Source organism: Ancylobacter sp. FA202 (genome assembly GCF_000380205.1).
GTDB lineage: Bacteria > Pseudomonadota > Alphaproteobacteria > Rhizobiales > Xanthobacteraceae > Ancylobacter.
Genome location: NZ_KB904818.1, coordinates 4,534,699 through 4,588,699, shown reverse-complemented (window position 1 = coordinate 4,588,699; position 54,001 = coordinate 4,534,699). Strand labels below are relative to the sequence as shown.

At 66.9% G+C, this 54,001-nt stretch carries 55 protein-coding genes, 2 tRNA genes and 1 pseudogene (2 of these 58 running past the window's edge); 19 read left to right on the top strand and 39 right to left on the bottom strand.

Features of this window, described 5'->3' with window-relative positions:
• Nucleotides 1–325, bottom strand: partial view of a quinone oxidoreductase gene (locus A3M1_RS0121360; RefSeq protein ID WP_018391030.1) — the 5' portion only. The gene continues 653 nt to the left of window position 1, outside the view; 325 of the gene's 978 nt are visible here — the first part of the coding sequence; its start codon is at nucleotides 323–325; its stop codon lies beyond the left edge, outside the window.
• A gap of 46 nt (nucleotides 326–371) precedes the next feature.
• Entirely contained in the window at nucleotides 372–1,103 is a 732-nt protein-coding gene (locus A3M1_RS0121355; protein ID WP_018963968.1) for a phosphatidylcholine/phosphatidylserine synthase, read from the bottom strand.
• A 172-nt stretch (nucleotides 1,104–1,275) separates the two neighbouring features.
• Between A3M1_RS0121355 and A3M1_RS0121350 the strand changes: the two genes are divergently transcribed.
• Nucleotides 1,276–2,487 carry a UbiH/UbiF family hydroxylase gene (locus A3M1_RS0121350; RefSeq protein ID WP_018391028.1) on the top strand — a complete coding sequence of 404 codons (1,212 nt, stop codon included), beginning with the start codon at nucleotides 1,276–1,278 and terminating at the stop codon, nucleotides 2,485–2,487.
• Between the two features lies 1 nt (nucleotide 2,488).
• Here the strand turns inward: A3M1_RS0121350 and A3M1_RS0121345 are convergent, their stop codons facing one another.
• Nucleotides 2,489–3,451 (bottom strand): AEC family transporter, encoded by a 963-nt coding sequence (locus A3M1_RS0121345; RefSeq protein ID WP_018391027.1) that lies wholly within the window; start codon nucleotides 3,449–3,451, stop codon nucleotides 2,489–2,491.
• Nucleotides 3,452–3,634: 183 nt separating this feature from the next.
• Between A3M1_RS0121345 and hspQ the strand changes: the two genes are divergently transcribed.
• Nucleotides 3,635–3,964, top strand: a complete 330-nt coding sequence (gene hspQ, locus A3M1_RS0121340; protein WP_245261807.1) for a heat shock protein HspQ — start codon at nucleotides 3,635–3,637, stop codon at nucleotides 3,962–3,964.
• 87 nt (nucleotides 3,965–4,051) lie between these two features.
• Here hspQ and A3M1_RS0121335 read toward each other — a convergent pair whose 3' ends face one another.
• Nucleotides 4,052–4,804 carry an invasion associated locus B family protein gene (locus A3M1_RS0121335; RefSeq protein ID WP_018391025.1) on the bottom strand — a complete coding sequence of 251 codons (753 nt, stop codon included), beginning with the start codon at nucleotides 4,802–4,804 and terminating at the stop codon, nucleotides 4,052–4,054.
• A 341-nt stretch (nucleotides 4,805–5,145) separates the two neighbouring features.
• On the opposite strand from A3M1_RS0121335, the gene A3M1_RS0121330 reads away from it, so the two are divergent.
• Entirely contained in the window at nucleotides 5,146–6,846 is a 1,701-nt protein-coding gene (locus tag A3M1_RS0121330; protein ID WP_018391024.1) for an extracellular solute-binding protein, read from the top strand.
• Nucleotides 6,847–7,014: 168 nt separating this feature from the next.
• Nucleotides 7,015–7,323 carry a hypothetical protein gene (locus tag A3M1_RS0121325; RefSeq protein ID WP_018391023.1) on the top strand — a complete coding sequence of 103 codons (309 nt, stop codon included), beginning with the start codon at nucleotides 7,015–7,017 and terminating at the stop codon, nucleotides 7,321–7,323.
• Nucleotides 7,324–7,482: 159 nt separating this feature from the next.
• Here the strand turns inward: A3M1_RS0121325 and mfd are convergent, their stop codons facing one another.
• A complete protein-coding gene (mfd, locus tag A3M1_RS0121320; protein ID WP_018391022.1) occupies nucleotides 7,483–10,998 on the bottom strand; it encodes a transcription-repair coupling factor in 3,516 nt (1,171 codons plus the stop codon).
• Nucleotides 10,999–11,045: 47 nt separating this feature from the next.
• Entirely contained in the window at nucleotides 11,046–11,342 is a 297-nt protein-coding gene (locus tag A3M1_RS0121315) for a succinate dehydrogenase assembly factor 2 (RefSeq protein ID WP_018391021.1), read from the bottom strand.
• A 283-nt stretch (nucleotides 11,343–11,625) separates the two neighbouring features.
• Here A3M1_RS0121315 and recG point away from each other — a divergent pair, with 283 nt between their 5' ends.
• From recG to mobA, 3 genes are all read left to right on the top strand, one after another.
• Nucleotides 11,626–13,764 carry an ATP-dependent DNA helicase RecG gene (recG, locus tag A3M1_RS0121310; RefSeq protein ID WP_018391020.1) on the top strand — a complete coding sequence of 713 codons (2,139 nt, stop codon included), beginning with the start codon at nucleotides 11,626–11,628 and terminating at the stop codon, nucleotides 13,762–13,764.
• Between the two features lie 98 nt (nucleotides 13,765–13,862).
• Nucleotides 13,863–14,204, top strand: coding sequence for a YbaN family protein (locus A3M1_RS0121305; protein ID WP_245261805.1), 342 nt, complete (start codon nucleotides 13,863–13,865; stop codon nucleotides 14,202–14,204).
• On the top strand, nucleotides 14,201–14,818 hold the full coding sequence (gene mobA / locus A3M1_RS0121300; protein ID WP_018391018.1) for a molybdenum cofactor guanylyltransferase MobA: 618 nt from the start codon (nucleotides 14,201–14,203) through the stop codon (nucleotides 14,816–14,818). Before A3M1_RS0121305 ends, mobA begins: the two co-directional genes overlap by 4 nt.
• Here mobA and mobB read toward each other — a convergent pair.
• Nucleotides 14,803–15,339, bottom strand: a complete 537-nt coding sequence (mobB, locus tag A3M1_RS0121295) for a molybdopterin-guanine dinucleotide biosynthesis protein B (protein WP_018391017.1) — start codon at nucleotides 15,337–15,339, stop codon at nucleotides 14,803–14,805. The two genes, mobA and mobB, sit on opposite strands and share 16 nt — an antisense overlap.
• A gap of 151 nt (nucleotides 15,340–15,490) precedes the next feature.
• On the opposite strand from mobB, the gene A3M1_RS0121290 reads away from it, so the two are divergent.
• Nucleotides 15,491–15,796, top strand: coding sequence for a sulfurtransferase TusA family protein (locus A3M1_RS0121290; RefSeq protein WP_018391016.1), 306 nt, complete (start codon nucleotides 15,491–15,493; stop codon nucleotides 15,794–15,796).
• On the opposite strand, the gene A3M1_RS0121285 is transcribed toward A3M1_RS0121290, so the two are convergent.
• On the bottom strand, nucleotides 15,770–16,060 hold the full coding sequence (locus A3M1_RS0121285; protein ID WP_018963969.1) for a DUF2218 domain-containing protein: 291 nt from the start codon (nucleotides 16,058–16,060) through the stop codon (nucleotides 15,770–15,772). The genes A3M1_RS0121290 and A3M1_RS0121285 overlap by 27 nt on opposite strands.
• 80 nt (nucleotides 16,061–16,140) lie before the next feature.
• On the opposite strand from A3M1_RS0121285, the gene A3M1_RS0121280 reads away from it, so the two are divergent.
• Nucleotides 16,141–16,779, top strand: a complete 639-nt coding sequence (locus A3M1_RS0121280; RefSeq protein WP_018391014.1) for an alpha/beta hydrolase — start codon at nucleotides 16,141–16,143, stop codon at nucleotides 16,777–16,779.
• A gap of 36 nt (nucleotides 16,780–16,815) precedes the next feature.
• Here the strand turns inward: A3M1_RS0121280 and A3M1_RS0121275 are convergent, their stop codons facing one another.
• Nucleotides 16,816–17,337 (bottom strand): hypothetical protein, encoded by a 522-nt coding sequence (locus tag A3M1_RS0121275; RefSeq protein ID WP_245261804.1) that lies wholly within the window; start codon nucleotides 17,335–17,337, stop codon nucleotides 16,816–16,818.
• 12 nt (nucleotides 17,338–17,349) lie between these two features.
• Nucleotides 17,350–17,426, bottom strand: a tRNA-Lys gene (locus tag A3M1_RS0121270).
• A 246-nt stretch (nucleotides 17,427–17,672) separates the two neighbouring features.
• Between A3M1_RS0121270 and wrbA the strand changes: the two genes are divergently transcribed.
• Nucleotides 17,673–18,272 (top strand): NAD(P)H:quinone oxidoreductase, encoded by a 600-nt coding sequence (gene wrbA / locus A3M1_RS0121265; RefSeq protein WP_018391012.1) that lies wholly within the window; start codon nucleotides 17,673–17,675, stop codon nucleotides 18,270–18,272.
• 204 nt (nucleotides 18,273–18,476) lie between these two features.
• Here wrbA and tgt read toward each other — a convergent pair whose 3' ends face one another.
• The 5 genes from tgt to coaD all read right to left on the bottom strand — a co-directional run bounded on the left by tgt (nucleotide 18,477) and on the right by coaD (nucleotide 22,403).
• On the bottom strand, nucleotides 18,477–19,631 hold the full coding sequence (tgt, locus tag A3M1_RS0121260; protein ID WP_018391011.1) for a tRNA guanosine(34) transglycosylase Tgt: 1,155 nt from the start codon (nucleotides 19,629–19,631) through the stop codon (nucleotides 18,477–18,479).
• Complete coding sequence (queA, locus tag A3M1_RS0121255; protein WP_018963970.1) at nucleotides 19,628–20,713, bottom strand: tRNA preQ1(34) S-adenosylmethionine ribosyltransferase-isomerase QueA; 1,086 nt, start codon at nucleotides 20,711–20,713, stop codon at nucleotides 19,628–19,630. Before queA ends, tgt begins: the two co-directional genes overlap by 4 nt.
• A 78-nt stretch (nucleotides 20,714–20,791) precedes the next feature.
• Nucleotides 20,792–21,250 (bottom strand): peptidylprolyl isomerase, encoded by a 459-nt coding sequence (locus A3M1_RS0121250; RefSeq protein WP_018391009.1) that lies wholly within the window; start codon nucleotides 21,248–21,250, stop codon nucleotides 20,792–20,794.
• A 38-nt stretch (nucleotides 21,251–21,288) separates the two neighbouring features.
• On the bottom strand, nucleotides 21,289–21,852 hold the full coding sequence (locus tag A3M1_RS0121245) for a peptidylprolyl isomerase (protein WP_018391008.1): 564 nt from the start codon (nucleotides 21,850–21,852) through the stop codon (nucleotides 21,289–21,291).
• 41 nt (nucleotides 21,853–21,893) lie between these two features.
• A complete protein-coding gene (coaD, locus tag A3M1_RS0121240) occupies nucleotides 21,894–22,403 on the bottom strand; it encodes a pantetheine-phosphate adenylyltransferase (RefSeq protein WP_038197180.1) in 510 nt (169 codons plus the stop codon).
• 135 nt (nucleotides 22,404–22,538) lie between these two features.
• Here coaD and A3M1_RS0121235 point away from each other — a divergent pair, with 135 nt between their 5' ends.
• Nucleotides 22,539–23,612, top strand: a complete 1,074-nt coding sequence (locus A3M1_RS0121235; RefSeq protein WP_018391006.1) for a hypothetical protein — start codon at nucleotides 22,539–22,541, stop codon at nucleotides 23,610–23,612.
• A gap of 57 nt (nucleotides 23,613–23,669) precedes the next feature.
• On the opposite strand, the gene gyrA is transcribed toward A3M1_RS0121235, so the two are convergent.
• Entirely contained in the window at nucleotides 23,670–26,465 is a 2,796-nt protein-coding gene (gyrA, locus tag A3M1_RS0121230; RefSeq protein ID WP_026221437.1) for a DNA gyrase subunit A, read from the bottom strand.
• Nucleotides 26,466–26,761: 296 nt separating this feature from the next.
• Here gyrA and A3M1_RS0121225 point away from each other — a divergent pair, with 296 nt between their 5' ends.
• Nucleotides 26,762–27,388 (top strand): MarC family protein, encoded by a 627-nt coding sequence (locus A3M1_RS0121225; RefSeq protein WP_018391004.1) that lies wholly within the window; start codon nucleotides 26,762–26,764, stop codon nucleotides 27,386–27,388.
• A 33-nt stretch (nucleotides 27,389–27,421) separates the two neighbouring features.
• Here A3M1_RS0121225 and ssb read toward each other — a convergent pair whose 3' ends face one another.
• The gene (gene ssb, locus A3M1_RS0121220) at nucleotides 27,422–28,003 is read right to left on the bottom strand and encodes a single-stranded DNA-binding protein (RefSeq protein WP_018391003.1); all 582 of its coding nucleotides are present in this window, start codon (nucleotides 28,001–28,003) and stop codon (nucleotides 27,422–27,424) included.
• 278 nt (nucleotides 28,004–28,281) lie between these two features.
• Here ssb and A3M1_RS26790 point away from each other — a divergent pair, with 278 nt between their 5' ends.
• Nucleotides 28,282–28,437 carry a hypothetical protein gene (locus tag A3M1_RS26790; protein WP_018391002.1) on the top strand — a complete coding sequence of 52 codons (156 nt, stop codon included), beginning with the start codon at nucleotides 28,282–28,284 and terminating at the stop codon, nucleotides 28,435–28,437.
• Between the two features lie 198 nt (nucleotides 28,438–28,635).
• Nucleotides 28,636–31,539 (top strand): excinuclease ABC subunit UvrA, encoded by a 2,904-nt coding sequence (uvrA, locus tag A3M1_RS0121210; RefSeq protein ID WP_018391001.1) that lies wholly within the window; start codon nucleotides 28,636–28,638, stop codon nucleotides 31,537–31,539.
• A 151-nt stretch (nucleotides 31,540–31,690) separates the two neighbouring features.
• Here uvrA and A3M1_RS0121205 read toward each other — a convergent pair whose 3' ends face one another.
• Nucleotides 31,691–32,779, bottom strand: a complete 1,089-nt coding sequence (locus A3M1_RS0121205) for a COX15/CtaA family protein (protein ID WP_018391000.1) — start codon at nucleotides 32,777–32,779, stop codon at nucleotides 31,691–31,693.
• Nucleotides 32,780–32,931: 152 nt separating this feature from the next.
• Between A3M1_RS0121205 and A3M1_RS0121200 the strand changes: the two genes are divergently transcribed.
• Nucleotides 32,932–33,174, top strand: a complete 243-nt coding sequence (locus A3M1_RS0121200; RefSeq protein WP_018390999.1) for a DUF2842 domain-containing protein — start codon at nucleotides 32,932–32,934, stop codon at nucleotides 33,172–33,174.
• Between the two features lie 114 nt (nucleotides 33,175–33,288).
• Here A3M1_RS0121200 and A3M1_RS0121195 read toward each other — a convergent pair whose 3' ends face one another.
• Both A3M1_RS0121195 and A3M1_RS0121190 read right to left on the bottom strand, forming a co-directional pair.
• On the bottom strand, nucleotides 33,289–34,653 hold the full coding sequence (locus A3M1_RS0121195) for a tyrosine-protein kinase family protein (RefSeq protein ID WP_018390998.1): 1,365 nt from the start codon (nucleotides 34,651–34,653) through the stop codon (nucleotides 33,289–33,291).
• Between the two features lie 211 nt (nucleotides 34,654–34,864).
• Nucleotides 34,865–34,942: transfer RNA gene (locus tag A3M1_RS0121190), tRNA-Pro, on the bottom strand.
• A 133-nt stretch (nucleotides 34,943–35,075) separates the two neighbouring features.
• Here A3M1_RS0121190 and A3M1_RS0121185 point away from each other — a divergent pair.
• Nucleotides 35,076–35,744: a nitroreductase gene (locus A3M1_RS0121185; protein ID WP_018390997.1), complete on the top strand. Its 669-nt coding sequence runs from the start codon at nucleotides 35,076–35,078 to the stop codon at nucleotides 35,742–35,744.
• Here A3M1_RS0121185 and A3M1_RS0121180 read toward each other — a convergent pair.
• The gene (locus A3M1_RS0121180) at nucleotides 35,717–37,258 is read right to left on the bottom strand and encodes an aldehyde dehydrogenase family protein (protein WP_018390996.1); all 1,542 of its coding nucleotides are present in this window, start codon (nucleotides 37,256–37,258) and stop codon (nucleotides 35,717–35,719) included. The genes A3M1_RS0121185 and A3M1_RS0121180 overlap by 28 nt on opposite strands.
• Before the next feature lie 392 nt (nucleotides 37,259–37,650).
• Here A3M1_RS0121180 and A3M1_RS0121170 point away from each other — a divergent pair, with 392 nt between their 5' ends.
• Nucleotides 37,651–38,025, top strand: a complete 375-nt coding sequence (locus tag A3M1_RS0121170; protein ID WP_018390994.1) for a septal ring lytic transglycosylase RlpA family protein — start codon at nucleotides 37,651–37,653, stop codon at nucleotides 38,023–38,025.
• 895 nt (nucleotides 38,026–38,920) lie between these two features.
• Here the strand turns inward: A3M1_RS0121170 and A3M1_RS26970 are convergent.
• From A3M1_RS26970 to A3M1_RS0121140, 6 genes and pseudogenes are all read right to left on the bottom strand, one after another.
• A pseudogene (locus A3M1_RS26970) lies at nucleotides 38,921–39,215 on the bottom strand (MerR family transcriptional regulator); the annotation flags it as partial.
• Nucleotides 39,212–39,517: an integration host factor subunit alpha gene (locus A3M1_RS0121160; protein WP_018390992.1), complete on the bottom strand. Its 306-nt coding sequence runs from the start codon at nucleotides 39,515–39,517 to the stop codon at nucleotides 39,212–39,214. The pseudogene A3M1_RS26970 and the gene A3M1_RS0121160, both read right to left, overlap by 4 nt.
• A gap of 98 nt (nucleotides 39,518–39,615) precedes the next feature.
• On the bottom strand, nucleotides 39,616–40,587 hold the full coding sequence (locus A3M1_RS0121155) for a beta-ketoacyl-ACP synthase III (RefSeq protein ID WP_026221436.1): 972 nt from the start codon (nucleotides 40,585–40,587) through the stop codon (nucleotides 39,616–39,618).
• The gene (plsX, locus tag A3M1_RS0121150; RefSeq protein WP_026221435.1) at nucleotides 40,584–41,663 is read right to left on the bottom strand and encodes a phosphate acyltransferase PlsX; all 1,080 of its coding nucleotides are present in this window, start codon (nucleotides 41,661–41,663) and stop codon (nucleotides 40,584–40,586) included. Before plsX ends, A3M1_RS0121155 begins: the two co-directional genes overlap by 4 nt.
• Before the next feature lie 121 nt (nucleotides 41,664–41,784).
• Complete coding sequence (locus A3M1_RS0121145) at nucleotides 41,785–42,324, bottom strand: DUF177 domain-containing protein (protein WP_018390989.1); 540 nt, start codon at nucleotides 42,322–42,324, stop codon at nucleotides 41,785–41,787.
• Nucleotides 42,321–42,884, bottom strand: a complete 564-nt coding sequence (locus tag A3M1_RS0121140) for a ubiquinol-cytochrome C chaperone family protein (protein ID WP_018390988.1) — start codon at nucleotides 42,882–42,884, stop codon at nucleotides 42,321–42,323. The genes A3M1_RS0121145 and A3M1_RS0121140 overlap by 4 nt, the downstream gene beginning before the upstream one ends.
• Nucleotides 42,885–43,103: 219 nt before the next feature.
• Between A3M1_RS0121140 and A3M1_RS0121135 the strand changes: the two genes are divergently transcribed.
• A complete protein-coding gene (locus tag A3M1_RS0121135) occupies nucleotides 43,104–43,640 on the top strand; it encodes an outer membrane protein assembly factor BamE (protein WP_018390987.1) in 537 nt (178 codons plus the stop codon).
• A 19-nt stretch (nucleotides 43,641–43,659) separates the two neighbouring features.
• Here A3M1_RS0121135 and A3M1_RS0121130 read toward each other — a convergent pair whose 3' ends face one another.
• From A3M1_RS0121130 to glyA, 9 genes are all read right to left on the bottom strand, one after another.
• Nucleotides 43,660–44,901, bottom strand: a complete 1,242-nt coding sequence (locus A3M1_RS0121130; protein WP_018390986.1) for an FAD-binding oxidoreductase — start codon at nucleotides 44,899–44,901, stop codon at nucleotides 43,660–43,662.
• A gap of 97 nt (nucleotides 44,902–44,998) precedes the next feature.
• Nucleotides 44,999–45,763, bottom strand: a complete 765-nt coding sequence (locus tag A3M1_RS0121125) for an ABC transporter substrate-binding protein (RefSeq protein WP_018390985.1) — start codon at nucleotides 45,761–45,763, stop codon at nucleotides 44,999–45,001.
• A gap of 108 nt (nucleotides 45,764–45,871) precedes the next feature.
• Complete coding sequence (thiL, locus tag A3M1_RS0121120; RefSeq protein WP_018390984.1) at nucleotides 45,872–46,882, bottom strand: thiamine-phosphate kinase; 1,011 nt, start codon at nucleotides 46,880–46,882, stop codon at nucleotides 45,872–45,874.
• A 13-nt stretch (nucleotides 46,883–46,895) separates the two neighbouring features.
• Nucleotides 46,896–47,390: a transcription antitermination factor NusB gene (nusB, locus tag A3M1_RS0121115; protein WP_018390983.1), complete on the bottom strand. Its 495-nt coding sequence runs from the start codon at nucleotides 47,388–47,390 to the stop codon at nucleotides 46,896–46,898.
• Nucleotides 47,391–47,395: 5 nt separating this feature from the next.
• Nucleotides 47,396–47,890, bottom strand: a complete 495-nt coding sequence (gene ribH / locus A3M1_RS0121110; RefSeq protein WP_018390982.1) for a 6,7-dimethyl-8-ribityllumazine synthase — start codon at nucleotides 47,888–47,890, stop codon at nucleotides 47,396–47,398.
• 42 nt (nucleotides 47,891–47,932) lie between these two features.
• Entirely contained in the window at nucleotides 47,933–48,523 is a 591-nt protein-coding gene (locus tag A3M1_RS0121105; RefSeq protein WP_018390981.1) for a riboflavin synthase, read from the bottom strand.
• A gap of 1 nt (nucleotide 48,524) precedes the next feature.
• Nucleotides 48,525–49,637 (bottom strand): bifunctional diaminohydroxyphosphoribosylaminopyrimidine deaminase/5-amino-6-(5-phosphoribosylamino)uracil reductase RibD, encoded by a 1,113-nt coding sequence (gene ribD, locus A3M1_RS0121100; protein ID WP_018963972.1) that lies wholly within the window; start codon nucleotides 49,635–49,637, stop codon nucleotides 48,525–48,527.
• A 31-nt stretch (nucleotides 49,638–49,668) separates the two neighbouring features.
• Nucleotides 49,669–50,187, bottom strand: a complete 519-nt coding sequence (gene nrdR, locus A3M1_RS0121095) for a transcriptional regulator NrdR (RefSeq protein WP_018390979.1) — start codon at nucleotides 50,185–50,187, stop codon at nucleotides 49,669–49,671.
• A gap of 9 nt (nucleotides 50,188–50,196) precedes the next feature.
• A complete protein-coding gene (gene glyA, locus A3M1_RS0121090) occupies nucleotides 50,197–51,504 on the bottom strand; it encodes a serine hydroxymethyltransferase (protein WP_018390978.1) in 1,308 nt (435 codons plus the stop codon).
• Nucleotides 51,505–51,744: 240 nt separating this feature from the next.
• Here glyA and A3M1_RS0121085 point away from each other — a divergent pair, with 240 nt between their 5' ends.
• Nucleotides 51,745–52,776, top strand: a complete 1,032-nt coding sequence (locus A3M1_RS0121085) for a histone deacetylase family protein (protein ID WP_018390977.1) — start codon at nucleotides 51,745–51,747, stop codon at nucleotides 52,774–52,776.
• Between the two features lie 17 nt (nucleotides 52,777–52,793).
• On the opposite strand, the gene ldtR is transcribed toward A3M1_RS0121085, so the two are convergent.
• The 3 genes from ldtR to A3M1_RS0121070 all read right to left on the bottom strand — a co-directional run.
• Nucleotides 52,794–53,315: a transcriptional regulator LdtR gene (gene ldtR / locus A3M1_RS0121080; protein ID WP_018390976.1), complete on the bottom strand. Its 522-nt coding sequence runs from the start codon at nucleotides 53,313–53,315 to the stop codon at nucleotides 52,794–52,796.
• A gap of 138 nt (nucleotides 53,316–53,453) precedes the next feature.
• Entirely contained in the window at nucleotides 53,454–53,885 is a 432-nt protein-coding gene (locus A3M1_RS0121075) for a DUF6163 family protein (protein WP_018390975.1), read from the bottom strand.
• Between the two features lie 25 nt (nucleotides 53,886–53,910).
• Nucleotides 53,911–54,001, bottom strand: partial view of an enoyl-CoA hydratase/isomerase family protein gene (locus A3M1_RS0121070; RefSeq protein ID WP_018390974.1) — the end only. It continues 968 nt past the right edge of the window; only the last 91 of its 1,059 coding nucleotides appear in the window; its start codon lies beyond the right edge, outside the window; its stop codon occupies nucleotides 53,911–53,913.

Sequence of the window (54,001 nt, the reverse complement as noted above, 5' to 3'; positions counted from 1 at the left end):
GCTTCACCAGCGGCGCGGCAGGCATGATCCGCTCGCTGCAATAGGCCCCGAGCGCCGAGCCATAGGCGACGCGGTCGCCCGGCTTGAAGCCGCTCACCCCTTCGCCGATCTGCACGATCACACCCGCCGCCTCATTGCCGGGCGTGAAGGGCAGACCGTTCGGCGGAGGGTAGAGGCCGCTGCGGAAATAGGTGTCGATGAAATTCAGGCCGATCGCCGTATGGCGCAGCTTCACCTGCCCCGGCCCGGGCGCGCCGAGCGTCACCTCCTCCAGGGTCAGGACCTCGGGGCCACCCGTTTCATGGACGCGAATCGTCGCAGCCATTGTGCTCTCCAGCCGTTTAGGGATGAGGTGAGGCGCCCGCCGGCGCTCAGGGGCGCGGCGCGGCCGCCCGCTTGCGCGAGGGGATGACCCCGAACAGGGTGAAATAGACCGCGCAGGCGCACAGCCCGATCGTCACCCACAGGTCCGGCCGCATGTCCTCTACCACCGCGACGACCGCCAGCACCGCCCAGAGCGCGAGCAGCGCCAGGGTGACGAGCCGCAGCCGCACGACGCGGAACGGGTGGACGAACTTGATTGGCAGGAAAGTGCCCACCGCCAGCAGCGCGATGATGCCGGCAATCACGAAGGGATTGAGCGGCACGAGGAAGAAATAGAACACCACCACATTCCAGACCGCCGGAAAGCCCTGGAAATACAGGTCATCGGTCTTCATCGAGGTGTCGGCGAAATAGAGCGCGCTGGTGAGCAGGATAGTGGCGCTGGCCGCCACCGCCAGCCAGAACGGCATCAGCCCGCCGCTCGCCACCGCGAAGGCCGGCACGAGGCAATAGGTGAGATAGTCGACCACGAGGTCCAGCGTGTCGCCCGACCAGCGCGGCAGCACCTCGCCCACCTTCGCCCGCCGCGCCATGGTGCCGTCGATGCCGTCGACGAACAGCGCCAGGCCGAGCCAGGCAAACATGAGCGCCCAATGGCCTTCCACCGCCGCCATCAGCGCCAGCAGCCCGCAGACCGCGCCCGAGGCGGTGAAGATGTGCACGGCGAAAGCCAGCGTGCGACGTCCGGCCGGACCCGCGCTGAGCGACTTCGTTGTCATCGCCACCGGCTTTCCTCCTGCGACCGCGCGTCCCGGGGGATCGCCGCCTGCCTCTTCCACATCTGACATATAATATGCGCCCGCCGCGATCTGCATTGCCAGACCACGTCGGCCTGCTTATCCCACACTCCACGTCCGGCTTATAGTCCCGGTGATGCACATGGAGGTTCACATGTCATCCGAACTGCACACAGGACAGACCGCTGCGGTGGTAGGCGCCGGCGCGAGCGGCCTCATCGCCGCGCTGGCGCTGGCGGCGGGGGGGCTCCCGGTCAAGCTCATCGCCCCTCCCCGCAGTCATGATCCGCGCACCACCGCGTTGATGGACGGCTCGGTGAAGGCACTGGAGGCGCTCGGCGTATGGGAGGCCCTGCGCCCCGACGCCTCGCCGCTGCGGGTGATGCGGCTCGTCGATGACACCGGGCGCCTCATCCGCGCGCCCGAAGTCGAATTCCGCGCCGGCGAGCTCGGGCTGGAAGGCTTCGCCTGGAATGTCGAGAACGAGGCGCTGCTCGCCGCCCTCGACGCGGCGGTGGCGCAATCTTCCGGCATCGAGCGTCTCGGCGTCCGCGTGGCGGGCGTCACCGAGACGCCGACCCACGCCACGCTGGAGCTGGAGGGCGGCGCGCGGCTGGATGTCGCGCTGATCGCTGCCGCCGACGGCCGCAACTCCCCCTGCCGGCGTGCGGCCGGAATCGAGGTGAAGACGCGCGCCTATCCCCAGGTCGCCGTCACCGCCACCCTCGCCCATAGCCGGTCGCATCGTGACATCTCCACCGAGTTCCACACCCGCACCGGGCCGTTCACCCTGGTGCCGCTGCCCGGCGATCGCTCCAGCGTCGTCTGCGTCGTTTCGGCGGTGGAGGCGCAGGCGCTAGCGGAGCTGGACGACGTCGCCTTCGCCCGCGCTATGGAACGCAAGGCGCATTCGCTGCTTGGGGTGATGCAGCTGGTGTCGCCGCGCGGCAGCTTCCCGCTCAGCCAGCGCACCGCCGCGTGCTTCGCCAAGGGGCGCGTCGCGCTGGTCGGCGAGGCGGCGCACATCATCCCGCCGATCGGGGCGCAGGGGCTCAATCTCGGCATCCGCGACGCCGCCACTCTCGCCGAGATCGCCAGCGACGCCGCCCGCGCCGGGCGCGATATCGGCGGCACGGACGCGATGGAGGCCTATGAGCGCCGCCGGCGCGGCGACGTTGCCTCGCGCGGCTTCGCCATCGACCTGTTCAACCGTTCGCTGCTGACCGATCTGCTCCCGATCGCCGGCCTGCGCGGGCTCGGGCTGTGGATGCTGGGCCAATCGCCCGGGCTGCGGAGGAGGGTGATGCGCGAGGGCGTGGGGCCGACCCGCGACATGCCGCGCCTGCTGGCGGGAGCGCCGGTGTAGCTTACTGCAGCAGCCCGTGCGGCAGCATGTCGTGCTGCAGGGCGTAGAGCATGGCCGTCACCGTCGCCACCGAGACCACCGTGCCGACCAGCACGCCGCCGGAGGCGCCTGCGACATAGGTGTCGTACTGCTTGGCCATGATGAATGCGTTCAGCGCAGGCGGCAGGCTCGCCATCAGCACGGCGGTGGCGATCCACACCGGATCGAAGCCGCCGACCAGGCTCAGCACCAGCCAGATCAGCGCCGGGTGGATGAGGAGCTTGATCGCCAGCAGCCACGGCACCTCGCTCTGCATCTTGCCCATCGGCCGCAGCGCCACCGAAACGCCGAGCGTGAACAGGGCGCAGGGCGCGGCGGCGTTGCGCAGAAATTCCAGCGTCTTGTCCAGCGCGGCGGGCGGCTGGAATTCAAAATAGGCCGACAGCACCCCGAGAAAGGTCGCGACATTGAACGGGTGGGTGACGACCCGGCGCACCACCAACAGCAGGGTGTGACCGAGCCCCCGGCGATCGCGTCCGCCCATCGCCATAAGCACCGGAACGATGGTGAAGAAGAACAGGCTGTCGAAGACGAAGATCAGCGCCGTGGGCACCGAGGCACCGGCGCCGAGCGCGCCCAGCGTCAGCCCCGGCCCCATATAGCCGACATTGGAATAGGAGCCGACAATGGCGGCGATGGTGGCTTCCGGCAGGTTGCCGCGCCGCAGCCACAGCCCGACCAGAAGCGAGAGGGTGAAGCACACCGCCGTCGTCGCCGTCGTCGCCAGGATGAAGGAGCCGTTGGTCAGCTCGTGAAACGGCGTGCGGGCCACCAGCGAAAAAAACAGGGCCGGCAGCGCCAGATAGATGATGAAGAAGCTGAGCCAGGCAAGGCCGCTTTCCGGGATGCGCGCCAGCCGGCCGCATCCCAGCCCCAGGAAGATCACACCGAAAAAGGGAAGCGCGAGCGCGAGGACCTCGTCCATCAGGGCTCGCTACCGGCTCGCCTCGCCCTGGTCAATCGCCATCTTTCGCTCGTGTCGCGTCCCTGTGGTTGCGGCGTTTGGGCATGCGGGTTGCATGGGCGGCGGTTGACAGGCTCTGGCGTCGCCCGCTACGGGGGCGCTACCCCCTTCGCGGACAAGTTCAGGATGGCGGACGAGTTCATGATGAAAGAGCGGAACGCCAAATACCGTATCGGCGAGGTCGTCCGGCACCGGCACTACCCGTTCCGGGGCGTGGTGTTCGACGTCGACCCCGAATTCTCCAACACGGACGAATGGTGGGAGTCGATCCCGGAACATATCCGCCCCACCAAGGACCAGCCCTTCTATCACCTGCTGGCAGAGAACGCGGAGACCGAATACGTCGCCTATGTCTCCGAGCAGAACCTCGAACTCGACACGACAGGCGAGCCGGTGCGCCATCCCCAGGTGCCGGAAATGCTGGCGGCGGATGGTGATGGCGGCTGGCGGGTGCGCAGCGAGCGGCTGCAATAGCGGCGGCGCTGCGCCGGCGCTGCGAGTCCGTAAACGAAAACGCCCGGCTCTCGCCGGGCGCTTCTGTCTTGAAGGGTAATAGGGGCCTTACTGTGCCGGGGCGTTCTTCAGCTTCTCGGCGCCGAGCTTTTCGAGGCCGGCCTTGGTCTGCTGCTCACGCTGCTCGGCCTCGGCCTTGAGCGCTTCCTGGCGGGCCTTCACCTGCTCCTGGATCTTCGCGATCTGGCCTTCAAACACCTTCTGGTCGGTCTGCGGGCCGTCATAGACCTTGGCGAAATCACCGAGCCCGATCGGGTAGGAGATGAGGCGGCCCACCGCATTGGCGACCTGCAGAGTCAGGCCCGGGGCTTTCTTCATGCGGTCGACGAAGCCCTGGTCGACCTGGATGTCGCCACGGCAGAAGCGCTCGTCGCACATCACGAAGGTGCCGAGGATCGGCTGCTCATTGGCCAGCGCCACGCGGAAGCCGTTGCGCAGCAGCAGGCCGGTCGGGAAGGCGACGGTGAAGGCCTTCTTGGGGTCGTCCTGCACTTCGAACACGCCGAAGCGGACAAGGAACTGCCCGGTGTCGGTGATGATGGTCTGCTCCAGTTCGCAGACCTCCTTGTTGATCGAAGGCTCCTGCCGGCAGCGCTTCATCCACGGAATCGGGATCGCGGGAATCTGCTGCGGGCCGGCGGCCTGCTGGCCAGCGGCAGGCGCCTGCTGGGCGGCGGCGGGGGCCGCCGGCTTGGCGCCCGGCTTGGCCGGAGCCGTCTGGGCAAGCGCGGCACCACCGGCGAGGGTCAGCGCCAGGGCGGCGCCAGCAAGGCTGCGCGCAAGAGTGGAGCGATGGATCATGTCGAGTTCCTGTCGAGCGAACCGGGTAGAGAGAACAGCGGACGCCTCGCCGCCATAACGCGATCGTGGGGCTGTCTCAAGCGCAATTGAGGCGACAGAGTGACCCCGGCAAATATCGGTGTCTGGTTCATGCTAGAACTCGGCGGCAAATACGAGCCGAATCTCTGACCAGGAGCCGATGCGTGAGCGGTATCACCCGGCGGGCCTTTGGGCGCAACGTCTTAATTGCCGGCGGAACGGCACTTGGCTACCCAGTTCTGGGGTCTGCGGGGGCGCAGGACGGCGCTGCCCCGGCGCCCGCCGTCACCTCCAGCGAAAGCCTCGCGAGCCACGGCATCGCCATGCACGGCGCGCCGCTGCACCCGGAAGGCTTCGCCCATTACCGCAGCGTTAATCCGGACGCGCCGAAGGGCGGTCGGCTGATCCAGGGCGCGGTCGGTTCCTTCGACAGCCTCAACCCGTTCATCGTGCGCGGCACCGCCCCGCCCTTCGTGCGCTGGAACATCGTTGAAAGCCTGATGGCGCGTAGCCCGGACGAAGCCTTTACCTGCTACGCACTGCTGGCGCGCCGGGTGGAGACCGACGCGGCGCGATCCTATGTCGCCTTCGAGATCGACCCGCGCGCCCGCTTCGCCGACGGCACGCCGGTGACGGCAGACGACGTGCTGTTCTCGTTCGAGCTGCTGCGCGCCAAGGGCCGACCGAACCACCGCACCTATTACGGAAAGGTGGCGAAGGCCGAGGTGACGGATCGGCTCACCATCCGCTTCACCTTCGGCGTGGTCGACCGTGAACTACCGCTGATCCTCGCCCTCATGCCGGTGCTAGCCCGCCACGCCACCGATGCGGAGACCTTCGAACAGACCAGCTTCAAGGCGCCGCTCGGCAGCGGCCCCTACACCGTGACCGAGGTGAAGCCGGGTGAGACGGTGCTGATGGCGCGGGCCCCTTCCTATTGGGGCGCGGAGCTGCCGGTCAATCGCGGCAATTTCAATTTCGACAGCCTGCGCTACGACTTCTACCGCGATGTGAATGCGCAGTTTGAAGCCTTCAAGCGCGGGCTTTACGACATACGCTACGAGACCGACCCCGGCCGCTGGAAGACCGGCTACGACTTCCCCGCCGTGCGCGACGGGCGCATCGTCACCGAGGAGGTCGCCACCGGCACGCCCAAACCCTATTCGGCGCTGATCTTCAACATGCGCCGCCCGTTCTTCACCGATGCGCGGGTGCGGCAGGCGATGGTGGCGCTGTTCGACTTTGAATGGGCCAACCAAAATCTCTATTTCGGCCTCTACCGCCGCAATGGCAGTTTCTACGACGATTCCGAGCTTTCCTGCCTCGGCCGCCCCGCCGATGCGCGCGAGCAGGCGCTGCTCGCCCCTTATCCCGACTCCGTGCTGCCGCAGGCGATGGACGGCTCATGGCACGCCCCGCGCTCGGACGGTTCGGGCCGCGACCGTGTGCGGTTGCGCGAGGCGCTGGACCTGTTCGCAGCGGCCGGCTGGGAGCTGAAGGCCGGCACGCTGACTAGCCGCTCCACCGGCCAGCCCTTCGCCCCGGAACTGCTGGTCGGCACCAAGGACCAGGAGCGGTTGGCGCTCGCCTATCAGAACATGCTGCGCCGCGCTGGCGTGCGGCTGAACATCCGCCTCGTCGACAATGTGCAGTTCGAGGCCCGCAAGCAGACTTATGACTACGACATGGTGCCCTATATCTGGGACCAGTCGCTGTCCCCCGGCAATGAGCAGGCTTTCTATTTCGGCTCGGCGGCGGCCGATGTGCCCGGTACGCGAAATTTCATGGGGCTGAAGAGCCCTGCGGCGGACGCGATGATCGAGTCGCTGCTGGCGGCGCACGAGCGGGAGCATTTCGTCTCGGCGGTGCGGGCACTCGACCGGGTGCTGATTTCCGCGCAGTTCTCGGTCCCGTTGTTCTACACGCCGGGCCAGTGGATCGCGCGCTGGCGCAAGGTGGGGCGGCCGCAGACGCTGGCGCTTTCCGGCACGCTGGCGGAAAGCTGGTGGCAGGCAAAGCCGTAAAGTCCCGCGCGCGGCGGCGGGCCGGCTCGCCACATCAGGCCAAAACCGCGTCATCGCCCGCATGAAGCGCTGGACAGCCGCGCCCGAACGCGGTCCTTAAGGGCAGTGCGCGCGGGGGCCAGCGAAGGCAGGCCTTCCGCGTCCGAATGAAGTGCTGGAGCGAAGTCCATGCGTTACGCCGTCCTTTCCGTCGCCGCCCTCCTCGTCGCGGGCCTTGCGCCTGCCGGCGCGCAGCAGCCGATCGAGGTGCATCCGAACCAGCCGGCCGGGGGCGGGCTGGAGATCAGCATTCCGCCGATCAACAACCCGAACTATCTCGACTACGGCCCGTTGCCGGACAATCCGGGAGCGGACAAGAGTCAGGACTATATGGAGCAGGCCGGCGGCAATTACGAAAACCTCAGCGGCCCCGGCTCGGATGTCGATGCGGACGTGATGCCCGACAGCGACGGCGCCTATGAGAGCCCGCTGGACTGAACGCGGGTCTGACACCCCCGTCATCCCGGCCGCAGCCGCAGAGCCGGGATCGTCCTTCAAATCGACGCAGCGATCCCGGCCGGGACCTTTGGTCCTTCCGGGATGACGCCGATGGAAGAGGCTGCGAAGCGGCACTTGCGCCCCCTCAGTTTGAGGCGGCTACGCCGCCTTCACCCCCTGCTCGGCGATCTTCGCCAGCTCTTTCAGAATGCCGGCGCTGCCCTTGAGCCGCGCATTGGCGCTCGGCCAGTCCTCCGAGAACATCACCTTGCCGTCCGGTCGCATCTTCGCCACAACATGCGGCTTGCCGACATAGGCGATGAAGCCGGCCGGGTTGGGGAAGCGCCCGTCGCGGAAGGTCAGCACCATGCCGCGCGGGCCGGCATCCACCTTCTCGACATTGGCGCGGCGGCACAGCGCCTTGATCCCCACCAGCTTGAGCAGCTGTTCCACTTCTTCGGGGAGCGTGCCGAAGCGGTCGACCATTTCCGCGCCCATCGATTCGATCTCGGCATCGGTCTCCATGTCGGCGAGGCGGCGGTAGAGGCTGAGGCGGACATGCAGGTCCGTCACATAGTCTTCGGGGATCAGCACTGGCGTGCCGATGGAGATGGTGGGCGACCACTTGTCCGCTACCGGCGCGGTGATGCCGGCCTTCAGGTTGGCGATCGCCTCCTCCAGCATCTCCTGATAGAGCTCGTAGCCGACCTCCTTGATATGGCCGGACTGCTCGTCACCCAACAGATTGCCGGCGCCGCGAATATCGAGGTCGTGGCTGGCGAGCTGGAAGCCCGCCCCGAGCGTATCCAGCGACTGCAGCACTTTCAGCCGGCGGTCGGCCTGTGCCGTCACCTGCTTCTGCGCCGGCAGGGTGAAGATGGCATAAGCCCGGGTCTTCGAGCGCCCCACCCGCCCGCGCAGCTGGTAGAGCTGGGCGAGGCCGAACATATCGGCGCGGTGGATGATCAGCGTGTTGGCTGTCGGGATGTCGAGGCCGGATTCGACGATGGTGGTGGAGAGCAGCACGTCGAACTGCCCGTCATAGAAGGCGGACATGATCTCTTCGAGCTGGGTCGCGGCCATCTGGCCATGGGCGACCGCCACCTTCACCTCCGGCACCGCCTTGTCGAGGAAGTCCTTCACCTCGGCGAGGTCCTCAATGCGCGGGCAGACATAGAAGCTCTGCCCGCCGCGATAGCGTTCGCGCAGCAGCGCCTCGCGCACGATCAAGGGATCGAACGGGGTGATGAAGCTGCGCACCGCGAGCCGGTCCACCGGCGGCGAGGCGATAATGGAGAGCTCGCGCACCCCGGTCATCGCCAGCTGCAGCGTGCGTGGAATCGGCGTGGCGGTCAGGGTCAGCACATGCACCTCGGCGCGCATCTGCTTCAGCCGCTCCTTGTGGCTGACGCCGAAATGCTGCTCCTCGTCGACGATGACGAGGCCGAGATCGCGGAACGAGATCGCCTTGCCCAGCAGCGCATGGGTCCCGACCACGATGTCCACCGTCCCGTCGGCGAGGCCCTTTTTGGTGTCGGAAAGCTCCTTGCCGGTGACAAGGCGCGAGGCCTGGCGCACCACGACCGGCAGCCCCTTGAAGCGCTCGGTGAAGGTCTTGAAGTGCTGGCGCGCCAGCAGCGTGGTCGGCACTACCACCGCCACCTGCTTGCCGTTCAGCGCCACGGCGAAGGCGGCCCGCAGCGCCACTTCGGTCTTGCCGAAGCCGACATCGCCGCACACCAGCCGGTCCATCGGGTGGCCGGAGCCGAGATCGTCGAACACCGCTTCGATGGCGGCTTCCTGGTCCTCGGTCTCCTCATAGGGGAAGCGGGCGCGGAACTCGTCATAGAGGCCCGGTGCCGGCACTAGGCGCGGCGCCTCCTGCGTGTGGCGCTGCGCCGCGACCTTGATAAGCTCGGCCGCCATCTCGCGGATGCGGCTCTTCATCCGCGCCTTGCGGGCCTGCCAGCCGCCGCCGCCCAGCCGGTCGAGCTGCGCCTCGGTGTCCTCCGAGCCGTACCGCGACAGCAGTTCCAGATTCTCCACCGGCAGGAAGAGCTTGGAGCCTTCCGCGTAGTGGATTTCCAGGCAGTCATGCGGCGCGCCCATCGCCTCGATGGTCTTGAGCCCGATGAAGCGGCCAATGCCGTGGTCGACATGCACGACAAGGTCGCCGGCGGTCAGCGCGCCCAGTTCCGCGATCACGTCCTGCGGCCGGCGACCCTTGCGCTTGGGCCGCACGAGGCGGTCGCCGAGAATATCCTGCTCGCCGATGATGGCGAGGGCATCGGTCTCGAAGCCTGCCTCGATGCCGAGCACGGCGAGCGCGATGGTGCCTTTGGGCAGCGCCTCGGCGGCGTCGCGCGAGCCCACCGTCTGCGTGCCCTTGAGGCCGTGATCGGCCAGCACGGTGGCAAGCCGGTCGCGCGAGCCATCCGACCAGGCGGCGAGGATGGTGCGCTTGGATTTCGCCAGCTCGCGCAGATAGGCGGCGGCAATGTCGAACAGCGCGGCCTCCGGGTCCGCCCGCTCCGGCGCGAAGGAGCGCGCAGTGCGGCCGTCGAGGTCGATCACATCCTTCGAATCCGGCAATGCATAGGCGGAAAGCGCAAGGTTGCGCGCGCTCTCGCGGTGGGCCTTCCACTCCTCCGCCGTGAGATAGAGCGCGTCCGGCGGCAGCGGCTTGTAGGGCACGGCGCCGCCGCCATGCTCCAGCCCGTGCCGGCGAGCGTCGTAGTAATCGGCGATCTGCTCGAGCCGCGAGGTGGCGGCCTCATTGCCCTGCGCCTCCATCACCACGGGGGCGTCGGGGCAGTAGTCGAACAGCGTGTCGAGCCCCTCATGGAACAGCGGCAGCCAGTGTTCCATGCCGGGATAGCGCCGGCCCTCGCTCACCGCCTCATAGAGCAGGTCGCCGCGCGGTGCCGCGCCGAAGGCGGCGACATAGGCCATGCGGAAGCGCTTCATCGTCTCGCTGGTGAGCTGCAACTCGCTCATCGGCACCAGGTCGAGCGAGCGCATCTGCATGGCGGTGCGCTGGGTCTCGGGATCGAAGGAGCGGATCGATTCGAGCGTGTCGCCGAAGAAATCGAGCCGCACCGGCATCGGCATGCCCGGCGGGAACAGGTCGACAATGCCGCCGCGCACCGCATATTCGCCGGTGTCGCGCACGGTGGAGGTGCGCTGGAAGCCGTTGATCTCCGCCCAGCCGACCACCTCGTCGAGCGAGAGCGCATTGCCCGGCGCCGCCGAGAAGGACTGGGTGGCGATGAGGGCGCGCCTGGGCACGCGCTGCAGCGCCGCGTTCACCGTGGTCAGCACGATGGTCCCGGCCTCGCGGCCCTTCACCCGGGCGAGCCGCGCCAGTGTCGTCATCCGGCGGGCGATGATCGCGGCATTGGGCGAGGCGCGATCATAGGGCAGGCAGTCCCAGGCCGGGAAGGGCAGCACCTCGACGCCCGGCGCGAAGAAGCCGAGCGCGCGCTCCAGTTCGCCCATGCGGTCGGTATCGCGGCAGATGACCATCAGGGTCGGCCAGGGCGCGTCGTCCTGCGCCGCCAGAGCGCGGGCGAGATCGGCGACGACCAGCCCCTCCATGCCGGCGGGCACATTGGCAAGGGTCAGCGTCCGCCCGGGGGCCAGGCGTTTGGTCAGGGAGGCAAGCGGCGTCTTCATGTGGTCGCGGTCTTCATGGGGCGGGCGTCTTCATGGGGCGGGCGTCTTCATATCTCGGGAACGCCCTCTCCCGACAGGTGGAACTGGCGGAAGCGGTGGAAAAGCGGGGTGTCGAATTCCGGCGCCGGCGGGGCGCCGCCGAGCCAGCCATAGAGGTCGGGGTCCTCGACCTCGATCAGCTGCTCGAAGGCGGCGACGTCCTCCTCGCTCAGCTCACCGATGCAGGCATCGGCGAAGCGGCCCATCAGCAGGTCCATCTCGCGGGTGCCTCGATGCCAGGAGCGGTAGAGAATGCGGCGGCGGCGGGCATCAAGGCCCGCGCTGGAGCGCGTGGTGCCGGTCATGTCGAGACCTCGGTGGCGGGGCGCCGGAAATGCGACGCGCGGAAGCCGGTGGTTCTAGCGCGCAAGGGCGCCGCTGTCAGGTAGGCATTGGACGGGAGGTGCCACCCCTTGGGGGCAGAAGCTGAAAGCAACGCGCCGAAGCGTCTTCGCTGGGTCCCGGATCGGCGCGGCACGCGGTGCTGCTGGTCCGGGAAACGGGCGATGTGTCCCGCACCAGCGACGCCGGAGGCGGAGCGCCGATCCGGGACCCAGCAAAGACTCCCCATCGCCATCCATCCCCCTCATGAGTGCCACCCACCGCATTGCGCCCCGGCGCGGCTTCGTCCACCTTCCCGGCATCATGCGGCCCGACATTCTCAATCCCTATTTCGCCGAGATCACCGGCCTGCCCGGCATCGGCCCGAAGCTCGCCCGCCCGTTCAACCGCCTGCTCGGGCGGGAGGAGGGCGCGCGGGTGCTCGATCTTCTCCTGCACCTGCCCTCTTCCACCATCGACCGAAGGGCGCGCCCGACGCTGGCGGAAATCGTGCCCGATACGGTGGTGACGGTGGAAATCCATGTCGACCGGCATGTGCCCACCCCTCCCGGTTCCCGCGCGCCCTACCGCGTCTATGGCCACGACGCCACCGGCGACCTGACGCTCGCCTTCTTCAAGGCCGAGCGCAGCTGGATGGAGCGCCTTCTCCCGATTGGCGAGACGCGCTGGGTGTCGGGCACCGTGACGCTGTACGACGGCATGGCGCAGATGGTTCACCCCGACCGGGTGGTCGACGCCGCCGGCCTTGCGAAATTACCGCCGATCGAGCCGCTTTATCCGCTCGTCGAGGGGCTGGGCCAGGGCCATGTGCGCCGTGCCATCGAGGCGGCGCTGGGGCAGGCGGGCGATCTCCCGGAATGGCGGGCGGACGCGCCTGACATCAGTTTTCTCGCCGCCCTGCGCAACGTGCACCAGCCGCGCGACGCGCTGGATGTCAGCCCGCTCGGCCCGGCCTGGCAGCGCCTCGCCTATGACGAATTGCTGGCCGGCCAGCTCGCCCTCGCCCTGTTGCGCGCCAGCACGGTTAAGCAGGCAGGGCGTCCGAGCCTCGGCGACGGGGCAGTGTCTGCGCGTATCCTTGCCGCCCTGCCCTTCTCACTCACCGGCTCGCAGACCGAGGCACTGAAGGCGATCCGCGCCGATCTCGGGTCAGAGGACCGCATGCTGCGACTGCTGCAGGGCGATGTCGGCTCGGGGAAAACCGTGGTGGCGCTGCTGGCGGCCGCCACCGTTGTCGAGGCCAGCCGGCAGGCGGCGCTGATGGCGCCGACCGAAATCCTCGCCCGCCAACACATGAAGACCATCGCCCCGCTGGCGGAGAAGGCCGGCCTCTCCGTCGCCCTGCTCACCGGCCGCGAGAAGGGCCGTGCCCGCACGGAGATCCTCGGCCGGCTCGCGAGCGGCGCGGTTGACCTCGTCATCGGCACCCATGCGCTGTTTCAGGAAGGGGTCGATTTCCACGACCTCGCTCTCGCCATCGTCGACGAGCAGCACCGCTTCGGCGTGCACCAGCGCCTCGCTCTGGCCGCCAAGGGCGAGGCGGTGGATGTGCTTGTCATGACCGCCACGCCTATCCCCCGCACGCTGGTGCTGACCTATTTCGGCGACATGGATTCCAGCGAGTTGCGGGAGAAGCCGGCCGGCCGCCAGCCCATCGACACCCGCGCCATTCCCACCGACCGCATCGACGAGATCGTCGCCCGGCTTGGCCGCGCGCTGGAGGAAGGCCGGCGCGCCTATTGGATCTGCCCGCTGGTGGAGGAATCGGAAAATTCCGACCTCGCCGCCGCACAGGCACGCTTCGGCGAATTGCAGGCGCATTTCGGCGATCGCGTCGGCCTGGTCCACGGCAAGATGAAGGGCGCGGAAAAGGATGCGGCGATGGCCGCCTTCGCGGCGGGAGAGACGCAGCTCCTCGTCGCCACCACCGTGGTCGAGGTCGGCGTCGACGTGCCGGAAGCCAGCATCATCGTGATCGAGCATGCGGAACGTTTCGGTCTCGCCCAGCTTCACCAGCTGCGGGGCCGGGTCGGGCGCGGCTCGGAGGCTTCCACCTGCGTGCTGCTCTATCGCCGCCCGCTCGGCGAAATCGCCCGTCAACGGCTGGAGGCGCTGCGCTCCTCCGAGGACGGGTTCTTCCTCGCCGAGCAGGATCTGAAGCTGCGTGGCGAGGGCGACGTGCTCGGCACGCGGCAGAGCGGCTTTCCCGGCTTCAGGCTGGCGCGGCTCGACGTGCACGACGATTTGCTGGTTCAGGCGCGGGCGGAGGCGCTTGAAACAGTCACGAACGATTCCGATCGTCAGGGCCCACGTGGCGCGGCGCTGCGGCTATTGCTACATGTTTTCGAGCGCGACGTGGCGGTGAAGCTGCTCAGCGCGGGGTAAAGACTATAGGATGAGGATCGAACGACTTGGCGATGCACCCCTGCATGACGGAGGATGAGCAAAAAACGTCTTCCCTGGCGGCACCTGTGCGCTGGGCGATGTTTGCCCTTGCCTGGCTGTGCGTCGGGCTGGGCATCGTTGGCCTCGTCACGCCTGTTATGCCCGGCACCGTGTTCCTCATTCTCGCCGCCTGGCTGTTCACCCGCTCCTCGCCGCGCTTCGAGCGCTGGCTGCTCACCCATCCCCGTCTCGGCCCCTCGGTGGTGGCGTGGCGCGCGAGCGGGGCGGTGCCGCGTTGGGCGCAGCTCACCGCGAGCGCCAGCATGGCCGGCAGCTTCGCGCTGCTGGTGCTGATCGGCCTGCCGATTCCGGTGCTGGCGGTCATCGGCGCCATCTTTCTCGGCGTGTCGGCCTATCTGCTGACCCGGCCGACCGCATGACGTCCGCCGCCCCTGCCGGCCTCATCCTCGCCGGCGGCCTCTCGCGGCGCATGGGCGGCGGCGACAAAGGGCTGCACCGTCTCGGCGGCGAGACCATCCTCGCGCGCATCGCCCAAAGGCTCGCCCTGCAGGTTTCGCCGCTGCTGTTGAACGCCAATGGGCCGGCGGAGCGTTTTGGTCTCGATCTGCCTGTCGTGATGGACACCCTGCCCGGCAACCCCGGTCCACTTGCCGGCATCCTCGCCGGCCTCGACCATCTGGCGCGGGAGGCATATGCAGTGCGCTTCCTGCTCACAGTGCCGAGCGACTGTCCCTTTCTGCCACGCGACCTTGCCATGCGACTGGCGGCAGCGGCTGGCGAGACGGGCGCCGCCTATGCCGTCTCTGGCGGGCGCGAGCACCCCGTGTTCGGGCTGTGGCCGGTGGCGTCCCGGGACGCCTTGCGCCGCCTGCTGGTGGAGGAGGACGAGCGCCGGATGATGAACTGGGCGCGGCATAGCGGCGCCGTTCCGGTAGAATGGCCGGCGGCGCCGCTCGACCCGTTCCTGAACCTCAACACGCCCGACGACCTTCTGGCGGCCGAGCGGCTGCTCGCCGCCTATCCCGCGCTCTGATCCACAGGCCGCCAGGCGATGCCAGCCACCGGTGCGGCGTGCTGGTCGGCGAAATCGGCGATGGCCTCGATATCGGCGAGGTCGATCACCGGGCGCGGGCAGCCAGGCACGACCCGGTCGCAGGCGAGGCCGACGATGAACGGGTCGTCGGGGTAGAGGAACGGCTTGCCGATTTCCACCCGGTGAATTTCGATCTTGGGGTGGCGGTCATGCTTGAAGCCTTCGACTAGCACGAGATCGACCGGCGACAGCCGGGCGACGAGTTCCGGCAGATCGGGTTCGGGGCTGCCGCGCAATTCATGCATCAGCGCCCAGCGATTGGCCGAGGAGATCAGCACCTCGCTGGCCCCCACGGTGCGGTGGGTGTGCGAATCCTTGCCCGGCTTGTCGACATCGAAATTGTGATGGGCGTGCTTCACCGTGGAGACGCGGTGTCCGCGCCCGACCAATACGGGAATCAGCCGCGCCAGCAGCGTGGTCTTGCCCGCGCCGCTCCACCCCGCGAATCCGATCAGCCGCATGCTCGCCTCCCCTGCCCGTTCTGCCCACTGGCTTTCCGGCACTTCGCGTCGCGCCGGTGCCGTCGTCAAGCCGGGAGGCGGCATCGGCCGATCACGCTTTCCGCTTGCCCGCCGCGCCCGCCCGTCCTACCCCCGGCGCGGGAGAGGTGCCATGGATCACCACGACGCGCCGCTCAGGCTCGATCTCAAGGGAATGAAATGCCCGCTGCCGGCGCTGCACACAAGGCGGGCCCTGGCACGCGCGGCGCCGGGGGCGGTTATCCTGGTCGAATGCACCGACCCGATGGCGGCGATCGACATTCCCCACCTCGCCCGCCAGGACGGCCATGTGCTGGAAGCGCAGGCGCAGGCAGAGGGCGTCCTCTCCTTCCGCATCCGCAAAGGCGATCGAAAAGCGGGTGACGGAAAAGCGGGCGCGGCCGGATGGGCTTCAGGCCGGCTGCCAGACGAAGGGTAGCGGCGCCTCGCGAAAGGCGAATCGATCGAGATGGCGGGCGAGAACGCCCTTCATCTCTTCCAGCGTTTCCGCATCGGGCGCCTCGATTCGCACCGCCAGCCCCTCCGGCCCTGCCTCAAGCGTGGCGACCGTCCCGCCGGGAAAGCTCACCACGCCCCGCTCGGGGGTGAAGCTCACTTCCAGCTTGTGCGCCCAGTGCTTGCAGAGCTGCTGGAGATAGCGGCTGGCATGGGAGGTGGACACGGTTGCAAACGTCTTGGCCATGGTGAGGTGCCCCAAGGGGATGGAAAAGTATCTGGAAACCGTTCTATCTATCCGGACTTCCTATGCCCCGGGGTCAAAGAATGAAACTGCCGCGTCGCCTCTTCAACCTCACAGTCCTTTCCGCTCCCCTGCTCGTGCTGGGGAGCCTCGCCGGTCATGCCAATCTGGCTACTGCGCCGCATCACGGTCAGAGCGCGGCCGCACCGCTGCCGTCCCGGGCCGACACGCACGTCTATCTGCTGCGCGGGCTGTTCGGCGTGTTCTCGCTGGGGCTTGATGATCTGGCCAAGCAACTGAAGGCGCAGGGCTATCACACTGAGCTCTACGGCTGGGACGAAGCACAGCATGTGATCGACCTGATCCGGCGCCGCGATCAGCAGGGCCATGAAGGCCCGACCATTCTGATCGGCCACTCGCTCGGCGCCAATGCCGTAATCACTGTCGCTGAGGGCCTCAACAAGCGGTCGATAGCGGTCGATCTCGCCGTCACCTTCGATGCGACGGATCCCGATCCTGTACCGCAGAATGTCGCGATCCTCATTAATTTCTGGGCGGATGACGGCTTTGGTGTGCCGGTCACGGCAGTGCGGGGCTACACGGGCGACCTGCAGAACATCGATCTGTCCGACGAGCCCGGAATCGATCACACCAGCATCGATTCGATGGACCAGTTCCACCAGACCGTCATCGCCCGGCTGGAGAGCATTACCGGAAACTGACGCGCCGGCCACCCGAGCGGGTGCCGGCGCGACCGCTCACTTAAGGGCGGCGTCGACGGCACCGCGCACCCAGGCTTCGGGCGAAACCTTGGCAGCCGCCGCCTTCGCGTTGATATCGTTGAGAATTGCCGGCGGGAAGGCAACGTCGAGGATCACCGCATCGGCGCTGTCGAGCGCATAGACCGTGCGGGTGACGCGCGAGGCGAAGGTCGTGAGCTTTGCGGTCTTGGCCGCATCGCTCAGCCCGGTCTGCGCCGCAACGGAGGGGCAGTAGGCGGTGATCACACCATCAATGATGAGCCCCGAGCCGATGCCCTTGGCGCGCAGCGAATCGACCGCCGCGTCCAGGGCGTCCGGCGCGTCGAGTCCATCGCCAGCCGGCAGCGCCGCCTTGATGGTCGCCGCCTGAGACGCTTCGAGTGTGCTCTTCGGGCACTCGAAACCACCCGCCGCCAGGGCCGGCTGGGCGGCGCCAAGGGCAAGGGCGAAGGCCGTAGCCGGGAGAAGCTGTGCGTAGGACATATCAACACCTGCTGCTGAAAACGACTTCAGGAACAACGCCTTTGCGCGTGGTGAGCCCGCTGGGACTCGAACCCAGGACCTCATGATTAAAAGTCACGCGCTCTAACCAGCTGAGCTACGGGCCCCCACGCGAATGGGGATTAAGGGTTTCGCTCCGCGAAGGCAAGCGGCCGTGGGCATTCATGCCCCGCGTTTCCAATGGCCACGCGCAAGAGGCGGGCAAACGAGCCGGCCAAACGTTTCCAATTGCACGAATGCAAGACCGCTCCGTCGGTCATGCCGCTTTCGCCATGTGGCCCGCGGTACTAGCTTCACGCCATGAGATTCACCGGGGCCGAGGGTCCCGCGAAAGCAGACGAAGGGTGAGACACATGGCTAAAGTTCTGGTGCTGTATTATTCGACCTATGGTCACATCGAGACGATGGCTGAAGCTGTCGCCGATGGCGCCCGGGAGGCCGGGGTGGATGTCGTGGTGAAGCGGGTGCCGGAGACGGTCCCTGAGGAGATTGCCAAGGCTGGCCACTTCAAGCTGGCCCAGAAGGCGCCGATCGCGACCGTCGACGAGCTGAAGGATTATGACGCCATCATCTTCGGCGCCCCGACCCGTTTCGGCACGGTGGCCTCGCAGATGCGCAGCTTCATTGACCAAACCGGAGGCCTGTGGTTCACCGGCGCGCTGGTCGGCAAGGTGGGCTCGGTGTTCACCTCTTCGGCCACCCAGCATGGCGGGCAGGAATCCACCATTCTCGGCTTTGTGCCGACCCTGCTTCACCACGGCATGGTGGTGGTCGGCCTCCCCTATGCCTTCCCGGGCCAGATGGGCGTTGACGAAATCAAGGGCGGCTCGCCCTATGGCGCGGCGACCATCACTGATGGCGACGGTTCGCGGCAGCCTTCAGAGGTCGAACTTGCCGGCGCCCGCTTCCAGGGCAAGCATGTCGCGACCATTGCGGCCAAGCTGGCGGCGTGATCGGCAGGAAGACCGTCATGCCCGGGCTTGTCCCGGGCGTCCACGACTTTCCTTCACCAAACTGCAAGACGTGGATCCCAGGGCGAAGCCCGGGGATGGTATTTTGACATTGCCGCGCCATTGACGCGGGTTGTGCCCACCCGTTGTGTCACGTGATCCCGGATCGGCCTTCGGCCGTCCGGGCTGACGGCAGGTAAACGGCGTTCACCGCGCCGGAATGTCCCCGCGCGCCCAGCCTTCCTTCACCTCGGCCTTGAACGCCTCGAAGCGCCCCTGTGCGATCGCGGCGCGGATACCGGCCATCAGGCTCTGGTAATAGGCGAGGTTCACCCAGGTCAGCAGCATCGAGCCCAGCATCTCTTCGCAGCGCACGAGGTGATGGAGATAGGCGCGGGAATAATCGCGCGCCGCTGGGCACTCGCTCTCCTCGTCCAGCGGACGTGGGTCTTCGGCGTGGCGGGCGTTCTTCAGGTTGATCTTGCCGAAGCGGGTGAAGGCCTGCGCATGGCGGCCGGCGCGGGTGGGCATCACGCAGTCGAACATGTCGACACCGCGCGCCACGCTCTCGATGATATCGTCCGGCGTGCCCACCCCCATGAGGTAGCGCGGCTTGTCCGTTGGCAAGATCGGCGTCACCACCTCCAGCATCGCCAGCATCACCGCCTGCGGCTCGCCGACCGCGAGACCGCCGATGGAATAGCCGGGAAAGTCGATGTCGATCAGGCCGCGCGCGGATTGGGTGCGCAGCTCGGCATCGTCGCCGCCCTGCACGATGCCGAACAGCGCGCGTCCCTTCGGCTGCGCCTCGAACGCCGTCTTCGAGCGCTCGGCCCAGCGCAGCGAGAGCTGCAGGGCGCGGTTTATCTCGTCGCGGCTCGCCGGCAGGCGCACGCACTCGTCCAGCTGCATCTGGATATCGGCGCCGAGCAGGCCCTGTATTTCGATCGAGCGCTCGGGCGTCAGCTCGTGATAGGCGCCGTCAATATGCGAACGGAAGGTCACGCCCTTCTCGCTCATCTTGCGCAGACCGGCGAGCGACATGACCTGAAAGCCGCCGGAATCGGTAAGGATAGGGTGCGGCCAGCGCATCAGCTCATGCAGGCCACCAAGCCGCGCCACACGCTCTGCGCCGGGGCGAAGCATCAGATGATAGGTGTTGCCGAGCAGAATGTCGGCGCCGAGATCGCGCACCTGCTCGGGATACATCCCCTTCACCGTGCCGGCGGTGCCGACCGGCATGAAGGCGGGCGTGCGAACGATACCACGCGGGGTGACGACCTCGCCGAGTCGGGCGTCGCCATCGGTGGCGTGCAGGCGGTAGTGGAAATCGGTCTGTGCGCTGGGGTCGGGATTGTTCATGGCCGGGCTTGTGGCAGCAAAAGGCAGGCATCGCCATAGGAATAGAAGCGATAGCCGCTGGCGATGGCATGGGCATAGGCGCGCTTCTGGGTTTCGTGGCCGACAAAGGCCGCCACCAGCATCACCAGCGTCGAGCGCGGCAGGTGGAAATTGGTCAGCATGCCGTCGATAAAGCGGAAGCGAGTGCCAGGAGTGATGAAGATATCGGTCTCGCCGCGCCACGCGGTGAGCCGCCCCTCCTCCGACGCCGCGCTCTCGATCAGCCGCGTCGCCGTAGTGCCTGTCGTGACAACCTTGCCGCCGCGCGCCTTCACCGCGTTCAGCGCTGCGGCCGCCGCGGGCGAGACCTCGCCCCATTCGGCGTGCATCCGGTGGTCGTCCGTGTCGTCCGCCTTCACCGGCAGGAAGGTGCCGGCGCCAACATGCAGGGTGACGCGATGGGTCTCCACGCCGCGCGCCGCCAGCCGCTCGATCAGCTCCGGCGTGAAATGCAGCCCGGCGGTGGGAGCCGCGACGGACCCCTCATGGGCGGCGAACATCGTCTGGTAGTCGGCACGGTCCTGCGCGTCGTCGGGGCGCTTGGCGGCGATATAGGGCGGCAGCGGGATATGGCCGATGGCGGCGATGGCGGCATCGAGCGCGGCACCGACGGCGTCAAAGCGCAGTGTCACTTCCCCGCCTTCGCCCTTCGCCTCGATGCGTGCGGCGAGCGGCGTCACACCTTCCGCTGTCGCGAATTCGATAATGTCGCCGGGTGTCAGGCGCTTGCCGGGGCGGGCCAGCGCCAGCCAGCTGTCGGGGCCGAGCCGCTTGTGCAGCATGGCCTCCACTTTCACCCCCTCGCCCAGCGAGGCAGCGCGGCGGCGGATGCCGTCGAGACGGGCGGGAAACACGCGCGTGTCGTTGACGACGAGTGCATCGCCCGGCGCCAGCAGATCGGGCAGGTCGCGCACCTGCGCGTCGGTGAGTTCCGGCGTGGCGCCGGTCCGCACGACCAGCATGCGCGCTGCATCCCGCGGCGAGACGGGTCGCAGCGCGATGCGCTCGGGCGGCAGATCGAAATCGAACAGGTCGACGCGCATGCGACTAAGCCTGACATAGCGATCCCGGCGCGCGCCCATGCGCGGCCGGGATGACGCAGGATCTCAACAGAAAGTTGATCAGGCGGAGACGGTCGCCTTGACGATCTTGTCCGGGTTCTGCACCGGCTCGCCGCGCTTGATTTTATCGACATTCTCCATGCCTTCGGTCACTTCGCCCCACACGGTGTACTGACCGTCGAGGAAGCCGGCATCGCCGAAGCAGATGAAGAACTGGCTGTCGCCCGAATCCGGGTGCTGGGCCCGGGCCATCGACACGGTGCCGCGCACATGGCGGCCCTTGTTGAATTCGGCCTTCAGGTTCTTGCCCGAGCCGCCACGGCCCGTGCCGGTGGGATCACCGGTCTGGGCCATGAAGCCTTCGATGACGCGATGGAAGACCACGCCGTCATAGAAGCCCTGCTTGGCCAGCTCGGCGATGCGCTGGACATGGCCGGGGGCGAGGTCGGGACGGAAGCGGATGGTGACCGGCCCCTGCGTCGTTTCGAGCAGCAGCGTGGTTTCGGTGGTGTCGGTCATCGGGATTCTCCTTGCAATGGGTCGGGGATGGGGCGGCGTCACTTGACGTCGGCGGCCACCTTCATCGAAACGATCTTGTCGGGGTTCTGCACCGGCTCGCCGCGCTTGATCTTGTCCACATTCTCCATGCCGGAGACGACCTGACCGATGACGGTGTACTGGCCGTTGAGGAAAGAGGCGTCGCCGAAGGTGATGAAGAATTGGGAATTGGCGCTGTTCGGCGCAGAGGCACGGGCCATGCCGACCGTGCCGCGCTTGAACGGCACGTTCGAGAACTCGGCCGGCACGTTGGGGTAGCGCGAGCCGCCGGTGCCGTTGCCGAATTGGCCGTCGCCGGTCTGGGCCATGAAGCCCTCGATGACACGGTGGAACGGCACGTTGTCATAATAACCCTCGCGCGCGAGAGTCTTGATGCGCTCGGCGTGCTGGGGCGCGAGGTCTGAACGCAGCACGAAGATCACCGGACCCTTGGTGGTCTGCATGATGATGGCGTTCTGCGGATCGACGTTCGGCGGCAGCTTGGGCGCCTGCGCCGAGGCCGGGGCGGCGGCCACGGCCAGCGCGCAGGCGACGGAGAAGGCGGCGAGGAGGCGTCGGATCATGGGCATGAACTCCGTTGAGCGATGGCGGGCGCCGCCCGCCGCTAGGCCTCGCGCCGGAACCGGCCGCTGAGGCGGGCCAGAACGGCACTTGGCACGAAGGCGGACACATCGCCGCCCATGGCAGCGATCTGCCGGACCAGAGTGGCGGTGATGGGGCGGGCAATGGGGGAAGCGGGAAGGAAAACAGTCTGCACGCGCGAATTCAACGTCGCGTTCATCCCCGCCATCTGCATTTCATAGTCGAGATCGGTGCCATCGCGCAGGCCGCGGATCAAAAGGCTGGCGCCGTGGGCTTCGGCTGCATCGACCACGAGATTGTCAAAGGTGACGCAGTCGAGATGGGCGCCCTCTTCCCGCGCAATCGGCTCGAAGACCTCGCGCAGCATCTCTAAACGCTCCGCCGGAGCGAAAAGCGGTGTCTTGCCGGGATGGACGCCGACGCCCACGACCAGCCGGTCCACCAGCCGGGCAGCCGCGCGGGCGACCTCGACATGGCCGTTGGTCGGCGGGTCAAACGAGCCAGGATAGAAAGCGGTGCGCGTGGCGCTCATCATGGGCCTCAAGAGTGCGCGGCAAGCGTTAGCGGCCTCCCGCCGCTGACGCAAGCGCCGACCGGGTGTTGAATGCGTCACGCGAAACTGCGAGGAAAGCCGCCAGCGGTACAGGCGTGGCGCGGAGATTGGCCGATGATGGCGACGAAACTCGGGTTGCTGCTCACGGCGGTCGCGCTCTCGGCGACGGTGCCGCACCTCGCCACGGCGGAGGAAATGGCTGGGGTGCGCCAGATCGCGGCACCCTCCGCGGAACGGGGCGTCGCCCTCAATGTCACGGTCTGGTACCCGGCAGGTGCCGGCGGCGAGCCGGTCGAACTGGGCGAAAGCCCTTTCTTCCTCGGCACTCCCGCCCAACGTGACGCCCCCTTGGCTGCGGGCAAGTTCCCGCTCATCCTGCTCTCCCACGGCATCGGCCTCGGCGGAAACCCTGCGGCAGCGAGCTGGATCGCGACGGCTCTGGCGGGACATGGCTTCGTGGTTGCGGCGCCGGCCCATCCCGGCAATTCCGGCAAGAACCGCTCGGCTGCGGAGACCATGAAGATCTGGCTGCGTCCGCGCGACCTAACGGAAACCCTCAACACGCTGGAGAAGGACCCGACATTCGCCGCGCATCTCGACTTCGCCAAGGTCGGCGTGCTCGGTCTGTCTGCGGGTGGTGGCACCGCGTTGGCCATCGCGGGCGCCCGCGTCGATCCCGACCGACTGGCGGGTTACTGCGACACTGACGCGCTCAACCCCTCGCTCTGCGGCTGGGTGCGGCAGAGCGGCGTGGATCTGCACGCCATGGACCTGCAGGACGCCGGCCGAGACAATGCCGACAGCCGGGTCCGGTTCGCGATGGCGCTCGATCCTGCGCCGGTCGGTGTATTCGACGCGGCCAGCTTCCGGCGGATTTCGATCCCGATCGATCTCGTCAACCTCGGTAAAGTGGGCAGCATTCCTCACACGGCCGACGCTTCCGGGGTGGCCAAGGCTGTTCCCGGCGCGCGCTACGCCCTGATCGAGGATGCCAGCCATTTCAGCATGTTTGCCGAATGCAAGGCAGGCGGCGCCGAGAGGGCGGAAGCCGAAGATATCGGCGATCCGATCTGCGCGGATGGCGTGGGCAGGCCACGCAGCGCGCTCCATCGGCAAATGATCGACATGGTCGTCGCCGCCTTCCGTCGCGCGCTCCAGACCGGTCCTGACGTACCGAGCGGCCGCTAGCTTCACCTCGAAACGCCCAGCGGCACGGCAAGGCCGCGCCGCTGCAGAGGTGCGCTACTACACCGGCGCCTCACCGGCCTCGCCCTCGCCGGCGATAACGTCCTCACCCTCTTCCTCGGTCACGCGCTCGACCGACACCACCTTCTCGTCCTCGGCCGTGTCGAACACGATCACGCCCTGGCTGCCGCGCCCGACGGTGCGGATGCCGTTGACCGGGCAACGGATGAGTTGGCCGCCATCGGTGACGAGCATGATCTGATCGGCTTCTTCCACCGGGAAGGACGCGACGAGAGGCCCGTTGCGATCGTTGACCGCCATGGCAACGATGCCTTTGCCGCCGCGTCGCGTGGTGCGGTACTCGTAGGACGAGGTCCGCTTGCCGTAGCCATTCTCCGACAGAGTGAGGATGAACTGCTCCGCCGCGCCCATAGCGACATACCGCGCCTGGTCGATCTCGGCGGGGGCAATGGCGCCCTCCCCGGCCTCGGCATCAACGATCTCAGTCTCGACGATGTCGGCTTCCTCAATCCCCGCCTCGACGCCATTTTCAACGCCGATCTGGCTGCGGCGAATGGCATTGGCGAGCTTGATATAGGCAGCCCGCTCCTCGGCCGTGGCGTCGACATGGCGGATGATGGCCATCGAGATGAGCCGATCGCCCTCCTCCATCTGGATGCCGCGCACGCCCATGGAATCGCGACCCTTGAACACGCGGACCTCGGTGACCGGGAAACGGATGCACTGCCCCCTGGCGCTGGTCAGCAGCACATCGTCGGCCTCGGTGCAAAGCTGCACGCCGGCGATCGACTCGCCCTCTTCGAGCTTCATCGCAATCTTGCCGTTCCGGTTCACATTGGTGAAATCGGACAGTTCGTTGCGTCGCACCGTGCCGGAATTGGTGGCGAACATGATCTGTAGCCGGCTCCAGGCTTCCTCGTCCGGAAGTGCCATGATCGAGGTGATGCGCTCGCCCTCCGTCAACGGCAGGATGTTCACCAGCGCCTTGCCGCGCGATTGGGGGGCGGACATCGGCAGGCGCCAGACCTTGAGCTTGTAGACTTGGCCCTTGGAGGAGAAGAACAGCACTGGCGCGTGGGTGGAGGCGACGAAGATTCGGGTGACGAAATCTTCGTCCTTGGTCTGCATTGCCGAGCGGCCCTTGCCGCCGCGCCGCTGCGCCCGATAGGTGGAAAGCGGAACGCGCTTGACATAGCCGGCATGGGACACGGTGACCACCATGTCCTCGCGCGCGATCAGATCCTCATCTTCAAAGTCGCCTTCGGCTTCGATGATCTCGGTCTTGCGCGGCGTACCAAACTCCGCCTTCACCGCCAGCAATTCATCCTTGACGATGGTGCGGATGCGTTCGCGGCTGCCGAGAATGTCGAGATATTCCCGGATCTCAACCGCGATCTTGTCGAGCTCGTCCGCCACCTCATCGCGACCAAGCGCCGTGAGGCGCTGCAGGCGCAGATCGAGAATGGCACGCGCCTGCTCGGCGGAGAGGCGATAGGTGCCGTCTTCCGCCAGACGGTGGCGGGGGTCGTCGATCAGCGCGATGAGCGGCGCCACATCCATGGCCGGCCAGTGGCGGGTCATCAGCGCCTCACGCGCGGTCGCCGGGTCGGGCGAGGTGCGGATGGTGTGGATGATCTCGTCAATATTGGCGACAGCGATGGCTAGGCCCACCAGCACATGCGCGCGATCACGCGCCTTGCGCAGCAGGAATTTTGTACGCCGGCTAACGACATCTTCGCGGAAAGCGACAAAGGCGGTCAGCAGATCGAGCAGGTTCATCAAGGCGGGCTTGCCGCCATTGAGCGCCACCATATTGGCGCCGAACGAGGTCTGCAGCGATGTCATGCGGTAGAGATTGTTCAGCACGACGTCCGCCTGGGCATCGCGCTTGATCTCGAACACGACGCGCATGCCCTCGCGCGACGACTCGTCGCGCATCTCGGCGATGCCTTCCAGCCGCTTCTCGCGCACCAACTCGGCGATGCGCTCGATCATCGTTGCCTTGTTCACCTGATAGGGAATGGCGGTGACGATGATGGCGTCGCGGTCCTTGCGGATTTCCTCGATCGTGGCGCGCGAGCGCATGACGATGGAGCCGCGGCCGGTGAGATAGGCCTGGCGGATGCCGCTGCGCCCGAGAATGAGCGCGCCGGTGGGAAAATCAGGGCCGTGGATGTAGTCGAGCAGTTTCTCGATATCGAGCGAGGGGTCGTCGATCAGCGCCACGCAGGCATCCACCACCTCGCCGAGATTATGCGGCGGGATATTGGTGGCCATGCCGACGGCGATGCCGCCGGCGCCGTTGACCAGCAAATTGGGGTAGCGGGCCGGGAGAACCGTCGGCTCCTGCTCGCGGCCGTCATAATTGGCCTGGAAGTCGACCGTGTCCTTGTCGAGGTCGTCCAGCAGGGTCATCGCCGGCTTGGCGAGGCGCACCTCGGTATAGCGTTCGGCGGCCGGGGGATCGCCGTCGACGGAACCGAAATTGCCCTGACCGTCGATCAGCGGCAGGCGCATCGAGAAGTCCTGCGCCAGCCGCACCAGCGCGTCGTAGATCGCCTGGTTGCCGTGCGGATGGTACCGGCCCATCGTGTCGCCGGTGACGCGGGCGGATTTGTTGTAGGGCCGCTCGGGCGTGTAGTTGTTCTCGCGCATCGAGAACAGAATGCGGCGATGCACCGGCTTTAGGCCGTCGCGCACATCGGGAAGCGCGCGCGAAACAATGACGCTCATCGCGTAATCGAGATAGCTGCGCGAGAGCTCATCGGTGATGGAGACGGGCCGGATGTCCGAAGGACCGCCGCCCTCCGGATTCAAAGTATCGGAATCGGACAAGGAATCGTCTTTCCGTGGTTGCGGAACATGTTTGTCTGTTTAGCCGATTCCGCTCCGAAAGGCCAGCAAGTCGGATTTTTCATCGTCGCGAAAAATGCTTATATGTCAGAAACTTACAGTCGCATTTTCGCAGCGTTGCCGGAACGTGGCACAAGCGTGGCGGGGAGATGCGTTCACCAGCCGAGGCCGCCCCTTGGCAGCGCCTCGTGCAGGCGATCTTATAATGCGGTACCGCACCCCGACGGCGTGGGTGGGGGGTTGACCGGTGGCGGGTGGCCGGAACAGCAGAGGGCGCCATGCTGGACTATGTGTTCTCGGCGATCGTCACCATGCTGGTGGTGATCGATCCGATCGGCCTCGCGCCGCTGTTCCTGGCGGTGACGTCGGACCTGACAAGCGCCGAGCGGCGGCTGGTGGCGCTGCGGTCGGCTGCCATCGCCTTGGCCATATTGGTGGCCTTCGGGCTCGTTGGTGCGCCGCTGCTGGCGGCGCTGGGCATCACCCTGCCCGCCTTCCGCATCGCCGGCGGGCTGCTCCTGTTTGCGATCTCGTTCGAGATGGTGTTCGGTCGCCGCACTGAGCGCAAATTCGACCCCTCGGAAGTCGCGCAGCGCGACAAACTGCTGCGTACGCTCGCGGTGTTCCCGCTCGCCATCCCATTGATGGCGGGCCCCGGTGCCATCACCGCCATGCTGCTGCTGGCGGGCGAGGCGCGGGGCGATCTGAGGTTGTTGGCGTTGCTCTTTGTCATCACCGCGCTGGTGATTGGCAGTTGCCTCGCCGTTTTCCTCGCTGCCGAGCGCATGGACAAGGCGCTCGGCGTCACTGGCAATGTGATCTTGTCACGCCTGCTCGGCATCGTGCTGGCGGCACTGGCCGTGCAGTTCGTGATCGACGGAATACGGGCGTCGTTCCTGACCTGAGGCGGGCAGGAACTCTCCCCTAGCGCCTAGCCGTCAGAACGGGATCTCGTCGTCGAGGTCGCCGCCGCCCGACCCGCCGCCGAACTTGCCGCCACCGCCACCCGCGCCACCGCTGACGGGCGCAGGCTTGCGCTCGCCGCCGAAGGAGCGCCCGCCACTCGAACTGCCGCCCGCACCACCACCATAGCCGCCGCCCGAGCCGAAATCGCTGCCGCCGCCCGCGCTGTAGTCATCGCCGCCGCCCTCGGAACCGCCGCCGCCGCGGCTGTCGAGAATGGTGAGTTCGCCGCGGAACTGGCGCAGCACGACCTCGGTGAAATAGCGCTCCGGGCCGCCGGACTGGTCGCTGGCCCTGCGCGTTTCAAGCTGGCCCTCGATGTAGACCTTGGTTCCCTTGCGCAGATATTGCTCGGCCACGCGCAGCAGGTTCTCGTTGAAGATCACCACGCTGTGCCATTCGGTGCGCTCCTTGCGCTCGCCGGTGGCCTTGTCGCGCCAGGTTTCCGAGGTGGCGATGCGCAGATTGCACACCCGTCCGCCGTTCTGGAACGTACGCACTTCCGGATCGCGGCCGAGATTGCCGATCAGGATCACTTTATTGACGCTGCCCGCCATCTTGTCCTCCGAAACTGCCGGACGCCCGACATGCGCGCGCTCTTGAAAGGGAGCGCATCCTAAACCAAACGGCCGGGCACCGCGCCCCGCTTGCGTACCGAGCCGTCGCTTTGTCCACCATTTTGCGGCTGCCCGCGACACAGGTTCAGCGTATTAAAATGTTCTTGGTATGTTCCTAACATTAAGACTAAGCTGTCGCAAGTCGTCGAGTCGGACATTGCGAAGTGCCGGAGCCGGACTATGTTTACCCTGTGTTCTCAGAGGGAGCCTGTCCCATCATGACCCATATTCCCCGCCGCTCGCGCGCCCGCGCTATTGCCATCCGTGCTGAGGACGCCCGTCAGGCGTTGATCCGACGTGCCATTTTGGCCGTAGCCGGTGGGATGGTGCTGGCGGCCGGCCTCTCGGCTGTGCTCAACAGCGTGGGGGGCTGACCCCTCGCCGTGCGGTCCTCTTCTCGGGATGGCGCCGCCCTGGACGCGACTAGAGCATTTTCGAGCGAAGTGCGTTTCGGTTCGCGTGAAGAAAATGCGTAAAAGCAAAACCTGGAGCACTTCCGGTGAACCGGCTTTCACCGGACATGTTCAAGGTTGGCGTAGCTGCCCGTAGATGAACCGGCGAGAAGAGTTGGAATGAAGGACCGCGTGGATATCCCGCGCCGCGATGCTCGCACGATTGCGATCCGCGGCGCGCGTGAGCACAATCTCAAGAATGTCGACCTCGAAATCCCGCGCGACAGCCTGGTGGTCTTCACCGGCCTGTCCGGCTCGGGGAAATCTTCGCTGGCGTTCGACACCATCTATGCTGAGGGCCAGCGCCGCTATGTCGAGAGCCTCTCGGCCTATGCCCGCCAGTTCCTTGAAATGATGCAGAAGCCGGACGTCGACCAGATCGACGGTCTCTCCCCGGCCATCTCCATCGAGCAGAAGACCACCTCGAAGAATCCGCGCTCGACTGTCGGCACGGTGACCGAGATCTACGACTATATGCGCCTGCTCTGGGCGCGGGTGGGTGTGCCCTACTCGCCCGCTACCGGCCTGCCGATCGAGAGCCAGACGGTGAGCCAGATGGTCGATCGCGTGCTGGCCTTGCCCGACAAGACCCGCCTCTTTCTGCTTGCGCCCGTGGTGCGCGGACGCAAGGGCGAATACCGCAAGGAACTCGCCGAATTCCAGAAGAAGGGCTTCCAGCGGGTCAAGATCGACGGCGAGTTCCACGAGATCGCTGACGCCCCGGCGCTCGACAAGAAGTTCAAGCACGACCTTGACGTGGTTGTGGACCGGCTCGTGGTGCGACCGGACATCGCCAGCCGGTTAGCGGATTCGTTCGAGACCGCATTGGGCCTCGCTGACGGCATCGCGGTGATCGAGTTCGCCGACGAGAAGGAAGAGAGCGGCGAGGCGCGCCGCATCGTGTTCTCGGAAAAGTTCGCCTGTCCGGTCTCCGGCTTCACAATTGCCGAGATCGAGCCGCGGCTGTTTTCCTTCAACAACCCGTTCGGCGCCTGCCCCACCTGCGACGGGCTGGGCCATGAGAGCAAGATCGACCCCAACCTCATTGTGCCGGATGCGTCCCGCTCGCTGAAGCAGGGCGCCATCGCGCCATGGGCGAAGTCGACCTCGCCCTATTACGGCCAGACACTGGAGGCTATCGCCCGCCATTATGGTGTGAAGCTCACCACGCCCTGGGCGGACCTGCCGGAGAAGGTGCGGGACGTCATCCTGCACGGCTCCAAGGCCGAGACGATCCGCTTCGTCTATAATGACGGCATGCGCGCCTATGAGACGGTGAAGACTTTCGAGGGCATCGTCACCAATCTGGAGCGGCGCTGGCGCGAGACCGAAAGCGACTGGGCGCGCGAGGAAATCGGCAAGTATTTCTCCGCCGTGCCTTGCGCCGCCTGCCATGGCTACCGGCTGAAGCCCGAGGCGCTGGCGGTGAAGATCGCCGGGCGGCACATCGGTCAGGCGGCGGAGCTGTCCGTGCGCCTCGCGCTGGAATGGTTCGCCTCCCTGCCCGGCCAGCTCACCGACAAGCAAAACGAGATCGCCGCGCGCATCCTCAAGGAGATCCGCGAGCGCCTCGCCTTCCTGCTCGATGTCGGGCTGGACTATCTCACCCTCGCCCGCGCATCCGGGACTTTGTCCGGCGGCGAGAGCCAGCGCATCCGCCTCGCCTCGCAGATCGGTTCGGGGCTGACCGGCGTGCTCTATGTGCTGGACGAGCCTTCCATCGGCCTGCACCAGCGCGACAATGAGCGCCTGCTCGGCACGCTGCGGCGGCTGCGCGACCTTGGCAACACGGTGATCGTGGTCGAGCATGACGAGGATGCCATCCTTGCCGCCGACTATGTCGTCGATGTCGGCCCCGGCGCGGGCGTGCATGGCGGGCGCATCGTCGCTCAGGGCACGCCGCAGGAGATCCTCGCCAACCCACACTCGCTCACCGGCAAGTATCTCACCGGCGAAATGAGCGTGCCGGTGCCCAAGCGCCGCAAGCCGGACCGCAAGCGGCTGCTGCGCGTGGTCAATGCCCGCGCCAACAACCTGAAGAACGTAACGGCTGAAATACCTCTCGGCCTGTTCACCGCCGTGACCGGCGTGTCCGGCGGCGGCAAGTCGACCCTGCTGGTGGATACGCTCTACCGCGCGGTGGCCCGCCGGCTCAATGGTGCTTCCGAGCCGCCGCTGGCGCATGACGGGCTGGAGGGGCTGGAGCACCTCGACAAGGTGATCGATATCGACCAGTCGCCGATCGGTCGCACGCCGCGTTCGAATCCGGCGACCTATACCGGCGCCTTCACCCCTATCCGCGAATGGTTCTCCGGCCTGCCGGAGGCGAAGGCGCGGGGCTATGGGCCGGGGCGTTTCTCCTTCAACGTCAAGGGCGGGCGCTGCGAGGCGTGCCAGGGCGACGGCGTCATCAAGATCGAGATGCACTTCCTGCCGGATGTCTACGTCACCTGCGACGTCTGCAAGGGCAAGCGCTACAACCGCGAGACGCTGGAAGTCACCTTCAAGAACAAGTCCATTGCCGATGTGCTCGACATGACGGTCGATGAGGGGGCTGAGTTCTTCAAGGCGGTGCCGGCGGTGCGCGATAAGCTGGAGACCCTGGCCCGGGTCGGGCTCGGCTACATCCATGTCGGCCAGCAGGCCAACACCCTGTCCGGCGGCGAGGCGCAGCGCGTCAAGCTCTCCAAGGAACTGTCCAAGCGCGCCACCGGCCGCACGCTCTACATCCTCGACGAGCCCACCACCGGCCTGCATTTCCACGATGTGGCGAAGCTGCTGGAGGTGCTCCACGAACTGGTCGAGCAGGGCAACACGGTGGTGGTGATCGAGCACAATCTCGAAGTGATCAAGACCGCCGACTGGGTGATCGATCTCGGCCCCGAGGGCGGCGATGGTGGCGGCGAGGTGGTTGCGGCCGGTCCGCCGGAAGTGGTGGCCAAGAGCGAGCGCAGCCATACTGGACGGTTCTTGGCCGAAGTGCTGGCGCGCCGGCCGCTCAAGCCGCGCCGCGCGGCGGAATAGTCGGGTCGCGCTTCGCCTCTCGCGACAGGATCGCGGATGGTCCAGAGGACTGATCCAGGCTCCTGTCGCGACGATTGCGCCGCCGGAGGACGGCCATGCGTGAGCTTGACATGGCTACGGCTGGCGCAGCTGTGCCTGCAGCCGGGAGGCGTCAGGCGCCTTCCTTCAGCCGTACCAGATTCACCGTCACCGCAATCAGCACGATGGTCGCGCCGAACTGATGCGCCAGCGCGATGTCGATCGGCACCTGATAGACCAGCGTCAGGATGCCGAGCACCGCCTGCGCCGACACGAGAGCCACAATCAGCGTCGCCCGCCGACGCACCGAACCGCCCACCCGCCGCGCGCTGAGCCAATGCCCCACCGCCAGCGCGAACAACACATAGGCGAACAGGCGGTGATTGAACTGCACCGTGAGGACGTTCTCGAAGAAATTCCGCCAAACGGGCTGCTGCACCAGCAGATTTTCCATCGGCGGCACAAGGTGGCCATCCATCAGCGGCCAGGTCGTGTAGGTGAGCCCAGCGTCGAGGCCAGCGACCAGCCCGCCGAGAAAGATCTGCACCAGGACAGCGATGAGCAGAATTTGCGCGTAGCCGCGCAGCCAGTCGGGCGAGGAGCGCTTCTCCTGCGCGGGTTTCAGCGAAACGGCAACCGCTACCGTTGCGGCCAAGATGACGCAGGCCAGCGTGAGATGGGTGGCCAGCCGGTACTGGCTGACATCCACCCGATGCACCAGACCGGACGCGACCATCCACCAGCCGACGGCGCCCTGAAGGCCGCCGAGAACGAAAAGGCCGGCGAGCTTCCAACCAAGCGGCCGATCGATCAGCCCACGCCAGAGAAAGAACAGGAAGGGCAGCAGGAAGGCGAAGCCGATGACGCGGCCCAGCAGCCGGTGGCCCCATTCCCACCAGAAGATGTATTTGAACTCACTGAGGCTCATGCCCCGGTTGATCTGCTGGTACTGCGGAATCTGGCGGTACTTGTCGAACTCCGCCTGCCAGGCGGCGTCGCTCAGCGGCGGCAGCGTGCCCGTCACCGGCTTCCATTCGGTGATCGACAGGCCGGATTCGGTCAGCCGAGTGGCGCCGCCGACAATCACCATCAGCACCACGAGCGCCGCGACGGCGTAGAGCCAGAGGCGCACAGGCCGAAGCCGGTCGTTTTTCGCCCGCTCGCCGGCGCGCGCACTATCGCTGTCGGCGCGGCTGGTGGTGACGGCGTGATCCTGGACCATAAGTGGGCGCTCCCTGTCGTGGTGGCCGCCTGCCCCGCCGGCCACCTGCGCCGGGCAGCTTCCACCCGGGCGCGGCGAGCGATATAGAGGCCCAAGCACAGGCGCAACGAGACTCATTGTCTCGCGCCCGTCCGTCCAGCCCGGAGCCGCCCATGTCAGCCCCCCGTCCCGGCCTTTCGGCCCGCTCGCGCAAATTCGTCGGCACGGTTCTGATGGTGATGCTGGTGCTCGGCTGGGCGTTGGCGGCGATGGCGCTGGCGCAGGGCCGGGTGACCACCCTGCCCGCCTTCTGGCAGTTCCTGGCCTATGTCGTCCTTGGTGCGGGCTGGATAGTCCCGGCGGCAGTGCTCATTCGCTGGATGCAGCGGCACGACCGCCGGCCCGACACTCTCTAGAGCCGGTTGCGTGCCGCAAAGTGTTCTCGCTCAATGCGTTGAGGAGATGAAGGCGCGTCGGCGGCATCGCTATGCGTGCCCTTCCGACTCCGCTGGATAGCGTGTCGCGCGCGCTCAGGCCGCGCGGGAGAATGCCTTTTCAGCCGTTTCCGGCGTGAAGGTGATCATGGCGATCTCACCAAAGCCGAGCGAGGCAAGAGCGTCGAAGGCGTGAACCGCGTCGGTTGCCAGGCCGCCGGGCTGGGTGACGAGGATGGTCGTCGGGCTCAACCCCGCGAGGCGTTCGGCACCGACCATGCCCCCCAGCGGTGGCGCGGCCACGATAACGTGATCATAGGTCTGTTTCAGGGCGGTGAGGATCAGCGGCAATCGGTCGGCGGCAACAAGCCCGTCCGCCTCGCGCGCGCCGCGCCCAGGCGGAATGACGTGGCAGCGGGAAGCACTCTCGCGATGGATGGCGTCGGAAAAACCGCAGACGCCGGTCAAGAGATCGGTAAGGCCCGGCGCGCGGGGATCCGCGGTGAGCCCGTCGAGCGCCGGGGAGGCAACATCGAGGCAGACGACCACGACGCGCCGGTCGGCCGCTCCCGCCAGCGCGCGCCCGAGTGCGAGCGCGCAACGGGCGATCGATTCGTCGGCACGGCCGCCGGTGACGGTGACGAGACGGGCCGCGCCACCGCGCAGTTCGATCAGTCGCGCAAGGTCAGCCTGCTCGCGCTCGCGAGAGAGCAGGCGCAGCGAACTCGCCATTTCGGCATCGTCCTTGGGTTCACCGGTCGCCGCGCCGATCCAGGGCAGATGCTGGAGCGGGTGCGGTGTCGTTTCCGGCATCGGCACGGCGCCGAATTCATGTCCCGCGGCACCCGGTCGCCTGCGGGCCCAGCTCTGGAAGCCGAACACCAGCAGGAAGGTGCCGATTCCGGCGACAAGGCTGGTGACGAGCGGTGTGGGCCAGCGTGCGTTGCCGGCCGGAACGGCGGTCGCGATGATTCGTGCCGGGGTAGCGGTCGACCCGTCCGCCTCCGCCGCGTGGAGGCCGCGCGCCTGGCGCAATTCAACATAGGTCGTGGCGAAGGCGTTGGCGACATCGGCGGAGAGGCGCGGGTCGGGCGAGACGAAGTCGATCGCCACCTGTCCCCCACCCACCTGCCGCACATCAAGTCCCCGCTCAACCGTGCGCAGCGCCAGTGTCTCGCGCGATACCGGAGCGGGGGCAGGCAACAGGGCGAATCCGGCGAGGTGCAACGCTGCGCCGGAAAGTGCCCCGCCGCCTGCACCGGCCGGCGCTGCCAAACGGGCACTCAAGCGGCGGGTTTCGATGACCTGGCGAGCAAAATCGCGGGACGAGAGAACCTTGACGCCGTCACGCCCGGCGGCAGCATCGCGCCCGTCGATCCACAGCCGAGCCCGCGATTCGAAACGAGGCACGCTGATCTCGCTGGCAGCCGCCGCGATGGCGAGGCCGGCAAGTGCCGGCATAAGCACGCTACGCAGGAAGCGAGTCGCACGCGCGGGCTGATTCCCCCCGCCTGGCGCCACTGCCTGATCGGCAGTGCGGCCAGCCATCTGCGCAGAACTTTCGCACGGGTCCATCATGGAGCCTATTAGGCACCGTCATGGTTTCTACCGTGTTAAAGAGATCCGCGTTTCGCGGAGAGAACCGCCGGCCATCATGGGGGGCCGGCGAAAATGGTCGGAGCGAGAGGATTTGAACCTCCGACCCCTAGTCCCCCAGACTAGTGCGCTAACCGGGCTGCGCTACGCTCCGACGCCGTGAGGCGCCGTCTGTCTAGCCATTTGCCGGCCCGGATGCAAGCCGGCCCTTGCCCTGTGGACGAAGGATACGGTCGGCGCACAGCGAACGGTCTATGATGGGCCCCCCGCCCACTGGATGTGTCCCGATGAACCACCCCGCGCACGGGCCCGCCCTGCCCGCCAATGTCGAACCCGCCGCGCCGCTCGATCTTCCCGCCAGCCCGCAGATGCTGGCGCGCCTGGAGACACGCCGCTCCCCGCCGCTGCGTGGACTGGTGGAACCTGGACCGAGTGAGGAGGAGTTGCGGCGGATGCTTCGCCTGGCCATGCGCGTGCCGGACCATGGAAGGCTCAGTCCCTGGCGCTTCATCGTGCTGGCCGGTGACGCAAGGCGAACGCTCGGCGAGCAACTGGATGCGGTCTATGCGCGACAGAACCCGGGCTTGCCGCGCGCCAAAGCCGATATGTGGACGCTATATCTTCTGCGCGCGCCCATCACAGTCGTGCTGGTCAGTCGTCCGGACCTGACGGCCAAGGTGCCGGAATGGAATCAGGTGCTCTCGGCTGGCGCGGCGGGCATGGCGCTCACGGTTGCCGCCTCCGCGATGGGCTTTGCCACCCAGTGGCTGCTGAAATGGCCTGGCCGCGATCCCGAGGCGACGGCACTACTCGGCGTCGCGGCGGGTGAGCGGGTCGCCGGCTTCGTTCATATCGGTCGGCCGTCGGTCGTGAACGAGGACCGGCCGCGGCCGGTCCTCGACGAGGTCGTGCGTTTCTGGTCGCCCGATCAGTCGATATCGAACGACACACCCTGAGCCAGCGGCAGCGCGCGCGAGTAGTTGATGGTGTTGGTCGCCCGCCGCATATAGGCCTTCCACGCATCCGAACCGGATTCGCGCCCGCCGCCGGTTTCCTTCTCGCCGCCGAACGCTCCGCCGATCTCGGCGCCCGACGGGCCGATATTGACGTTGGCGATGCCGCAATCCGAACCCTCCGCCGACAGGAAGGTCTCCGCTTCGCGCAGATCATTGGTGAAGATTGAAGAGGACAGGCCCTGCGGCACGCCATTGTGCAGCTTGATCGCCTCCGGCAGGCCGGTGCAGCGCAGCACATAGAGGATTGGCGCGAAGGTCTCGTGCTTCACGATGTCGATCTGGGCATCGAGCTCGACCAGTGCCGGGCGGACATAGTAGGCGTCCGAATGCCCGCTGACGTCGACACGTTCGCCGCCATGCACGCGCCCCCCAGCCGCGCGGGCGGCGTCAAGCGCGTGCTGCATCGCCTCGAAAGCCGCTTTGTCGATGAGCGGGCCGATCAGCGTGCCGGCCTCGCGCGGGTCGCCGATGCTGACGGTGCCATAGGCCTTGGCGAGCTGCGGCACCAGCGTGTCGTAGACGCTTTCATGCACGATGAGCCGGCGCAGCGTGGTGCAGCGCTGGCCGGCCGTGCCCATGGCGGCGAAGGCGATACCGCGCAGCGCGAGGTCGAGATCGGCGGAAGGGCAGACGATGGCGGCATTGTTGCCGCCGAGTTCCAGGATCGAGCGTCCGAAACGGCGCGCTACGCGCTCGCTGACGATCCTGCCCATGCGGGTGGAGCCCGTTGCCGAGACGACGGGAATGCGGGCGTCGTCGGTAAGCGCGGCTCCGACATCGGCGCCGCCGATCAGCAATTGGGAGAGGCCTTCTGGCGCGGTGCCGAAGGCATGGGCGGCGCGCTCGAACAGGGCCTGCACGGCCAGAGCGGTGAGTGGCGTCTTCTCCGACGGCTTCCACAGCACGCTGTTGCCGCACACCAGCGCCAGCGCGGCATTCCACGACCACACGGCGACCGGGAAGTTGAAGGCGGTGATGATGGCGACCGGGCCTACCGGGTGCCATGTTTCCATCATGCGATGGCCGGGGCGCTCCGAGGCGATGGTGAGGCCATAGAGCTGGCGCGACAGGCCGACGGCGAAGTCGCAGATGTCGATCATCTCCTGGACCTCGCCCAGGCCTTCGGAAACGATCTTGCCCGCCTCCAGCGTCACCAGCCGGCCGAGCTCGGCCTTGTGCGCCCGCAACTCCTCGCCTAGCAGGCGTACCAGCTCGCCGCGCCGGGGGGCAGGCACCGCGCGCCAGGCCTCGTAGGCCGCGACCGAGCGCTCGACCGCCTTGGACACGTCAGACGTATCCGCCTCGGGAAGCTCGGCGATCACCTTGCCGTCGATCGGCGAGCGAACGGACCGTGTGCCGTTGCGCCAGCTGGATTCCGGCACGCCGAGGCTTTGCAGGAGGGTGAGGACCTCGTCCTCGACCGGCTTGAGCGCCCGGGTTTCGTTCGTCGCCATTCTCAATGCTCCTCGACAAATGGCCGCAGATCGTCGCGCTCAATAGCACCGGGACCGCCGCCGAATCCATCGGGGCTTTCGGCGAAGGACACGGTCGATACACGGTCTCAGATGAGCACGACGCCTGCCGCACAAGTCGGGAATGGCATCTGAATTCAACGCATTAGAGCGGAGGATATCGCACGCCCGCTGGCCTGCACCGATCGATTTTCATCTGGGATAAGTTGAAGTCGAGAGTGACTATGCTGTCGATGTTTATTATGATGCAAACGACGACATGCTTCGGCGCCACCAGGTATAGCCACAATGTCGTGATGCCCCTGCCACATTTCCTTCTCATGCATCGCGCTTCGCGCAACAGGAGAAGGACTGAGGTATTGACGGCTTGGGGAATGGGACGGGTTGCCGGAGCGGCATTCGCGACGGGGATCATCTTTATCGCCGGCGGCAATGCTGCCCTTGCAAGTTCAAAGAAGACCAACACGCCCGCGGCGTCCGGCATGGCGTCCTATTACGGCTATGGCGGGCGTACCGCCAATGGGGAGAGGCACAGTGCGCAGGCCATGACGGCGGCGCATCGCAGCCTGCCCTTCAACACTCGGGTTCGCGTCACCAACAAGGCCAATGGCCGTTCGGTCGTGGTGCGGATCAATGACCGTGGGCCCTTTGTGAAGGGTCGCATCATCGACGTTTCGACAGCGGTCGCCGATGAGCTCGGCTTTCGCAAGCGTGGCGTGGCCAGGGTCGATATCGCGGTCGTCGACTGAGGTTACAACCAATCGCCGGCCGGGGCGTGCGTTCAGTCGCCCCGGTCCCGCGCGGCGTCAAGAAGCCGCTGACAATCTTGCAATTCATAGAGCGCCGCCTGAAGCCGCAGCACGTCCTCGCGGCTCAGTCTCGTCGGGGCGGGGGTCTCGTTCGTTTGTACCTCGCCCGCGCGCGGCGCTATTTCCGACGTAAAGACAGGCCGGGTTGTCGACGTCGCCTGATAGGCCGACTCCGGCGGCAGAGCCGCGCGTGCCCGCTCCGGCACGAAGCTCACTTCATCATCGGGCAGGTGCGACGCGGGCCCGGGTCCCACCGGGCGAAACGGAAACGACGCCCGAGGTTCTGCTGGGCGCGGTTCAGGCGGGCGCGACTCCGTCGCCCGTAACTCAGCGGCAGACAGGTCAGGCGCGTGCACCTGCGGCCGGCGAGGCTCGGTGAGGGGCGGTTCGCCAATGGCAGGCCGGGGCGTTGAAGCACGAAGGTCCGGCACTCCCCCGTGTACCGGCGGCAAAGGCTCGAAGCGCGGCAGCGAATCCGTTGCCAGCGGCGGAGGCTCGCTGCGCGACGGCGGCTCGATTCGTGAGGGCCGCACCGGCGGTTCAAGATCGGCGAGCAGCGGCAAGTCGAAATGATCCGGTTCACTGTCCGGCCGCCGGCGGGCACGCCGCGCCGGGTTCTCCTCGGCAGGCTCGCGTTGGCGGCCGGGAAGCAGGTTGAGAATGCCACCCAGAGGGCCGCCAGCCGGGCCGCCGGTGGGGAAAACGCCGCGCGGGGGCGCATCCTCGGGCGGTGCCGCATAGGCGGCGCCAGCCGGCGGCAGCGGCTCCGGCGCATCGGTGCTGCGACCTTCACGCTGGCCCAGCTCGGTGATGGCCTGCTCGTCCGCTTCGATATCGCGCCAGATGGCCTGCACGTAGCGCGGACCTTCTTCCTTCAGGATGCGTTGGACCCCGCGGATCGTATAGCCTTCCCCATAGAGCAGGTGGCGGATGCCGCGCAGCAGCTCCACATCGTCCGGACGATAATAGCGCCGGCCACCGCCGCGCTTGAGCGGGCGGATCTGCGGAAAGCGGGTCTCCCAGAAGCGCAGGACATGCTGGGGGAGGTCGAGGTCCTCGGCGACCTCGCTGATCGTACGGAAGGCGTCAGGCCCCTTCTCTCCCCCCGGCGGTTCCTGTCGCGCGCTCACGACTCGGGCGAGGCCCCGTTGATCTGCTGCTTGAGGATGTTGGAGGGCTTGAACACCATGACCCGACGCGGGGCGATGGGCACCTCTTCGCCCGTCTTGGGGTTGCGGCCGACGCGCTCGCCCTTCTGCCTCACAACGAAGGAGCCGAAGGACGAGAGCTTCACCGTCTCTCCACGCGCCACGCAGTCAGCGATCTCGGAGAGAACCGTCTCGACCAGGGCGGCTGATTCCGTGCGTGAGAGCCCGACCCGCTGATAAACTGCCTCACACAGATCGGCGCGCGTGATGGTGCGACCTGCCATTGCCGTGTTCCCTATCCCGTCGGTACCGTTGTTTATAAACGCCAAACTAGGCGCCGTGGCCGTCACCGGTCAACGGCACTTCGCGCATGGGGCGCGGATTACCAGCGTATGAGCGCCGAAGCCCAGGTAAAGCCGCCGCCCATGGCCTCCAGTAGCACCAGATCGCCGCGCTTTATGCGTCCATCTGCGTGCGCCGCGGCAAGAGCGAGCGGTATTGAGGCGGCTGAAGTGTTGCCGTGCTTGTCGACGGTGATGACTACTTTCTCGGGCGCGATCCCAAGCTTGACGGCGCTGGCGTCGATGATGCGCCGGTTGGCCTGGTGCGGCACGAACCAATCGATCGTGTCGGCCGACTCTCCCGTCGCCTCGAAGGCATCGACGATCACATCGGTGATCATGCCGACGGCGTGGCGGAAAACCTCGCGGCCTTCCATGCGCAGAAAGCCGACGCTGCGGGTCGAGGAGACGCCGCCATCGACATAGAGCTTGTTCTTATGCCGCCCGTCGGAACGCAGATGCGAGGTCAGGACGCCCCGCCCCTCCTCCTCGTCGCGCACCGCTTCCAGCACCAGCGCGCCGGCGCCGTCGCCGAACAAGACGCAGGTTGTGCGGTCCGACCAGTCGAGGATGCGCGAGAAGGTTTCAGCGCCAATCACTAGGCAGCGGCGATAGGCGCCCGATTTGAGGAAGTTATCCGCCGTCGCCAGGGCAAAGACGAAGCCCGAGCAGACCGCTTGAAGATCGAAGGCGGCGCCATGGGTGATGCCGAGGCCGGCCTGCACGCTCACGGCGGTCGCTGGAAACGTGTTGTCCGGTGTCGAAGTGGCGAGGACGATCAGGTCGATATCGTCGGGCACCAGCCCGGCATCCGCCAAAGCCGCCCGCGCGGCGTGGATGGCGAGATCAGACGTCACCTCGCCCTCCGCCGCAATGTGCCGCGTGCGGATGCCGGTACGCTGGACGATCCATTCGTCGGAAGTGTCGACCATCTGTGCGAGGTCGGCATTGGTCAGACAGCGGGCCGGCAGATAGGAGCCGACGCCACGCACCACGGAACGGATTGCACTCACGATGGAACCTGTAGCTCGTCAGAGACGGAGGCATCCGCGACGCCAGCACGGCCGACCTGCGGACGGTCATTCATCCCTGCTTCAATGCGGGAGAGAAGCTGGTAGCGAACCATGTCGTAACCGATATCAACCGCCGAAGCGAAGCCTTCGGCATCGGTTCCACCATGGCTCTTGATAACGACGCCGTTGAGGCCGAGGAACACGCCGCCATTCGATTTGCGCGGATCGAGCTTGTCGCGCAGCGCACGGAAGGCGCCACGCGCGAGCAGATAGCCGATCTTCGCGATGAAGCTGCGGCTGATCGCTCCCCGCAGGAATTCCGATACCTGCTTGGCGGTGCCTTCTGCGGCCTTGAGCGCGATATTGCCGGAGAATCCTTCGGTGACGACCACGTCGACAATGCCCTGACCGATGTCATCGCCCTCGACAAAGCCGTGATAGGTCAGACCCGGATGCGTCGCCACGCGCAGGGCCGCGGCGGCGTCCTTGACCTCTTCGACGCCCTTGATCTCCTCGACGCCGATATTGAGCAAGCCGACCGTCGGCTGTTCGATATCGAAGACGATTCGGGCCATCGCCGCGCCCATGACCGCCATGTCGACCAGATGCTGGGCCGTTGCGCCGATGGACGCGCCGACATCGAGCACCACGCTCTCGCCGCGCATCGTCGGCCACAGGCAGGCAATGGCGGGACGGCTGATGCCGGACATCATCTTGAGGTTGACTTTAGCCATCGCCATCAACGCGCCGGTATTGCCGGCGGAAACGGCGCAGTCGGCCTCTTTCATCCGCACCGCGTCGATGGCGCGCCACATGGAGGAGACGCGTCGGCCCTGCCGCAAAGCCTGGCTTGGCTTGTCGTCCATCCGCACGACGACGTCGGTATGTACCACCGTGCTGGCCGCCGCCAAACGTGGGCGATCCTTCAGCAGCTGATGGATATGGGAGGAGTCGCCATAAAGCAGGAAGGCGATGTCCGGATGGCGGGTAAGCGCGATCTCGGCGCCGGGCACGACCACATCAGGCCCATGGTCGCCGCCCATGACGTCGAGCGCTATTCGAACGGGCGAGGACATCTAGCGGCGGGGTCTCATTGGTCGGGGGGACGGCGATGCGACATCGGCGCCGCGCTGACGGCATGCCCGAGTTGAGCCGCCATGACAATAGCGTCGTCGCATTTCCCTGTCCTGCCCCGTCCTAATCGGCATCCCCGCCGGCGCTTCCGCGCAGCTTGGCCAGCGCCGCGAAGGGCGATGCTTCTTCGGGGCCCGGCTCGGCCGGCCCTTCAAAAAGCGCGTCGGGCTTGCGTGGATAGGGATCGAGACCCAGGGCGAGGAACTCCGCCGCGACGGCGCCGGCATCAATGGTTCCGTCGATGATCGGATCGGGCAGGTCGAGCTCGGAGACGTCGATCTCGGCGCCCGGGCGGATCTCCGGGAGCTTTTCGGCAGGCGCGAAGGTGAGGTCGATGTCCTCGGACACCCGCGTGTCGAAATCCTCCAGCGTCACCACGCAGGTCTGGGTAACGACGGCATCGACATGTCCGGTGACACGGACCGTGCCGCCGCGCCCTGGGGTCAGAATGACGAGGGCGGTCAGCGAGGGAATACCGGGAATGCCGAAATCCTTCGCCAGGGCGGCGCGGGCGGCAGCATCGGGCGCGAGCTTCAGGTTCAGGCCATCGTCCGGCAGGCTGGCGACGAGCACGGGCTTGGAAAGGGGCGAGGCGTCGGTCATGACGGGTCTGTCTCCGTGGAGCCGATGGCGGCCGGCGGGGCCAGCGGGAAATCGCCGGCGGCGAGGCTGGCGAAGGGAACCGCCTGCAGCGCGGCCGCCGCTCCTATCATATAGTGCGCGAAGGCGCGCGCTTCATGCGCAAATGCCGGCTTCGAGCCGTAGACATTGCGCAGCACCGCCGCCGAAAGCGCGTCAAGGTCGCCCGCTTCAAGGGGCCCCTCATAGGCGCCTATCCGGCCATAGAAGGCCTCGGCCACCTTCTTCATCTTCTTCGGCACGGTCAGGTCGCCAACCCCCATCTCCCGGAGGTTGGCGTCCATGTCGGTGCAGAAGGCGTCGAAGACGCCCTGCCCGAGCCCGCGGCGTTCTTCGCTCTCGACCTTAAGGCGATGAAACAGCAGGAAGGCATGGGCGAGGATCATCTCGAAGCGGCCCTCAATGGTGTCGGGCACCGCGTAATCGGTGTAAAATACAGGCTGGCGCGAATGCGCCACGATCGCGCCATAGAGCCGCTGAATGGTCTCACCTCCGTCATTCCGGCGGAAGAAACGCAGAATCATGGACGGCTCCTGCCTCGTTGCCGCTGCCGCCTCGGCGGATGCGGCTATGCTGGCGGGTTAACGCGGGCAGCCGTCGCTGGCAACCCCGCGCTCCGCCGCAGCGCCGAGATGGCGCGGCGAGCGGGTGTTCGATGGTTGCATCAGGGGCCCCCCCTGTGCTTTCTGCCCATGGTCGCAACGCCTTCCGGCGGAGGCGGCACGAGCTTCGGAGTTGAGTGGATGGCATCGACGCGCGCGACGCGGAACAAGGCTCCTGGCACCCGGATCGCCGCCCGGGCCTCGCTGGCCGTTGCCGGCGTGGCGATTGTCGGCCTCACCGGCTGCTCCGGCGACATGCCGATGGCGACGGCCAGCATGGGGCTTCCCCGCTCGCCCACCGGCTTCGTGCAGGAACAGCAGCGCGGCTATGTCATCGCGCCGGAGGCGCTGCAGCAAATCCCCGTGGGATCCAGCCAGGAGCAGGTGTTGCTGGTGCTCGGGACGCCCTCGACCGTCGCTACCGTCGACGGCGAAGTGTTCTATTACATCTCGCAGAAGGCTAGGAAAGTGATGTTCCTGCGGCCGGAGATTACCAATCAGCGGGTGATCGCGGTCTATTTCGACCCGAAGGACAAGCGGGTCACCCGGGTCGCCGATTATGGCCTGAAGGATGGCAAGGTTTTCGACTTCATCAGCCGGACGACGCCGACCGGCGGCCAGGAAGTCTCGCTGATGGGGCAGATCTTCAACGCCACCACATTCACTCCTGGCCTCTGATCCGGGCGCGGCGCGCTCTTCAGCCGAAACGGTCGGCCGAGAACGGGGCCGGGTCGGTGCAGGGCACATCGCCATTCATCATCTCCGCCAGAAGGCGGCCGGTGATCGGCCCGAGCGTGAAGCCCAGATGCTGGTGGCCGATGGCGAGCCACATGCCGTTCTGCCCCGGAGCCGGCCCGATCACCGGAAGCATGTCCGGAAACGCCGGACGGCTTCCCATCCACGGCTCCGGCTCCGCTCGCGCACCGAGCGGAAACAGGCCGCGCGCCAGAACCTCGGTCTTGTCGAGTTGCACCGGGGTCTTGGGCGCGTCGCGACGGGCGAATTCGACACCCGTGGTCAGGCGGATGCCGCCGACCATCGGCGTGATGACATAGCCGCCTTCCTCATCCAGCACGGGACGCGACAGGCTGGCATTGCCCTCGGCATGATAGTGCATGTGGTAGCCACGCTTGACCTGCAGCGGCAGGCTGATGCCGAACGGGCGTAGCAGGTCCATGGCCCAGGGACCGAGCGCGACCACCACCTCCGGCGCCTCGACACTGCCTTCGTCCGTCATCACCGACCAGCCCGAGCCGAGCCGCGCCAGGGTGCGCGCATCGCCCCGGCGCACCTCACCGCCAAGTTCAGCGAAATGCGCGGCATAGGCTTCGGTGACGCCGCCGGGGCTCGACACCGAATGTGGGTCCGACCAGATGACCGCGCCGGTGAACACCGGCCGCAGCGATGGCTCCATGGTCAGCGCCTCGTCGACGCTGATCTCGCGCGCGGAAAGCCCGTAGGATTGGGCAAGCGGGAACTCGCTCCGCTCCACATCGAGGCCGGCCGCCGTGCGGTAGAGCTTCAGCCAGCCGCCGTCGCGGAAGAAGTGGGTGGCCCCGGCGGCACGGGCGAGGCGGTCATGCTCGTCCACCGTGAAGGCGAGCAACTTCTCCATATGCCGGGCATAGTCGAGCAAGCGGGCTGGTGCGGAGGCGCGCCAATAGGCGAACATCCACGGCGCCAGGCGCAGCAACGCGTCCCAATGGTAGTTCGCTCCCGGGTTGCGCCCCAGCGCCACCTCGACAAGCGCCGAAATCTTGCGCGGGAACGCGACGGGGTAGATCGACGCCCGCTCCACCAGCCCGGCATTGCCGTAGGAGGTCTCCTCGCCGGGACCGCGTCGGTCGACCAGAACGACGGAGCGTCCCCGCTGCGCAAGGTGATGGGCGACGCTGGTGCCGACGATGCCGGCGCCGAGCACGATGGTGTCGGTCTTCATGATGAACCTGCGGGGGGCGAAAGGGGCAGCGAGGTGAACACGGTCAATGGGTGGTGAAAGCGTCGGGCGGCGGCAATGCGCGCCGCCCGACCTGGGGTCAGTTGATCGGGAAAGGGAAGTACTTGGCGTTGATCTTGGCGAAGGTGCCGTCGGCCACGATCTCCTTGATCGCCTTGTTCAGCGACTCCCGCAGTTCGTTGTCCTCCTTGCGCACGGCGATGCCCGTGCCCTGGGGGTTCACGTCCTTCAGGTCCGGCCCGACGAATTTGCAGCACTTGCCGTCGGTCGACTTCTCCAGCCATTCATAGAGCACGAACTTGTCGGCCAGCACCGCGTCGAGGCGGCCGGCGGCGAGGTCGGCATTGGCCTCGTCCTGCGTCGGGTAGAGCTTGATCTCGGAATCCTTGTACTTGTCTTCGAGATAGGTCGCGCCGGTGGTCGAGGACTGCGCGCCGATTGTCTTTCCCTTCAGCGCCGCAGGGGCGATGTCGGTGATCGTGGTGTCTTTGGCGGCGATGAAGCTGCCCGGCGTCAGGTAGTACGGAATGGTGAAGGACACCTTCTCCTTGCGCTCGTCGGTGATCGACATCGAGGCGAGGATCAGGTCGTATTTCTTGGCGAGCAGCGCGGGGATGATGCCATCCCAATCTTGCGCCACGAAGGTGCATTCCACCTTCATCTTCGCGCACAGCGCTTCGCCGATCTCGATATCGAAGCCGACGAGCTTGCCCGCCGAGTCGACCGAATTGAAGGGCGGATAGGCGCCCTCGGTACCGATGCGCACCTTCTTCATCTCGGCCTGGGCGGCGCCCGCCCCGATGGCGAGAGCGGCGGCCGCGAGCAGTATCCTGGCGATTTTCATTTGGCTGTTCCCGTAACCAGCGCCGGATGGTCCGGCGTCTGGCTGCGAGGCTAGGTCGATGCCGGGCCGCAGGCAATCGTGGAAACACCCCACCTTCGGCGGGGCTTGTCAGAAATGGCTGAAACTGCCTTGGGCGAAGGTCAGCGGCGCGCCCTTGCCGTCCCGGACCGTAAGGCCCTGGCCCTCCACCGTATGCCCGATCACGGACACGCCGATGCCGGCCGTGGTTGCGACAGTTTGAAACCGGCTGAGTGCGTGATGCGGCACGACGGCGAGGATTTCATAGTCGTCGCCTCCGGTGAGGGCCACCTCCAGCAGCGCCGGCTCCGCCTCGACCGCCCGCCGGGCGGCGTGGCTGAGCGGAACACGTGCGGCGTCGATCTCGCCGCCGATGCCGGAGGCGGTCAGCATCTTGCCGAGGTCGCCCACCAGCCCGTCCGAGACGTCCATCGCTGCGCTGGCATGTTCCCGCAGCGCCCGGATAAGCGGCAGGCGCGGGCGCGGCAGCAGGTAGCGGTCGAGAAGGAAGGCGCGCTCCTCTTCGCTCGATGCCGCGCATCCCGGTCGTTCCGGGGCCAGCCGCAGGGCTAGGCCAAGGGCCGCGTCGCCGATAGTGCCGCTGACCACGATGGCCTGTCCGGCCCGTGCGCCGGTGCGGCGAACCATTTCACCCGTCGGCACGGCGCCGATGGCGGTGAGGGAAACCATGAATGGGCCCGGTGTCCGCACCGTGTCGCCTCCCAGCAACGGAGCGTCATAAAGCGCGGCGTCGGCGCCGATGCCGCGGGCGAAGGCGTCGAGCGCACTCGCGTCCATGTCGGGTGGAATGGCGAAGGCCAGCATCACACCCAGCGGGCGGGCCCCCTTGGCGGCGAGATCGGAGAGATTGACCCGCATCGCCTTGCGGGCAATTGCTTCGGGTGGATCGTCGGCGAAGAAATGCACACCGGCCACCAGCGCGTCCTTGGTCAGGACCAGTTCATGTCCGGGCGGCACGCTGAGAAGGGCGGCGTCGTCCTTAAGACCCAGCGCCCCGGCATGGGTGGCGATCGGCGCGAACAGCCGGGCGATCAGCGCGTCTTCGCCGGACGGCCTTGCGCCGCTGGAACCGTCCGCCATCGCCTGCTCCCGTCTAGCCGGTGAAATCGGCCGGCCGCTTCTCCCGCGCAATGCCGTCGAGCACCGCATTGACCATGCCAGTCTCCTCGCGATCGAGGAAGGCCGCTGCCACGTTCACATATTCGGCGATGACCACACGGGCAGGAACGTCCGGGCGCTCGGAAAGTTCATAGGTTCCGGCCCGAAGGGTGGCACGCAGCACCGCCTCGATGCGCTTGAGCGGCCAGCCATGGACCAGCGCGGCGTCCAGCAGCGTGTCGACGGCCCTCTGCTCGCGCACCACGCCACCGACAATATCGCGAAACAGGGTGAGGTCCGCGCTGGCGATCTCGTCGCCTTCGATCTCCTGCCCGATCCAGTGGCTCTCGAACTGGGCGAGGATCTCAGACAGCGGTGTCGCTGCAAGGTCCATTTGGTACAGCGCCTGGACGGCGTTGAGCCGAGCCGCGCTCTTGCGCACCGGCTTGTGGCCGGCAGTTTTGATGGTCGGCTTTTCGTCGGCGGTCATGGTGCTCACCCGACCTGGCGCTTGAGGCGAAGCAGCGCCAGTGCCGCCTCGGCCGCGCCGGCACCCTTGTTGCCTTCCGAAACCCGGGCCCGGACCCAGGCCTGCTCGTCGGTCTCGACGGTGAGGATGCCATTGCCGAGCGGCACCTTGCGGGCGACCGCCAGGTCCATCAGCGCGCGCGACGATTCGCCGGCGACGACCTCGAAATGGTAGGTCTCGCCGCGCACAACGCAGCCAAGCGCGACGACAGCGTCGTAAGGCCTACCTGCCGCCAGAGCCGCGTCGAGCGCGATGGCGGTTGCGACCGGGATTTCGAGCGCGCCGGGCATGGAGATGACCTCCGCCTGCGCTCCGGCTGCCTTGATGGCGGCAAGGGCGCCGGCCAGAAGCTCGTCGGCGATGTCGTCGTAAAAGCGAGCTTCGACGACGAGAACCCGTTCGCCGGCAAGCGGCATGGTATCGGCGGCATCGGATGCGCGCGGCGGGCGGGGGCTCGCCATGGTGTTACCTCATGAACTGACAGAGCCGACGACGTACAGGCGTCAACGGAACTCCGCAAGCCGCGCGGCGTAACGGGCCATCATGTCGACTTCGATATTGACACGCCCTCCCGCCCTCACCGCGTCCCAGGTGGTGTTGGCAAGGGTGTGCGGGATGAGCAGGCAGGAGAAGCGGGTGCCGTCGACTTCGTTAACGGTCAGCGAGGTGCCGTCGAGCGTCACTGAGCCTTTCATGGCGATGAAGGGCGCCAGTGCGGCCGGCGCGTCGAAGGTGAAACGCGTCGTCTCGCCCAGATCCTCGCGTGCCAGCACCTGCGCGACGCCGTCGACATGGCCCTGCACGATGTGGCCGCCGAGCTCGTCACCGATCTTCAGTGCGCGCTCCAGGTTGAGCCGTTGCCCGGCGGCCCAGTCTCCCGCCGTGGTGACAGCCAGGGTTTCCGGCGCGGCCTCGACCTCGAAAGCGTCTGGCTGCAGCGCAACTACGGTCAGGCACACGCCCGAGCAGGCAATGGAGGCGCCGAGTTCGATGCCGGCCGTGTCGTAGCGCGTGGCGATGGTCAGCCGCCGCACGTCGTGGCGGGGCTCGATCGCGCGCAGTGTGCCTATGTCGGTAACGATGCCGGTGAACATTCTAGCGACGCCTCATGATGCGCAGATGATCCGCGCCATACTGTTCCTCTTCCACCACGCAGAGATAGTCGCTCAGGGTGGAAAGCGGCAGTCCCTCCAGCGCGTCAAGTGCGCCGCTTCCCAGCGCCAGCGGTGCCTTGAACAGGTTCACCTCGTCGACCAGCCCCGCGTCTAGGAAGGACGTGACGACGCGCGGGCCGGCTTCCACCATGACCCGCGTCACGCCGCGCAGGGCGAGCAACTTCAGCGCGTCGTTGAGATCAAGCCTGCCGTCAGGACGGCGGCGCACCCGCATCACCTCTATCCCCATCGTGCCGAGCATCGCCTCAGGCGCCGCGGGGGCGTCCTCGGCGGCGACGACCCATAGGGGTGCGACATCAAGGCTTCGGGCGAGCGCGCTGGTCGGCGGAAGGCGCAGATCGGCATCGAGCACGATGCGCAGCGGCGAGCGGTCCTGCATCCCCGGCAGGCGGCAGGTGAGCAGTGGATCGTCCGAGAGCACCGTTCCGATTCCGGTGAGAACCGCGTCATGGGTGGCGCGCAGCATGTGGACCCGGTCCCGCGTTGCCGGACCGGTGATCGCCACCGGACGGCGTCCGGCCAGTCCGACTTTGCCATCGGCGGAGACGGCCATCTTGAGCATGATATGGGGCCGCCCCTCGGTGACGCGGCGAATGTGCCCGGCATGGTCGATCAGCGCCTGCGAGGCCCCTGTGCCGACCTCAACCGCGATTCCGGCTTCGCGCAGAATGGCGAAGCCCCGGCCGGCGACGCGGAAATCGGGGTCCTGAACGGCGGCAACCACACGGGCGATGCCGGCGGCCCGTATCGCGTCGACGCAGGGGGGCGTGCCGCCATGGTGCGAGCAGGGCTCGAGCGTCACGTAGAGCGTAGCGCCGCGTGCGCCCTCCCCGGCCTGAGCCAGTGCCTGCGGTTCGGCGTGGGGGCGCCCGCCCACCGAGGTCCACCCCCGGCCCAGCACATGGGCCCCGCGTGGGCCGTCGCGAACGACCAGCGCGCCGACCGCAGGATTAGGCCAGGTATGGCCGCGCTCGCGCCGGCCGATGCTCAGCGCCGCCGCCATCAGGGAGGCGTCAGAGGCTGTTTCGGTCATGGCGTGGGCAGATGGACTCGAAGGCTGCGCATCAGTCGTCGATTCCCGGCTCACGGAGGCGGCGAGCGGTGAGTTCGTCGGTCGCTTCCTCCTCGGCGAGGCGGGGACCCAGTTCCCCGAGCAGGGTCTCGAAATCCTTGGCTTCGCGGAAATTGCGGTAGACCGAGGCGAAGCGGACATAAGCGACGTCGTCGAGCTGCTTGAGGCTTTCCATCACCCGCTCGCCGATCATCTCGGAGGTGATCTCGCTCTCGCCCATGCTCTCCAGACGGCGAACCAGACCGGACACGAGCCGCTCGACCCGTTCCGGGTCGACGGGGCGCTTCCTCAGCGCCACCTCGATCGAACGGGCGAGCTTGTCGCGGTCGAACGGCACACGCCGGCCGGAGCGCTTCAGCACGGTCAGCTCGCGTAGCTGCACCCGCTCGAAGGTGGTGAACCGGCCGCCGCAATCCGGGCAGATGCGGCGACGGCGGATGGCGGCGCTGTCCTCGGTCGGACGGGAATCCTTGACCTGGGTGTCGAGGCTTCCGCAGTAAGGACAGCGCATCGTTCGGCCTCAGCTGTAGATGGGGTAGCGGGCGAGAAGATCGGCGACCTTGCCGCGCACCGCGCCTTCCACGAGGCTATCCTCGTCGGCGCCCTTCTGCGAGAGCACGTCGAGCACTTCCGCGATCATGTCGCCCACCTGCTGGAATTCGGCCACGCCGAATCCGCGCGAGGTGCCGGCCGGCGTGCCGAGGCGCACGCCCGATGTCACCATCGGCTTTTCCGGGTCGAAGGGAATGCCATTCTTGTTGCAGGTGATGTGGGCGCGGCCCAGCGCCGCTTCCGACACCTTGCCGGTGAGCTTCTTCGGGCGCAGGTCGACCAGCACCAGATGGGTGTCGGTGCCGCCGGAGACGATTTCGAAGCCGTGGCCCTTGAGGTTTTCAGCCAGCGCCTTGGCGTTCTCGACCACGTTCTTCGCGTAGAGCTTGAACTCGGGCTGCAGCGCCTCGCCGAAGGCAACCGCCTTCGCCGCGATCACGTGCATCAGCGGGCCGCCCTGGGTGCCGGGGAAGATGGCGGAGTTGAACTTCTTCGCCAGGTCCTCGTCATTGGTCAGGATCATGCCGCCGCGCGGGCCGCGCAGGGTCTTGTGCGTGGTGGTGGTGGTCACATGGGCGTGCGGCACCGGGTTCGGGTGGGCGCCGCCCGCCACCAGGCCGGCAAAGTGCGCCATGTCGACCATCAGATAGGCCCCGACCGAATCGGCGATGGCGCGCATCTTCGCGAAGTCGATATGGCGCGGATAGGCCGAGCCGCCAGCGATGATGACCTTCGGCTTGTGCTCGTCGGCGAGCTTGACCACCTCTTCATAATCGATGCGCTGGTCGTCGCGGCGCACATTGTAGGGCACCGGCTTGAACCACTTGCCCGACAGGCTGACCGGCGCACCGTGGGTCAGATGACCACCGGCCGCAAGGTTTAGGCCCAGGAAGGTGTCGCCCGGCTGCATGAGGGCGAAGAACACGGCGGTGTTGGCCTGCGCGCCGGAATGGGGCTGCACATTGGCGAAACCGGCGCCGAAGAGTTTCTTGGCGCGATCGATGGCGAGCTGCTCGGCCACATCGACATATTGGCAACCGCCATAGTAGCGGCGGCCCGGATAGCCCTCGGCATATTTGTTGGTGAGCACCGAACCCTGCGCCTCAAGCACGGCGCGCGAGACGATGTTCTCCGAGGCGATGAGCTCGATCTCGTCGCGCTGGCGGCCGAGCTCGGCGGAGATGGCGCCGGCGAGCTCCGGATCGGTCTCGGCCAGCGGCGCCGAGAAGAAACGGTTGATGAAGTTGTGGCTAGAAGCATGAGCTTCGGACGACATAGACCGGCCTCCCTGGGCGGTGGCGATGCCTCCCGGCCGGCGGCGTGCCGACCGCGAAATCGAGGCGGGTCGCTTAGCACAGCACCCGGGGCTTTCAAAGCACGCCGCCCGCAGGGGTGCCTTGCATCGAGGCGGCAGCCGCAACGGAAGGGTGCGACACCGGCGCTCTGAGGTGATGACAGCGCGCGGGGCCGGCGCGTATCGTCGCGCCCTCACCTTCTCGCGAATCCGGGCCAAGCCATGAAGATCATTCACTCGCCGCGCCATCTCGGCCATTCCGGCCATGTCGAACTGATGAACGGGCAGGTCGTCCCGGCCTTCGAGAAGCCAGAGCGGGTGGCGATGATTCTCAACGCCATCGGCGAGCGACCCTTCGGCACGCTGATCGAGCCGGCCGCCCATGGCCTCGATCCGCTGCTCAAGGTCCATGATGCGGCCTATGTCCGCTTTCTCGCCAATGCCTGGGCGCTGTGGACGGCGGATGGGCGTGACTTCCCGGCCTTGCCCAGCTTCTGGCGGGCGCCGGGCATGCGGACTGATATTGAGCCCGAGACCATTGACGGCAAGCTCGGCCATTTCTCCTTCGATGCCGGCTGCTGCATGGTGGCGGGAACCTGGGACGCGGTGCAGGCGGCGGCCGATATCGCGCTGACCGGGGTCGACCTTGTGGCGGGGGGCGAGAAGTCTGCCTTCGCCCTGTGCAGGCCGCCCGGCCACCACGCCCATGCCGGGACGATGGGCGGCTACTGCTTTATCAACAATGCCGCCGTCGCGGCGCAGCGCTTCCGCGACCGTGGCGCTGCGCGGGTCGCCATTCTCGATGTCGACTATCACCACGGCAATGGCACGCAGGCGATTTTCTATGATCGCCCGGACGTGCTGGTCTGCAACATCCATGCCGACCCGCTGCAGGAATTCCCCTATTTCCTCGGCTTTGCCGATGAGACCGGCACTGGCGCCGGCGAGGGTTTCAACGCCAATTACCCGCTGCGCTGGGGCACCGACTATGCCGGTTGGGGCGCCGCATTGGACGCGGCATGCGCGCGGATCGACGCCTTCGGGCCGGACGTCGTCATCGTCTCTCTCGGCGTCGACACCTACAAGGACGACCCGATTTCGCAGTTCCAGCTGGATAGCCCGGATTATCTGAAGATCGGCGCCCGCATTGCCGCCCTGGCCTGCCCGACCCTGTTCGTGATGGAGGGTGGCTATGCCGTCGAGGCGATTGGAGTCAATGTTGCCAATACGTTGGAAGGTTTTCTTCAGCGATAGCGGGATCGGCGGACCGATCAGAGGCGATAGAGGATCTGGTCGGTCCAGAAGCGCTCCAGCCGGGTCAACGCCTTGTTGAGCTGCTGGAAATCCTGCGGTCCGATGCCGCCGATCTGCTCGATGGTGGCGAGGTGCTTGGCGTGGAGTCCTTCGACAATGTCGCGCACCTCCTCGCCTTTCTCGGTCAGCCGGATCCGCACCGAACGGCGGTCCACCCGCGAGCGGCGGTGGTCGAGAAAGCCGGTCTCCGCAAGCTTCTTGAGATTGTAGGAAACATTGGCCCCGAGATAGTAGCCGCGCGTGCGTAGTTCGGCAGCGGTCAGCTCGGCGTCGCCGATATTGAAGAGCAGCAGCGCCTGCACGGCGTTGATATCCTCGCGCTCGCGACGGTCGAGCTCGTCTTTCACCACATCCAGCAGGCGCCGATGCAGCCGCTCCACCAGCGTGACCGCCTCGCGGTAGAGAGGGCGGATCGATTCCCGCCGCTCGTCCTCGGCCCCGTTGATGCTGATGACATTGGTCGCCTGAGCTGCACGCATGGTTCGTACCCCGGTCTCAGAAAGTGGGGATTGGCTCCCTCTCATGAGGCGGCGACTCTCACGCCGACGGGGATAAGATCGGTTTAAGCGACAGGCTGAATCCTTCGTCACCGCAACGGGTTAACGAAATATGAAGGCTCAGCGTTCGCTCTCACGCGCCGCCTTGTAGGTGAGGAAGGCGTAGGCGGCGACGAGGACCGTCTCGATGGCCGCCACGATCATCAGCCGGCCAACGCCCTCCGGCGCCGAGGCGTTGATGAGAATCTGGACCATCGCCGTCACCAGCCAAAGTACGACACCCCAGGAGGCGCCGAGCCAGAGGCCCACAGCGGCCACGGGATTCATGATGGCGGCCCAGATCACTGCCGACTGGGCGGCGAGGGAGAGCATCTCGAAGCGGCTGGTGTCCCCGTCCCAGACGCCGCAGACGAGTGTCCAGCTATAGACGGTCTTCACCATGAGGAAGCCGGCGAGGCAGCGCAGATAGAGGATCACGCGCGATTGCCAGAGCGGCATGCGCGCCCCGGCCGGGCCAAGGGTGGCGTCTATGGGATCGTAGGGAGAACTCATGGCGCCTGCATACTCCAAAACGCGGTCAGGCAAGCAGCAATTCGTCGTCAAGCGGCGTATCGAACAGCGCGGTGATGGCGGCGGGATCGATCTCGCTCAGCTGTGCCGGGCGCCAC

Bases quoted from the DNA above. Each gene is read 5' to 3' on its own strand.
- A3M1_RS0121200 (WP_018390999.1), top strand. From the start codon at position 32,932: ATGTCAGCCCCCCGTCCCGGCCTTTCGGCCCGCTCGCGCAAATTCGTC.
- A3M1_RS0121125 (WP_018390985.1), bottom strand. From the start codon at position 45,763: ATGAAAATCGCCAGGATACTGCTCGCGGCCGCCGCTCTCGCCATCGGG.
- A3M1_RS0121285 (WP_018963969.1), bottom strand. From the start codon at position 16,060: ATGGCCAAGACGTTTGCAACCGTGTCCACCTCCCATGCCAGCCGCTAT.
- A3M1_RS0121195 (WP_018390998.1), bottom strand. From the start codon at position 34,653: ATGCCGGCACTTGCCGGCCTCGCCATCGCGGCGGCTGCCAGCGAGATC.
- queA (WP_018963970.1), bottom strand. From the start codon at position 20,713: ATGCGCGTCGACCTGTTCGATTTCGATCTGCCGCCCGAGCGCATCGCG.
- A3M1_RS0121280 (WP_018391014.1), top strand. From the start codon at position 16,141: ATGAAACTGCCGCGTCGCCTCTTCAACCTCACAGTCCTTTCCGCTCCC.
- A3M1_RS0121305 (WP_245261805.1), top strand. From the start codon at position 13,863: ATGTTTGCCCTTGCCTGGCTGTGCGTCGGGCTGGGCATCGTTGGCCTC.
- A3M1_RS0121160 (WP_018390992.1), bottom strand. From the start codon at position 39,517: ATGGCAGGTCGCACCATCACGCGCGCCGATCTGTGTGAGGCAGTTTAT.
- A3M1_RS0121170 (WP_018390994.1), top strand. From the start codon at position 37,651: ATGGGACGGGTTGCCGGAGCGGCATTCGCGACGGGGATCATCTTTATC.
- A3M1_RS0121350 (WP_018391028.1), top strand. From the start codon at position 1,276: ATGTCATCCGAACTGCACACAGGACAGACCGCTGCGGTGGTAGGCGCC.
- A3M1_RS0121330 (WP_018391024.1), top strand. From the start codon at position 5,146: ATGCACGGCGCGCCGCTGCACCCGGAAGGCTTCGCCCATTACCGCAGC.
- A3M1_RS0121185 (WP_018390997.1), top strand. From the start codon at position 35,076: ATGAACCACCCCGCGCACGGGCCCGCCCTGCCCGCCAATGTCGAACCC.
- ribD (WP_018963972.1), bottom strand. From the start codon at position 49,637: ATGACCGAAACAGCCTCTGACGCCTCCCTGATGGCGGCGGCGCTGAGC.
- A3M1_RS0121105 (WP_018390981.1), bottom strand. From the start codon at position 48,523: ATGTTCACCGGCATCGTTACCGACATAGGCACACTGCGCGCGATCGAG.
- A3M1_RS0121085 (WP_018390977.1), top strand. From the start codon at position 51,745: ATGAAGATCATTCACTCGCCGCGCCATCTCGGCCATTCCGGCCATGTC.
- A3M1_RS0121180 (WP_018390996.1), bottom strand. From the start codon at position 37,258: ATGGCGACGAACGAAACCCGGGCGCTCAAGCCGGTCGAGGACGAGGTC.
- ribH (WP_018390982.1), bottom strand. From the start codon at position 47,890: ATGGCGAGCCCCCGCCCGCCGCGCGCATCCGATGCCGCCGATACCATG.
- A3M1_RS0121235 (WP_018391006.1), top strand. From the start codon at position 22,539: ATGATGGCGACGAAACTCGGGTTGCTGCTCACGGCGGTCGCGCTCTCG.
- nrdR (WP_018390979.1), bottom strand. From the start codon at position 50,187: ATGCGCTGTCCTTACTGCGGAAGCCTCGACACCCAGGTCAAGGATTCC.
- A3M1_RS0121355 (WP_018963968.1), bottom strand. From the start codon at position 1,103: ATGACAACGAAGTCGCTCAGCGCGGGTCCGGCCGGACGTCGCACGCTG.
- A3M1_RS0121290 (WP_018391016.1), top strand. From the start codon at position 15,491: ATGGATCACCACGACGCGCCGCTCAGGCTCGATCTCAAGGGAATGAAA.
- A3M1_RS0121225 (WP_018391004.1), top strand. From the start codon at position 26,762: ATGCTGGACTATGTGTTCTCGGCGATCGTCACCATGCTGGTGGTGATC.
- ldtR (WP_018390976.1), bottom strand. From the start codon at position 53,315: ATGCGTGCAGCTCAGGCGACCAATGTCATCAGCATCAACGGGGCCGAG.
- A3M1_RS0121145 (WP_018390989.1), bottom strand. From the start codon at position 42,324: ATGACCGACGCCTCGCCCCTTTCCAAGCCCGTGCTCGTCGCCAGCCTG.
- A3M1_RS0121135 (WP_018390987.1), top strand. From the start codon at position 43,104: ATGGCATCGACGCGCGCGACGCGGAACAAGGCTCCTGGCACCCGGATC.
- thiL (WP_018390984.1), bottom strand. From the start codon at position 46,882: ATGGCGGACGGTTCCAGCGGCGCAAGGCCGTCCGGCGAAGACGCGCTG.
- A3M1_RS0121335 (WP_018391025.1), bottom strand. From the start codon at position 4,804: ATGATCCATCGCTCCACTCTTGCGCGCAGCCTTGCTGGCGCCGCCCTG.
- plsX (WP_026221435.1), bottom strand. From the start codon at position 41,663: ATGTCCTCGCCCGTTCGAATAGCGCTCGACGTCATGGGCGGCGACCAT.
- mobB (WP_018391017.1), bottom strand. From the start codon at position 15,339: ATGCGGCTGATCGGATTCGCGGGGTGGAGCGGCGCGGGCAAGACCACG.
- A3M1_RS0121250 (WP_018391009.1), bottom strand. From the start codon at position 21,250: ATGACCGACACCACCGAAACCACGCTGCTGCTCGAAACGACGCAGGGG.
- nusB (WP_018390983.1), bottom strand. From the start codon at position 47,390: ATGACCGCCGACGAAAAGCCGACCATCAAAACTGCCGGCCACAAGCCG.
- A3M1_RS0121075 (WP_018390975.1), bottom strand. From the start codon at position 53,885: ATGAGTTCTCCCTACGATCCCATAGACGCCACCCTTGGCCCGGCCGGG.
- ssb (WP_018391003.1), bottom strand. From the start codon at position 28,003: ATGGCGGGCAGCGTCAATAAAGTGATCCTGATCGGCAATCTCGGCCGC.
- recG (WP_018391020.1), top strand. From the start codon at position 11,626: ATGAGTGCCACCCACCGCATTGCGCCCCGGCGCGGCTTCGTCCACCTT.
- A3M1_RS0121315 (WP_018391021.1), bottom strand. From the start codon at position 11,342: ATGACCGGCACCACGCGCTCCAGCGCGGGCCTTGATGCCCGCCGCCGC.
- uvrA (WP_018391001.1), top strand. From the start codon at position 28,636: ATGAAGGACCGCGTGGATATCCCGCGCCGCGATGCTCGCACGATTGCG.
- A3M1_RS0121205 (WP_018391000.1), bottom strand. From the start codon at position 32,779: ATGGTCCAGGATCACGCCGTCACCACCAGCCGCGCCGACAGCGATAGT.
- A3M1_RS0121245 (WP_018391008.1), bottom strand. From the start codon at position 21,852: ATGATCCGACGCCTCCTCGCCGCCTTCTCCGTCGCCTGCGCGCTGGCC.
- wrbA (WP_018391012.1), top strand. From the start codon at position 17,673: ATGGCTAAAGTTCTGGTGCTGTATTATTCGACCTATGGTCACATCGAG.
- mobA (WP_018391018.1), top strand. From the start codon at position 14,201: ATGACGTCCGCCGCCCCTGCCGGCCTCATCCTCGCCGGCGGCCTCTCG.
- A3M1_RS0121140 (WP_018390988.1), bottom strand. From the start codon at position 42,884: ATGATTCTGCGTTTCTTCCGCCGGAATGACGGAGGTGAGACCATTCAG.
- hspQ (WP_245261807.1), top strand. From the start codon at position 3,635: ATGAAAGAGCGGAACGCCAAATACCGTATCGGCGAGGTCGTCCGGCAC.
- A3M1_RS0121345 (WP_018391027.1), bottom strand. From the start codon at position 3,451: ATGGACGAGGTCCTCGCGCTCGCGCTTCCCTTTTTCGGTGTGATCTTC.
- A3M1_RS26790 (WP_018391002.1), top strand. From the start codon at position 28,282: ATGACCCATATTCCCCGCCGCTCGCGCGCCCGCGCTATTGCCATCCGT.
- glyA (WP_018390978.1), bottom strand. From the start codon at position 51,504: ATGTCGTCCGAAGCTCATGCTTCTAGCCACAACTTCATCAACCGTTTC.
- tgt (WP_018391011.1), bottom strand. From the start codon at position 19,631: ATGAACAATCCCGACCCCAGCGCACAGACCGATTTCCACTACCGCCTG.
- mfd (WP_018391022.1), bottom strand. From the start codon at position 10,998: ATGAAGACGCCGCTTGCCTCCCTGACCAAACGCCTGGCCCCCGGGCGG.
- coaD (WP_038197180.1), bottom strand. From the start codon at position 22,403: ATGAGCGCCACGCGCACCGCTTTCTATCCTGGCTCGTTTGACCCGCCG.
- A3M1_RS0121325 (WP_018391023.1), top strand. From the start codon at position 7,015: ATGCGTTACGCCGTCCTTTCCGTCGCCGCCCTCCTCGTCGCGGGCCTT.
- A3M1_RS0121130 (WP_018390986.1), bottom strand. From the start codon at position 44,901: ATGAAGACCGACACCATCGTGCTCGGCGCCGGCATCGTCGGCACCAGC.